This window comes from Pseudomonas moorei (assembly GCF_042846945.1).
GTDB classification, from domain to species: domain Bacteria; phylum Pseudomonadota; class Gammaproteobacteria; order Pseudomonadales; family Pseudomonadaceae; genus Aquipseudomonas; species Aquipseudomonas moorei.
This window is the reverse complement of the sequence record NZ_AP035776.1, coordinates 4,101,895-4,159,565: the sequence shown is the minus strand read 5'-3', so window position 1 is coordinate 4,159,565 and position 57,671 is coordinate 4,101,895. Positions and strand designations below refer to the sequence as shown.

The 57,671-nt window shown below is 59.8% G+C and carries 49 protein-coding genes and 1 pseudogene (2 of these 50 only partly in view); 25 read left to right on the top strand and 25 right to left on the bottom strand.

Annotation, left to right across the window (positions count from 1 at the left end; all coding sequences use genetic code 11):
• Positions 1-3,042: the start of an NEL-type E3 ubiquitin ligase domain-containing protein gene (locus tag ACGJAX_RS19625; protein ID WP_390955787.1), read on the bottom strand. It extends 3,336 nt beyond the left edge of the window; the window shows 3,042 of its 6,378 coding nt (coding positions 1-3,042); the start codon lies at positions 3,040-3,042; its stop codon lies off the left edge, out of view.
• Between the two features lie 103 nt (positions 3,043-3,145).
• Between ACGJAX_RS19625 and ACGJAX_RS19620 the strand changes: the two genes are divergently transcribed.
• A complete protein-coding gene (locus ACGJAX_RS19620; RefSeq protein ID WP_390955786.1) occupies positions 3,146-3,346 on the top strand; it encodes a hypothetical protein in 201 nt (66 codons plus the stop codon).
• 126 nt (positions 3,347-3,472) lie between these two features.
• Positions 3,473-3,691, top strand: a complete 219-nt coding sequence (locus ACGJAX_RS19615) for a DUF2970 domain-containing protein (protein WP_090322732.1) — start codon at positions 3,473-3,475, stop codon at positions 3,689-3,691.
• 6 nt (positions 3,692-3,697) lie between these two features.
• On the opposite strand, the gene ACGJAX_RS19610 is transcribed toward ACGJAX_RS19615, so the two are convergent.
• Positions 3,698-4,783 carry a substrate-binding domain-containing protein gene (locus tag ACGJAX_RS19610; protein WP_390955785.1) on the bottom strand — a complete coding sequence of 362 codons (1,086 nt, stop codon included), beginning with the start codon at positions 4,781-4,783 and terminating at the stop codon, positions 3,698-3,700.
• 523 nt (positions 4,784-5,306) lie between these two features.
• Between ACGJAX_RS19610 and ACGJAX_RS19605 the strand changes: the two genes are divergently transcribed.
• Together ACGJAX_RS19605 and ACGJAX_RS19600 are read left to right on the top strand one after the other, a co-directional pair.
• Positions 5,307-6,965 (top strand): nitrite/sulfite reductase, encoded by a 1,659-nt coding sequence (locus ACGJAX_RS19605; protein WP_090322737.1) that lies wholly within the window; start codon positions 5,307-5,309, stop codon positions 6,963-6,965.
• Positions 6,949-7,443: a DUF934 domain-containing protein gene (locus tag ACGJAX_RS19600; RefSeq protein WP_090322739.1), complete on the top strand. Its 495-nt coding sequence runs from the start codon at positions 6,949-6,951 to the stop codon at positions 7,441-7,443. Before ACGJAX_RS19605 ends, ACGJAX_RS19600 begins: the two co-directional genes overlap by 17 nt.
• Before the next feature lie 49 nt (positions 7,444-7,492).
• Here ACGJAX_RS19600 and ACGJAX_RS19595 read toward each other — a convergent pair whose 3' ends face one another.
• Complete coding sequence (locus ACGJAX_RS19595) at positions 7,493-11,350, bottom strand: dermonecrotic toxin domain-containing protein (RefSeq protein WP_390955784.1); 3,858 nt, start codon at positions 11,348-11,350, stop codon at positions 7,493-7,495.
• 236 nt (positions 11,351-11,586) lie between these two features.
• Complete coding sequence (gene sohB / locus ACGJAX_RS19590) at positions 11,587-12,609, bottom strand: protease SohB (protein WP_390955783.1); 1,023 nt, start codon at positions 12,607-12,609, stop codon at positions 11,587-11,589.
• 302 nt (positions 12,610-12,911) lie between these two features.
• Between sohB and ACGJAX_RS19585 the strand changes: the two genes are divergently transcribed.
• A complete protein-coding gene (locus ACGJAX_RS19585; RefSeq protein ID WP_390955781.1) occupies positions 12,912-13,688 on the top strand; it encodes an MltR family transcriptional regulator in 777 nt (258 codons plus the stop codon).
• A 98-nt stretch (positions 13,689-13,786) separates the two neighbouring features.
• Here the strand turns inward: ACGJAX_RS19585 and ACGJAX_RS19580 are convergent, their stop codons facing one another.
• The 4 genes from ACGJAX_RS19580 to ACGJAX_RS19565 all read right to left on the bottom strand — a co-directional run bounded on the left by ACGJAX_RS19580 (position 13,787) and on the right by ACGJAX_RS19565 (position 16,167).
• Positions 13,787-14,731 carry an STM4504/CBY_0614 family protein gene (locus tag ACGJAX_RS19580; RefSeq protein WP_390955780.1) on the bottom strand — a complete coding sequence of 315 codons (945 nt, stop codon included), beginning with the start codon at positions 14,729-14,731 and terminating at the stop codon, positions 13,787-13,789.
• A gap of 73 nt (positions 14,732-14,804) precedes the next feature.
• Positions 14,805-14,978, bottom strand: a complete 174-nt coding sequence (locus ACGJAX_RS19575) for a gp19.5 family protein (protein ID WP_390955779.1) — start codon at positions 14,976-14,978, stop codon at positions 14,805-14,807.
• Positions 14,979-15,200: 222 nt separating this feature from the next.
• Complete coding sequence (locus tag ACGJAX_RS19570) at positions 15,201-15,797, bottom strand: hypothetical protein (RefSeq protein WP_390955778.1); 597 nt, start codon at positions 15,795-15,797, stop codon at positions 15,201-15,203.
• Positions 15,798-15,807: 10 nt separating this feature from the next.
• A complete protein-coding gene (locus tag ACGJAX_RS19565) occupies positions 15,808-16,167 on the bottom strand; it encodes a phage protein Gp13 family protein (RefSeq protein ID WP_390955777.1) in 360 nt (119 codons plus the stop codon).
• A gap of 176 nt (positions 16,168-16,343) precedes the next feature.
• Here ACGJAX_RS19565 and istA point away from each other — a divergent pair, with 176 nt between their 5' ends.
• The 3 genes from istA to ACGJAX_RS19550 all read left to right on the top strand — a co-directional run bounded on the left by istA (position 16,344) and on the right by ACGJAX_RS19550 (position 19,455).
• Positions 16,344-17,843, top strand: coding sequence for an IS21-like element ISPpu27 family transposase (gene istA / locus ACGJAX_RS19560; RefSeq protein WP_390959928.1), 1,500 nt, complete (start codon positions 16,344-16,346; stop codon positions 17,841-17,843).
• Positions 17,836-18,639: an IS21-like element helper ATPase IstB gene (gene istB / locus ACGJAX_RS19555; RefSeq protein ID WP_010466203.1), complete on the top strand. Its 804-nt coding sequence runs from the start codon at positions 17,836-17,838 to the stop codon at positions 18,637-18,639. Before istA ends, istB begins: the two co-directional genes overlap by 8 nt.
• A 96-nt stretch (positions 18,640-18,735) precedes the next feature.
• A complete protein-coding gene (locus ACGJAX_RS19550) occupies positions 18,736-19,455 on the top strand; it encodes a DUF2971 domain-containing protein (protein ID WP_390955776.1) in 720 nt (239 codons plus the stop codon).
• 523 nt (positions 19,456-19,978) lie between these two features.
• On the opposite strand, the gene ACGJAX_RS19545 is transcribed toward ACGJAX_RS19550, so the two are convergent.
• Both ACGJAX_RS19545 and ACGJAX_RS19540 read right to left on the bottom strand, forming a co-directional pair.
• Entirely contained in the window at positions 19,979-20,287 is a 309-nt protein-coding gene (locus tag ACGJAX_RS19545; RefSeq protein WP_390955775.1) for a hypothetical protein, read from the bottom strand.
• A 262-nt stretch (positions 20,288-20,549) separates the two neighbouring features.
• Positions 20,550-21,905 carry a tyrosine-type recombinase/integrase gene (locus ACGJAX_RS19540; RefSeq protein ID WP_390955774.1) on the bottom strand — a complete coding sequence of 452 codons (1,356 nt, stop codon included), beginning with the start codon at positions 21,903-21,905 and terminating at the stop codon, positions 20,550-20,552.
• A 377-nt stretch (positions 21,906-22,282) separates the two neighbouring features.
• Between ACGJAX_RS19540 and ACGJAX_RS19535 the strand changes: the two genes are divergently transcribed.
• From ACGJAX_RS19535 to ACGJAX_RS19510, 6 genes are all read left to right on the top strand, one after another.
• The gene (locus ACGJAX_RS19535) at positions 22,283-22,993 is read left to right on the top strand and encodes a histidine phosphatase family protein (protein ID WP_090322745.1); all 711 of its coding nucleotides are present in this window, start codon (positions 22,283-22,285) and stop codon (positions 22,991-22,993) included.
• Positions 22,994-23,057: 64 nt separating this feature from the next.
• Positions 23,058-23,372, top strand: a complete 315-nt coding sequence (locus tag ACGJAX_RS19530; RefSeq protein WP_090322748.1) for an SCP2 sterol-binding domain-containing protein — start codon at positions 23,058-23,060, stop codon at positions 23,370-23,372.
• A 294-nt stretch (positions 23,373-23,666) separates the two neighbouring features.
• The gene (locus tag ACGJAX_RS19525) at positions 23,667-25,505 is read left to right on the top strand and encodes an amidohydrolase family protein (RefSeq protein ID WP_390959937.1); all 1,839 of its coding nucleotides are present in this window, start codon (positions 23,667-23,669) and stop codon (positions 25,503-25,505) included.
• A gap of 212 nt (positions 25,506-25,717) precedes the next feature.
• Positions 25,718-26,581 carry a LysR family transcriptional regulator gene (locus ACGJAX_RS19520; RefSeq protein WP_247256636.1) on the top strand — a complete coding sequence of 288 codons (864 nt, stop codon included), beginning with the start codon at positions 25,718-25,720 and terminating at the stop codon, positions 26,579-26,581.
• Positions 26,582-26,686: 105 nt separating this feature from the next.
• The gene (locus ACGJAX_RS19515; RefSeq protein WP_390955773.1) at positions 26,687-27,832 is read left to right on the top strand and encodes an SRPBCC family protein; all 1,146 of its coding nucleotides are present in this window, start codon (positions 26,687-26,689) and stop codon (positions 27,830-27,832) included.
• Entirely contained in the window at positions 27,829-28,917 is a 1,089-nt protein-coding gene (locus ACGJAX_RS19510; protein WP_390955772.1) for an SMP-30/gluconolactonase/LRE family protein, read from the top strand. The genes ACGJAX_RS19515 and ACGJAX_RS19510 overlap by 4 nt, the downstream gene beginning before the upstream one ends.
• Positions 28,918-28,969: 52 nt before the next feature.
• Here ACGJAX_RS19510 and ACGJAX_RS19505 read toward each other — a convergent pair whose 3' ends face one another.
• A complete protein-coding gene (locus tag ACGJAX_RS19505) occupies positions 28,970-29,158 on the bottom strand; it encodes a hypothetical protein (RefSeq protein WP_090322763.1) in 189 nt (62 codons plus the stop codon).
• 107 nt (positions 29,159-29,265) lie between these two features.
• The gene (locus ACGJAX_RS19500) at positions 29,266-29,499 is read right to left on the bottom strand and encodes a DUF465 domain-containing protein (protein WP_090322766.1); all 234 of its coding nucleotides are present in this window, start codon (positions 29,497-29,499) and stop codon (positions 29,266-29,268) included.
• Positions 29,500-29,716: 217 nt separating this feature from the next.
• Between ACGJAX_RS19500 and ACGJAX_RS19495 the strand changes: the two genes are divergently transcribed.
• Positions 29,717-30,238, top strand: coding sequence for a DUF4142 domain-containing protein (locus ACGJAX_RS19495; protein ID WP_390955771.1), 522 nt, complete (start codon positions 29,717-29,719; stop codon positions 30,236-30,238).
• A gap of 377 nt (positions 30,239-30,615) precedes the next feature.
• On the opposite strand, the gene uvrA is transcribed toward ACGJAX_RS19495, so the two are convergent.
• From uvrA to ACGJAX_RS19480, 3 genes are all read right to left on the bottom strand, one after another.
• Positions 30,616-33,252, bottom strand: a complete 2,637-nt coding sequence (gene uvrA / locus ACGJAX_RS19490) for an excinuclease ABC subunit UvrA (RefSeq protein ID WP_390955770.1) — start codon at positions 33,250-33,252, stop codon at positions 30,616-30,618.
• Positions 33,253-33,409: 157 nt separating this feature from the next.
• Positions 33,410-35,521, bottom strand: coding sequence for an ATP-binding protein (locus ACGJAX_RS19485; RefSeq protein ID WP_390955769.1), 2,112 nt, complete (start codon positions 35,519-35,521; stop codon positions 33,410-33,412).
• 158 nt (positions 35,522-35,679) lie between these two features.
• Entirely contained in the window at positions 35,680-36,369 is a 690-nt protein-coding gene (locus ACGJAX_RS19480; RefSeq protein WP_047529816.1) for a GntR family transcriptional regulator, read from the bottom strand.
• Positions 36,370-36,509: 140 nt separating this feature from the next.
• Between ACGJAX_RS19480 and ACGJAX_RS19475 the strand changes: the two genes are divergently transcribed.
• The 7 genes from ACGJAX_RS19475 (at position 36,510) to ACGJAX_RS19445 (ending at position 43,859) form a co-directional block, all read left to right on the top strand.
• Entirely contained in the window at positions 36,510-37,595 is a 1,086-nt protein-coding gene (locus ACGJAX_RS19475; protein WP_390955768.1) for a polyamine ABC transporter ATP-binding protein, read from the top strand.
• Between the two features lies 1 nt (position 37,596).
• Positions 37,597-38,514, top strand: a complete 918-nt coding sequence (locus tag ACGJAX_RS19470) for an ABC transporter permease (protein WP_090322776.1) — start codon at positions 37,597-37,599, stop codon at positions 38,512-38,514.
• Entirely contained in the window at positions 38,511-39,299 is a 789-nt protein-coding gene (locus tag ACGJAX_RS19465) for an ABC transporter permease (protein WP_090322779.1), read from the top strand. Before ACGJAX_RS19470 ends, ACGJAX_RS19465 begins: the two co-directional genes overlap by 4 nt.
• A 17-nt stretch (positions 39,300-39,316) precedes the next feature.
• Positions 39,317-40,375 (top strand): extracellular solute-binding protein, encoded by a 1,059-nt coding sequence (locus ACGJAX_RS19460; protein WP_090322782.1) that lies wholly within the window; start codon positions 39,317-39,319, stop codon positions 40,373-40,375.
• 128 nt (positions 40,376-40,503) lie between these two features.
• Positions 40,504-41,700 carry an amidohydrolase gene (locus ACGJAX_RS19455; RefSeq protein WP_390955767.1) on the top strand — a complete coding sequence of 399 codons (1,197 nt, stop codon included), beginning with the start codon at positions 40,504-40,506 and terminating at the stop codon, positions 41,698-41,700.
• Entirely contained in the window at positions 41,697-43,184 is a 1,488-nt protein-coding gene (locus ACGJAX_RS19450; protein ID WP_390955766.1) for a chlorohydrolase family protein, read from the top strand. The genes ACGJAX_RS19455 and ACGJAX_RS19450 overlap by 4 nt, the downstream gene beginning before the upstream one ends.
• Positions 43,185-43,196: 12 nt before the next feature.
• On the top strand, positions 43,197-43,859 hold the full coding sequence (locus ACGJAX_RS19445) for a flavin reductase family protein (protein WP_090322788.1): 663 nt from the start codon (positions 43,197-43,199) through the stop codon (positions 43,857-43,859).
• A gap of 131 nt (positions 43,860-43,990) precedes the next feature.
• Here the strand turns inward: ACGJAX_RS19445 and ACGJAX_RS19440 are convergent.
• A pseudogene (locus tag ACGJAX_RS19440) lies at positions 43,991-44,122 on the bottom strand (hypothetical protein); the annotation flags it as partial.
• A gap of 140 nt (positions 44,123-44,262) precedes the next feature.
• Here ACGJAX_RS19440 and ACGJAX_RS19435 point away from each other — a divergent pair.
• Positions 44,263-45,249, top strand: a complete 987-nt coding sequence (locus tag ACGJAX_RS19435) for an alpha/beta fold hydrolase (RefSeq protein ID WP_390955764.1) — start codon at positions 44,263-44,265, stop codon at positions 45,247-45,249.
• Between the two features lies 1 nt (position 45,250).
• Here ACGJAX_RS19435 and ACGJAX_RS19430 read toward each other — a convergent pair whose 3' ends face one another.
• The 5 genes from ACGJAX_RS19430 to ACGJAX_RS19410 form a co-directional block, all read right to left on the bottom strand.
• Entirely contained in the window at positions 45,251-48,349 is a 3,099-nt protein-coding gene (locus ACGJAX_RS19430; RefSeq protein WP_390955763.1) for an error-prone DNA polymerase, read from the bottom strand.
• The gene (locus tag ACGJAX_RS19425) at positions 48,325-49,740 is read right to left on the bottom strand and encodes a Y-family DNA polymerase (RefSeq protein ID WP_390955762.1); all 1,416 of its coding nucleotides are present in this window, start codon (positions 49,738-49,740) and stop codon (positions 48,325-48,327) included. The genes ACGJAX_RS19430 and ACGJAX_RS19425 overlap by 25 nt, the downstream gene beginning before the upstream one ends.
• 7 nt (positions 49,741-49,747) lie before the next feature.
• On the bottom strand, positions 49,748-50,365 hold the full coding sequence (imuA, locus tag ACGJAX_RS19420; RefSeq protein WP_090322795.1) for a translesion DNA synthesis-associated protein ImuA: 618 nt from the start codon (positions 50,363-50,365) through the stop codon (positions 49,748-49,750).
• Entirely contained in the window at positions 50,365-50,982 is a 618-nt protein-coding gene (gene lexA, locus ACGJAX_RS19415; protein WP_090322797.1) for a transcriptional repressor LexA, read from the bottom strand. Before lexA ends, imuA begins: the two co-directional genes overlap by 1 nt.
• A 109-nt stretch (positions 50,983-51,091) precedes the next feature.
• Complete coding sequence (locus ACGJAX_RS19410) at positions 51,092-52,036, bottom strand: LysR substrate-binding domain-containing protein (RefSeq protein WP_090322799.1); 945 nt, start codon at positions 52,034-52,036, stop codon at positions 51,092-51,094.
• Positions 52,037-52,139: 103 nt separating this feature from the next.
• On the opposite strand from ACGJAX_RS19410, the gene ACGJAX_RS19405 reads away from it, so the two are divergent.
• A complete protein-coding gene (locus ACGJAX_RS19405; RefSeq protein ID WP_390955761.1) occupies positions 52,140-53,882 on the top strand; it encodes an amidohydrolase family protein in 1,743 nt (580 codons plus the stop codon).
• A gap of 108 nt (positions 53,883-53,990) precedes the next feature.
• Complete coding sequence (locus ACGJAX_RS19400) at positions 53,991-54,728, top strand: TorF family putative porin (RefSeq protein ID WP_390955760.1); 738 nt, start codon at positions 53,991-53,993, stop codon at positions 54,726-54,728.
• A 106-nt stretch (positions 54,729-54,834) separates the two neighbouring features.
• Here the strand turns inward: ACGJAX_RS19400 and ACGJAX_RS19395 are convergent, their stop codons facing one another.
• The 4 genes in view from ACGJAX_RS19395 to ACGJAX_RS19380 are tightly spaced (each overlapping or abutting the next) and all read right to left on the bottom strand, a layout consistent with a single transcriptional unit that may run on beyond the window.
• Positions 54,835-55,110, bottom strand: a complete 276-nt coding sequence (locus ACGJAX_RS19395) for a gamma-butyrobetaine hydroxylase-like domain-containing protein (protein ID WP_390955759.1) — start codon at positions 55,108-55,110, stop codon at positions 54,835-54,837.
• A complete protein-coding gene (locus ACGJAX_RS19390; protein WP_390955758.1) occupies positions 55,107-56,069 on the bottom strand; it encodes a HEAT repeat domain-containing protein in 963 nt (320 codons plus the stop codon). The genes ACGJAX_RS19395 and ACGJAX_RS19390 overlap by 4 nt, the downstream gene beginning before the upstream one ends.
• Positions 56,066-56,914, bottom strand: coding sequence for an ATP-binding cassette domain-containing protein (locus ACGJAX_RS19385; RefSeq protein ID WP_390955757.1), 849 nt, complete (start codon positions 56,912-56,914; stop codon positions 56,066-56,068). Before ACGJAX_RS19385 ends, ACGJAX_RS19390 begins: the two co-directional genes overlap by 4 nt.
• Positions 56,914-57,671 carry the 3' portion of an ABC transporter permease subunit gene (locus ACGJAX_RS19380; RefSeq protein WP_390955756.1) on the bottom strand. The gene runs 25 nt beyond the window's last position, so the window shows 758 of its 783 coding nt (coding positions 26-783); its start codon lies beyond the right edge, outside the window; it ends in the stop codon at positions 56,914-56,916. Before ACGJAX_RS19380 ends, ACGJAX_RS19385 begins: the two co-directional genes overlap by 1 nt.

Below are 57,671 nucleotides of genomic sequence, written 5' to 3'. Positions count from 1 at the left end.
GATCCTGAGGTTTTTCAGCCGGGGGAACCGTCCTGACAACCCCTCTACAACAGCATCCGTGACCCACTGCCCACGGATATGCAGATCGGTGACGTGTGAAAAGTCCGCCGACAAGGGCGGAAGCGGATCATCGCAAACCAGTTCGAGAGTGCTGAAACGGGGGTGCTGGGCGGCCAGTGGCGAGTTGCGCCAGCATTGCTTGAGGTTGCGTGCGACGGCGGCCTTGCCCCCCAGCATCGAATGCAGGGCGGATTGCTCAGTCCCCCCTGCGACCCACTGATCGAGCGTCGACTGAAGCTGCTCCCACTCACGTGCCCGCGCCTGCAGCAGGCTGTAGATCTGCGCGTCGGATTTCCCCGCCCGTAACTGCTCCAGGATGAACCCGTTGGCTTGTTGATCCGTCAGTGCCGGATAAACATCCTGCACCCGCGTCGTCAGCGAAGGATTGACGCCCTGTCCGCGACCACTGGCGTAATACCCCAACTGGCGTTCGTTGATTCGGACCGGCGGTTTGAACGCCCAGTTCCTGCCGCTGCGCTGCTCCAGCAGGCGGGCCAGTTCAACTCGATGCGCCGTGGCGTAGCGGACGATGGTCAGGCGCAGATCAGCGCCCTGCCCCACATGCGGCATGCCCAGCGCCTGTCGGGCTTCATCCGGCAACGCATGCAGGATAGAGGCATAGAAATTGTCGCCATCACGGGGTATTCCGTTGAGTTCTTCGCCTCGTTCGTCAAACGCCTGGTAGGCCGGCCCTTTCTTGACCAGATACTTGCGACTCGCAGCCGTCTGGCTACCAATTCCATCGATGAGCGGCCCGTCAACGTGGCCATCGCGTATTTCCAGGCGTACCTTCTCAGACCAGCCCGGCAGCTTTTCCAGCGAGTGCAGCGCCAGCCATTGTGTGTCGGCCGATGCCATGCTCTCCAGGTGCAGACCGGCAAAGGCAGCACTGACACGCCTCTGTTGTACATACCAACGGGCTTGCTCCAGCATGTTCAAGGGAACACGCCCCGTTGTTTGCCAGCGAGTCAGCTCCTCGGCACTGGCATCCGCCAGCACGCGTTTCGCTGCGGACTCGCCGAGTCCAGGGCAAGCACGCTGCAACTTCGCCACCGGTTCCGCCACCGTGCCGGGCGCCCCCGGATCGGCGACGAACAGTCGAAGCGCCTCCGTCCACTCAGGCGGCGGAGGCAGATGATCCAGGTGCATCTTGCGCAAGGCATTGTCATCGACACCGCTGGCATCGGCGATCTTGAGCAACTGTTCGTCGGTCAGGTCCTCGGTGGTGTGACCCATGCGCCGCAACAGGGTCAGGCGATCCCAATCGAGGGGGCGCTCCATCGTATGGCGCCAGGCACCGTGCCCGTTATGTTCCAGTATCGGCTGCCAGGCCTGTGCATCGGTTGGATGCTTGATTCGCCATTGTTTCAGCGTCGGCTCAAAGGTTGTCTCGTAGGTTTTACCCGCCTGACGGATGAAGGTCCGGCCGTTCAGCCGATACAGACCAAGGGCGTCCGGGCCGGCGTCATGATCAAGCACCACGTCACATTCGTAGGCACTCAGGTCGGGCTTCCATAAGCGGGTCTTGCCGTCGGGGCGCCGGACTTGTTCAAGATGCTCAATCACAGGCTCCGGTTTAACGGCGCCCAGCCGGGCCACACCTTGGCCCGCGCCCGCCATCACGCCAATCAGCGCCAGGTTTTCCGCTACGTCAAGCAAATGCGCCTTGGCCGCAACGCGATCGCCCTCGCTCCACTCGATCACGCCCTCGAACGATTCGTACAGCAGTTGCCCAGCCATCACCGTCAACATGACCTCGCCCAGCACCGGTACGAACATCGACACCATGTTCAGGCCCAGCATGCCGAACTGCAGCAGATGATTGAGTTTTTCCGCCCGCGCCTTCGCATCGACATCCGCCGTGGGGACCGCATGACTGCGCGCATCGGCGATGACTTTGGCGCGGTTTTGTTCGTAGAGATAACTCCACAGGTCGGTGTTAGCAGACCAGATGCCCGCTACCCCTTCCCGGGTAGTGCCAACGGGATCGAGGTAGGGATCCTCGACCGGTTCCCGATCAAACGGTTGCTCGGGAGGCAACTCCTTGATGCCGGCGATGGTGGAAAATGGCGGAACCACTTGCGCGACCTTCACCCAGATGGAGTGCAACGGGTCGGTCGCGGCCCCCGCTGCCTTGCGGGTGAACTGGCTGAAGTAGTAAGGGCGGTCAGCGTAGGCCACGAACTGGCTGAAAAAGCGTTGGTAGTCCGTAGGCTCACTCGCCGGCCGCGTCGCATCGCGGGCCGTGAACTGCTGCTTGAATGCCTCACGCAACTGCGCGGTACTGCAACGCCTGAGCGGTTGCACGGGATCGTGGGGGATGTAGACGATGAACTCGTCGGTGTAGCGATACTGTTCGCTGATACTGAACACGACGCAGCCGGTCATTCTGCGCTTCATCAACATCAGGTCGCGAAACCACACCTGTTTATCACCCAGACGAGGGTGGACCTCACCGTCGATGACCGAGAGGATCATTGTGTAGTCGTCGGGTTCGATGTCCTTTTTCAACAAGGCTTGTTCAGCGGCAGCCCTCAACGCCGCTTTCTGGCTGGTGATGAAGTTGCGACGAAGGGATTTTTCGGCTTGCGTATCCGTCTGATGGAAAAACGCTTTCACATAGGTTTGATATTGGGCGCCGATATCCAGATCGCGGCATAACGACAGAAACTGGCTGACCGTCAGGCTAAGGGCGGTAGCCTGGAATGTGCCGGGGGTGGCGGTCTCGACAACGAACCCTGACTGCTCATGAAAAGCGCCCGCTTCACACTCGGGTGCCTCGAAGTTGTGCAACGTGGCCTGCAATAACGAAAGCTTCAACACCTCGAAGGTAGAGATTTCGATCTCCAATACGCCGATGTCCAGAGGTCGCCTCAGACACAACAACGTCTTGTGGACGTCAACCTCTACGCCGAAGCGATCCTTGAGCGCCTCGGTCAGTAGGGGTTCGGCAAAGGTGTCGATGTCTTGTAACGTCGACATCGCCTTGTCCAGCACAGTCTGCGCGGCAAAACTTCGTTTATAGCTCTCCGCCAGCGCCCGTTGTTGTTCGAGGGAGGCACCCAGATACCAATTGGGTGGCTGCGTGCCAGTCTCCTTTATTGCGGTCCTTCTTGCCGGCACGGCATCGATCAGCCAGCCGGGCGTCATTTCACTGATTAATTCGCTGTGGATGCTGCTTTTCCCTGGCCGCAGCGATTTCGACAGTGATGAACTAGAGGATGAGGTGGACATGCTGTCGCTCCTGATAATTGGAGCGTCAGAACATCATTTCGTACAGGCCTGACTGCGGTAGATAAATATGGCGTCAGTGGCAATCAGTAACTGACTGCTTCAATCGCGCAACGACAGGCCACGGCACGAATCAGCGGATTGGCTATGCTTGAAGGATCTACCTTCAGACGGGGGATTTATGGACGATCCAGTCGACAACAAGCCGCCGACCTTCTGGCAAATGCTGCATAGCGTCATGGCAGCGGCGTTCGGGGTGCAAAGCGGGAAGAATCGGGCGCGGGATTTTACCCACGGCAAACCCAGCCATTTCGTGATTCTGGGGGTGCTGTTCACGGCCGTGTTCGCTCTGGCGCTGTTCGGCATCGTGAAACTGGTGCTGCTTATGGCCGGTCTCTGAAGCGAATCAGTGCATCAAGGTCTGCAGGCTGAACGGGTAACGGTATGAGATCGGCCGCCCCTTGGCCGACAGCTTGTGAAAATCCACACCGAAATTCTGAGCGCTGCCCATCGCCAGCAGTCGCCGGGCCTGTGCCCGATCAATTACCTGCAATAACGGAATCTGCCGGTCACGACCGCCATACTGGCTGACATCGACACCCTGGTCGTAGTCATGCAACTGCACCAACGCCCAGCCACCCAAGCTGAAATGCCCGCCCAACAACACGCTCAATCGCTTATCGAGCAACGCACGCAAGGCGGCGGGTGAATTGTTGATGCTGCCGAACAGCGCGTCCTTGCCGGGCTTACCGCCCGCTTCTTCGAAAGCCTGCATCGCGCCAAAACCCATTTCGTCGTTGGCCGTCCACACCAGGGATGTCTGTGGGTAGCGCTTGAATAGCAGCTTGGCCTGCTCATAGGCCCGTTCCCGGGTCCAGCCACCATAAACCAGCTGTCGCAGGCGCACTTCAGGGTGTTCGGCCAATGCCCTTCGCATGCCTTTCTCGCGCAACTGCGCCGATGGTGTGATTTTCAATCCCGAGAAGGCCAGCAGGTCAATGGCCTGGCCCGGGGCGGCCGGAGGGTGCAGGCGAATCAGCTCTTTGAGCATCAGGTAGCCGCCCTCCTCATCATTGGGCACCAGGCTGCCCACCCAATCGGGATACTTGTCGGGACGTGCACCGAGCAGACGCATCTGGTCCGGGCTCAGAGCGTTATTGACCATGAACAGCTTCACACCGCTGCCCTTTGCCAGACGCAAGATTTCAGGGGCGACGCTTTCTTCGTTGACGAACACCAGATAGTCGGGGCGACTTGGTCCCAGCAGGGCTTCTCGCGCCTGGCCGATGGTGATTTCGGAGGTACGGTCGGAATAGACGATGCGCAAGTCGATGCGCAGATCATCGGCGGCGGCCTGCATGAACTGCGAATAGCTGGTCCAGAAAACTTCCCTGGGTGTCCCCGGATTCAGGAACAGTACTGATTCCGCTTGGGCAGAAGGTCCCACGACCGTGCCCAGCGCCAGTAATGCACCACACAGAAACTTCAACATTGGTCGTCCGAGCCCCCGGAAATACGCCGCGCATTATAGCCAGCGAACGTCCGTAAAACGGCGTTTATTCCGGTTTTTGTCCGACAATCGTCAGAACGAGGCCCGGACGGGGTCGTTTACTGGTGACTCACCCAATATACCGCTGTGCCGACGACCAGAATGATCAGGAACAGAATCGCCCAGGCGTCGACCGTGCTATCACTTTTTGTCGCTTTGGTAGGGTTGCTCATTGCATCGCCTCTTGTCGGTTTTATCGGTGATTGCATAAAGACTCGATCACAGTAAAGACGACGATTGCCCGCACCACAAACAGGGTCATTGCCACAACGATTCTCATTAGGCGATTTGGTTCTTTACATATACTCAAACATCACTTTTGCGCATAACTGCAAACTGGTATCGTGCCTCGGCTCCGTGGGGAGTGCGCGGCCGTGCGCGCAGAATTGCCGAGGTATTATCGGATTCCAGCAAGCAAAAAAACGCCGCTGTTTCCGACCGGCCCAAGCCTGAGAACAGGACTTATATGTACGTATACGACGAGTACGATCAGCGGATCATCGAGGACCGCGTCAAGCAGTTCCGTGATCAAACCCGACGCTATCTGGCAGGCGAGCTGAGCGAAGAAGAATTCCGCCCCCTGCGCCTGCAAAACGGGCTTTACATCCAGCGCTTCGCGCCAATGCTGCGGGTTGCGGTGCCTTATGGCCAACTGACTTCGCGCCAGATGCGAATGATGGCCAGGATTGCCCGTGACTACGACAAGGGCTATGCCCACATCAGCACCCGGCAGAACGTGCAGTTCAACTGGCCGGCGCTGGAAGACATTCCGGACATCCTGGCTGAATTGGCCACCGTGCAGATGCACGCGATCCAGACCAGCGGCAACTGTCTGCGCAACGTCACCACCGACCAGTTCGCCGGTGTCGCCGCCGACGAGCTGATCGACCCGCGTCCGTGGTGTGAGATCGTCCGTCAGTGGACCACGTTCCACCCGGAATTCGCCTACCTGCCGCGTAAATTCAAGATCGCCATCAATGGTTCGACCTCTGACCGCGCCGCCATCGAAGTCCACGACATCGGCCTGGAGCCGGTGCACAACGCCGCTGGCGAGCTGGGTTTCCGTGTTTTGGTGGGCGGTGGCCTGGGCCGTACGCCAGTGGTGGGCGCGTTCATCAATGAGTTCCTGCCCTGGCAAGACCTGTTGAGCTACCTCGACGCCATCCTGCGGGTTTACAACCGCTACGGTCGTCGCGACAACAAGTACAAGGCGCGGATCAAGATTCTGGTCAAGGCGCTGACGCCAGAAGTCTTCGCCCAGAAAGTCGATGCGGAAATGGAGCACCTTCGCGGTGGCCAGACCACGCTGACCGAAGCCGAAGTTCATCGCGTTGCCAAACACTTCGTCGACCCGGACTACAAGGCGCTGGACAACCAGAACGCCAAGCTGGCCGAACTCGACCAGCAGCACCCGGGTTTCGCCCGCTGGCGCGCGCGCAACACCCAGGCCCACAAGCAGCCGGGTTATGTCGCCGTGACCCTGTCCCTGAAGCCGACCGGCGTTGCACCGGGCGACATCACCGACAAACAGCTCGACGCCGTGGCCGATCTGGCCGACCGCTACAGCTTCGGTCAACTGCGCACGTCCCACGAGCAGAACATCATTCTGGCGGATGTCGAGCAGGACAAACTGTTCACCCTGTGGGGCGAATTGCGTGAGCAAGGCTTCGCCACGCCGAACATCGGTTTGCTGACCGACATCATCTGCTGCCCGGGTGGCGACTTCTGCTCCCTGGCCAACGCCAAGTCGATCCCGATCGCCGAATCGATCCAGCGTCGTTTCGATGACCTGGATTACCTGTTCGACATCGGCGAACTGGACCTGAACATCTCCGGTTGCATGAACGCCTGTGGTCACCACCACGTTGGCCACATCGGCATTCTCGGGGTGGACAAGAAAGGTGAAGAGTTCTATCAGGTGTCCCTCGGTGGCAGCGCCAGTCGAGACGCCAGCCTGGGCAAGATCCTCGGCCCGTCCTTCGCCCAGGACGACATGCCGGACGTGATCTCGAAGCTGATCGACGTATACGTGGAACAGCGTACCGAAGACGAGCGCTTCATTGACACCTATCAGCGTATTGGCATCGACCTCTTCAAGGAACGCGTCTATGCAGCGAATCATTAAGAACAACGAAGTCGTCGACGAAACCTGGCACTTGCTGCCCAAGGATTTCAGCATCGACGAGATCACCAACTGCGACGACTACATCGTCCCGTTGGCGCTGTGGCGCGAACACAGCCGCATGCTCAAGGCCCGCGACGGCGGCCTGGGCGTATGGCTGGATGCCGATGAAGAAGCCGAAGAAATCGGCGAAGACGTGGCAAATTTCAAGGTGATCGCCTTGAATTTCCCGGCCTTCACCGATGGCCGCAACTACTCCAACGCCCGCCTGCTGCGTGACCGTTATGGTTTCAAAGGCGAACTGCGGGCGATTGGCGACGTGCTGCGCGACCAGTTGTTCTATCTGCGTCGCTGCGGTTTCGATGCCTTTGCATTGCGCGCCGACAAAGATCCGTATGAAGCGCTGGAAAGCCTCAAGGACTTCTCGGTGACCTACCAGGCCGCCACCGACGAACCGCTGCCGCTGTTCCGTCGCCGTTGATCGTGATGCCTTGAACCCTTTGCGGGGTTCAAGGCGTTTCACCTTTCGATCAAGGATTCGGAAGATTGGCCATCGGAATTGGCCGCCCCGAGGCGACCCAGTCCACGTAAAGCCGCACGCGGTCCTCCAGAACAGTGAACAGCCTGAATGGATTTTCCGCATCGGGCGTCCTCGCCTCCATGCACTGGCGTAGCCAGCCCCACAGCTCCTCTGAAGCCTCTGCTGCATTCAGCAATCGCCATACCCGGGCTTGCAGGATCAGGTAACCCACCTGGAAATCAGCCGTCAGGCTCAATCCATCGATGACACGCAGAAACGCGCCGCCCAATGGCCTGGCCGCCAGCCGTTGCCAGACCTGCTGCCGCGCCGCCCGCAACATTTCATCACCCTCTTGCAGCCACGGCATGGCACTGCCATACCCCGCACCCGGCTGGCTTAGCCACAGATTGATGCCCGTGCGTTCACGGTGGTCGACCAGACGCGACAGTGTCTCCTCGTCCGTCAGCGGATTGTCCCAGAGCCAGACCCGGTCCCGGGACACCGCCTGGTTCAGTATCGCCTGGGGAACCCGGCTGATCCGGTTGTGACGCAAGTCCAGCGAGGTCATGAACGGCTCATCGACGATACCGATCGGGCAGTGACTGATCCCGGTATTGCTCAGCTTCAGCACCCGTAGTGCCTTCATCCCCAATACGACAGGCGCAACGTCCAAAGGGTTGTCGCTCAGGTCCAGGTTCTGCAAACCGACCAAGTCGCTCAATTGCGCAGCCGTATTCTCCTTGAACGTCAGAAACGTCGACCTGAGGTTGAGCGAAGTGAGCCGCTTCATTTGCCGGATTGCTGGCGGCAGGCGACCTTCCAGCACGCCATCCGGGTTGGGCAGACGCAGGTCGATACGCTCCAGATTCAACGTGCGCAGGTTAGGGAAACTTTCCAGAAACCCATTCAGAGATTCGCGGTCGACCAGGTGCAGCGCCTGCATCGACAGCTCGATGACTTCATCGAATCGAACGTTCATCACCGGCAAGCGGTGGTAGTCCTCAAACCCCAGATCGAGCCGGTAGCCGGCGAATACCCCCTCGGACATGACTTTATTGCCTTCGGGCGGGCACTTCTGCCAGAGGAGCATCAATTCGTCGGCCAGCTCTCTCCTGGTTTCGCGCTCGTACTCGATCACGTGCTCCAGCATTTCAGCATTGTGCGCCGCCACCTGCTGAGGGGTCATGCCCGCGGCGCCTTCATCGCCAACGGCAAGAAAATCCAGATCCATGTCATCGAGATCCGACACGGTCTGGTCGATCCAATGCACCAGATCGGTATGAAGTTGTCGCAATTGCAGGGTAAGGCGCTCCAGCAGCGCCTGCGCCCCGGCACCGGCGCCCGCCAACAACTCGTCGACCTGTGCATCGGTGAAGTCCGGGTAAAGCTCCCTGACCTGCAATCGCACGACTTCACGGCTCAGGGACGCCCCCTGAAGCGTATTTGGAAATCCGCCGCCGCGAAGTGCAGGGGTTTCGAAAGGCAATTTCGAATCCATTCTGCTGAGGCCAAGCATCAATTCGGTACGGGACAACGTTCGCTCGCCAAGGCGCAGGCGCAACTCGCCTGCCGGAGCGGGTGCGGGCAATGACAATGCGGTGCGCTCTTCGACGGACAACAGGTCAACCAGCGCAGTGAACAGGTCCGAGCCTTCACGACCAGGTTTCAACGCCGCAGACGGCCAATAGCGATCCGCGATCTTGATCAACCGTCGGCAATCGAGCGCATCAAGTGGGCCGCAGCGATCCAGCAGCCGGCCACCCTCCGCCCCTTCCAGCACCTCAATGCGCAAGGATGTCGGCCACCCAGGTAACCGTACCAGTGAATGCAAGGCCAGGACGTCAGACTCAGGGTGGACAATCGAGCGCAAGTACAGGCCTTCATAGGCTCGATTGAGCCTGACATGCTGCTGATATTCTCGCGCCTTGCCATCCAGTCGCCTGAGCACTTTCAGGGCCTCGGCCACATCAACCGGACGTTCGATCTCCACGCCCGAACGGTCGAGGATTTGCTCCACCACTGTTTTTGGCAAACCGGGGTACTCGCGCTGGAACAAGCGGACCCACTCATGATCCGAGTGCTGGAGCGCCTGATAGCGGGAGTTGAACAAGCCGGTGCGTGTCGCCGGATCGGCGATCGCTTCAAGCTCCCGGTCAAGCTTGAAGCGGGTGATGGTATCGGCCAGCAGCGGCGTCGGCGGGCGTCCGGCCACCATCAGACGCAACATGTCGTCGTCGACCGTGCTGACTCGGGCGATCTGGCTCAGGACCTCGTCGCTGAAGGAAGCGAAGGGTGTGCAGACTCCGCGCATGAGTTCCAGGCGTGTCGTGGGCGACGATAAAGCCGGCGCGGACGCGGGTTGAAGCGTTGTGTCGGTAACTGGCTGGATGCTCGACTCGCTGCTCGGCTCCGGTGACTCGTGCAGCGTTTCGGCCACATGGCCTTCGACCTTGAGTTCGGCAATCGATCTGGCCAGCGGCAGCGCATTGAGCAAGCCGAAGATCGTGCGCGTCACACCTTCCGAGCGCTTCTCGGGAGTGTCACCGTTGACGGCCTGGTTGATGCCATAACCGGCGTCGATGATCCCGGCCAGCACCAGCACGCCCTCGCCTCCGGGAATGAACAACGCCAAAGGGCCCAGGCGGTTGATCCACTGCACGAGCGGTTCCACCACCGCGCTCAAGTCGTCTCGGTTGACCTGGGCATCATCACGGATGCTGTTGACGCTGGCCATGGCGGCCTGCTTCATGGTCAGCACCAATTCAGCGAACGGGTCAGTGGCCGCGGGTGAGCGCTCGATGCCCACATAATCCTGCGGGTCCCAGAACCCGTCATTGTTGAAAAAACCGGCGTTCTTTTTCAACCAGTGCTCTTTGGGGAAGACCACCATGCCCTCCAGCGCAGTCAACACGCCCGCATGGAAGGTGCCGTCCTGGCGATCCTCTTCGGCAAAGTGCGCAGCCAACGCCTGACTTGTCTCGGCCACCTTGCCTTGGGCCACGACCCATTGGCGCAGGTGCTGGATATCGACGAACTCATGCAGCGGTGAGGAGTTGCCAGGGATGTACAGCAAGACCCTGGAGCCGGTGTGCTGGCGAAAACACCAGAGATCGGTCGAGGTGTAACGGTAGATCGTCAGGCGACCGGCGATGATGGGCGAATGGACGCGGGTTGCGGCGCTCAATTGAGCGATGGTCAATGCCTCCCAGGTCTGCTGGGCCGGCAACCCGCACGCCAGCAGTGCCAGAGCCAGCCCTTCGCCGGTCAGGCTGCCTTCCTGATGTTGCAGGAACGCGCTCATGACGAAGGCGGCCTTGGCTGAGGTCCTCAGGTCGCAAGGTGCGGCACCTGCGATTTGCTCATCCGAGGGCCAGGCGCTTTCGAGATAGGCCTGATAGCGGGTTTTCAGATTCAGCTGCCACACCCACTGCTTGAAGTCTGCTGGCCTGAGGGCGATTTGCGTGGTTGGCCCATAGACCTGCGGCACGGTTTGCCGATAAATGCCTTCGTAGGTGTGGTGGTTGCCATTGCCGTGGTCAGCGAATTCATCGACGTTCTGGACAATGCGAATGGACGGGCCGACGTCGGGCGGCGTGTAAAGACCGAAAACGGTCTCCGCGAAACGCCCGTCACCGACGGTTTGATAATTGGACAGCAAGGCCTGCACCAGAGTCCGTGAGCTCGCCACCTGTCCTTGCTCGATCCCGTCCTGTGGCGGGTGCCCCCGGTAGTGGTAATCCAGTGTTGTCAGGTGGGCGGTCTGCGGGTCGATGTCCTCGCCCCATTTTTTCCGGATCAATTGTGTGCCGAATTGCTCGGGAGATTGTGGCAAAGCACTGCTGACCAGCGAATTCAATGCTTCGTGCATGGGCCGATCAGTTGTGGTGAGCGCAATGTGAGGGTCACGCGGTTGGTCATTCATGTGCATTCCATGGCAAATAAAAGGAGCACCAACATAACCAGCCGCCACGCCCTCGAAAGCAGGACGGATCGCCGCCTGCCCTCGGAGAATTCGCCGCGTCCTGGAGGACAACCATGGAGATTGCCAGGCGAAAAAAAACCGGGGCAAATGCCCCGGCCTGATTGCTCTCGATTCCGCCTGAGTTACCAGAAGCGTTGCTGGGTCAATCGGCTCCACCAGCTCAGCAGGACGCGGTCGACCGAGCTGCTGGCCGCCATGCCGATGCGCTCCTGCAGGCTTTTGCGCTCGGCGTAGTGCAGGTGATAAAGCTCGGACTGCTTGGCGCGTTCGGCCAGATACTCGTCACTGGTCTTCAGTTCGTCCACCAGTTGCTTGTCCAATGCCGCGACACCGAGCCAGATTTCACCGGTAGCCACCTCGTCGATCGCCAGTTGCGGGCGATAGCGCGAGACAAAGTTCTTGAACAGTTGATGGGTGATGTCCAGGTCTTCCTGGAATTTCTCCCGCCCCTTCTCGGTGTTTTCGCCAAACACGGTCAGGGTGCGTTTGTATTCACCGGCGGTGAGCACTTCGAAGTCGATGTCATGCTTTTTCAGCAGGCGGTTGACGTTGGGCAACTGCGCCACCACGCCGATGGAGCCAAGGATCGCGAAAGGTGCGCTGATGATCTTCTGGCCGATGCACGCCATCATGTAGCCACCACTGGCCGCGACCTTGTCGATGCAGACAGTCAACGGCACGCCCGCTTCACGGATACGCGCCAGTTGCGAGGAAGCCAGGCCATAGCTGTGGACCATGCCGCCGCCGCTTTCCAGGCGCAACACGACTTCATCCTTGGGCGTGGCGAGGGTCAGCAGTGCGGTAATTTCATGGCGCAGGCTTTCGGTCGCCGATGCCTTGATGTCGCCATCGAAATCCAGCACGAACACCCGGGACCTGGCCTCGGTTTTTTTCTTCTGCTTTTTCTCGGTTTTAGCCTGGGACTTGCGCAAGGCCTTGAGCTGGTCCTTGTCGAGCAGGGTTTGCTCCAGGCGCTCACGCAGGCCCTTGTAGAAATCATTGAGCTTGCTGACCTGCAACTGCCCGGCAGCCTTGCGTCGACCTTTGCTGCGCAATGCCGCAAAACTGGCCAGGACCACCAGAATGGCGATCACCAGGGTCACGGTCTTGGCCAGAAAACTGGCGTACTCGGTGAAAAACTCCATAAGGCATCCAATGAGGCGTGGAAGGCCCATTCTACGGGCATCTTTCAGCCAATGTCTAACACTGTTGTAACGGAGTTCTAACACTTTGTGACACCTCAAAGGCCCCGAATTGCCTGACTTCCAGAGGCCTGCGCGGGCGCGATAAGGACCCCATGCGGGCACGCGATAAGGCTCAGGCGCGAGGGCCTACGGGGGGACTTTGGGACCATAGAAACACTGAGGTGGTCATTCAGATTTTTCTGTCAGATTCTCAAAGAGGTTCTGCTACGGAGTAACATCAGAGTTTTGCAGGTTATTCTGATATGGAGCGTCAAGGTGACACATCGTCCGAGCCGCAAGGCTTCATCAATTTTAACGAGCTAAATAAAACTCTGAGGGACCTCGATGAGAGGGCTCTTGTGTTGACCCTTGCAGCTTTTGCGGAGGACACATTAGGGGATTTGCTATCAGCGTTCATGATTCCTTCCGCAGCCTCTCGCAGTCTGGTGACAGGATTCAACGCACCACTCGGTAACTTCTCCTCCCGAATCAAAGCGGCATTCGCTTTGGGTCTGATCAGTAAAGGTCAATTTGACGACTTGCAGCACCTTCGTGAGGTTCGAAACAAGTTCTCGCATACGTGGAAGCCTATATCTTTCGCAGACCCATCAGTCGAGGGTCACATTAAAGCGGTTCGCTACGGCAGAATGACGAGGGATTTCCCTAAAACGCTTCAACGCAAGCTGTTGGTTGCTTTTCAAAACCTCCTCATTGAGCTTCAGGTAGCTGTGAAAAGCATTGAGGATGGTAAGCAAGCGAAGTTTGTGGGGGCCCATCTCACCTCAGGATTCTCTGGCGATACATTCGACAAGAAAATGGAGCGAGCCTCCGAGGAGCTTGCTCACGCTCGGGCCAAGCATTCCTCTGCGGAAGGCGAAGAGAAACTTTTCTATGACATGGTTCTTTGGGAACTCAGGTACAGGATAGAAAGGTTTCTTAAGGATGTACCCCCTGAGAGCACTCCAAAGCTCTCAGCGTTGGTCGAAGATTTGAATCAGCTATTAGCCGGCAGACCAGACCCTTCTGGGAATATGCTCTGATCCACCTGACCCTCACAGCCACCAAGTAGAACGCAGACGACATCCCCAAGGCCTGTGACTGAGCAGTCTTACTGCCCGTCATTAGACCTGTTAGATTCTCAATTCGCCGCTCTGCGTTTTGCCTCAAGACCCGCCAACATAACTACTGCCGAAGCCGTTAAGTGCATCCCATAGGCGACAATCTCTGGCTCAACAGTCCTAACCGCCTCCCCTTGCCCGTGCCCCCCGTTCTTGTTCCGCAACGTAGGTATGCCGCTGGTGAGTACATTGACCAAGGATTGGAGCTGGGATTCGTTGTACGCGGGCATCAACTCAGCATCCCTGCACGCCAAGATCAACTTCGAAGCGGTGTCGCCAGAACCATAGGATTTTCCGTTGGAGGTCAGTATGACCTTCATGGTGCTTTCAAAGGCCTTGAGGGCATCGACCAACGCCTCTTTATGGTTGCCATGGCGATAGTGCTCATACGCTCCCAGGAACTCATCGCGGGCACCTTCGAATTCTTCAGCGTTGAGGAATCCAAGGGCAGGCTTCACGACTTCCGAATGAAGGAACTGCGAGTCGATGCGGATAATTTTCCCATCGATAAACTCGTACCCGCAGCCAGCCTCTTTGAACCTCTCATTTAGCTCATTCAGGCAATCATCAACATGGGCATTCGAATTTTTACGCTCCGCATAAGAGTATCTGCGTGCAAGGTCATCTCCTACCCTGTAGCACAGCTCAACGACATCAAGACAACGCTCAACGTCGGGCTCTCTTAGCAGAAAATCATGAAGCTCTGTGAAGGGTGACTCGGTGTGACCTGTTACTAAAGAATGTAGACCGTACTCTTTCTTCAAAATCATAACGATTTCATCGTACACCTGCTTTGGCATCTCCAACCGGAAATGATAATACTCACTCCGATCTCCCAGAAGGTCTTTAACCATGTACGACAACTGTGCCCGCAACGTGTCAGGGAAGTCGTCATAGACGTACACGTCAGAGACTTCACCACGTAGCTTCTTTTGACGCTTGGAGTACAAATCGAATATTGGCATCGCAACCGCCTGAGACTGAGTTATCAAACGGCATCATCCGATACTCCGAATGAGTCTCGCAAGGCCGCTTAGGTCACCCATCACAGCCACCAAGTAGAACGCAGACGACATCCCCAAGGCCTTCGACCAAAGGACCACCTTGAGCAACTCCCAGAGTGACAAGGAGTAAACCAAGAAATCGATAGGTGACACGATGGGTAGCCAGAGTGCGGAGTACAGCAACACAGGTCTTCCACCGTGTAGTCATCGCATAGCCCTCCTTGAGCTGTAGGGTTTGGTGGGTGATCACCTACCAAAAAAGCAGGCTCAAAGGGCGTCTTAAAGAAGAGGTGCAGGGTCTATATGTATAGATAACCTTAAGTCCCCTCTGGTTATAGTGGGTGTTTTTGGAGGCCTTACAGACCGGACCTCTCAGAGGTGGATGGACATTATGAAAAATAAGGGAACCAGTTGAGGCTCCCCTTGAGAATTACCGTGTGCCTCCATTCTGCACACTTACGCTGTTTCCCCCTGCCGGGGTCCCAGAAGCGCCTTTACCGAATTTCCCGCCTGCTGCTGCATATCCTTGAGCACCTGAAGAGACGATGTTCAAAGCGTTGGCTATGTTGTTCACCTTGTACTTGTTGCCACCCAGACCACGCACGGCTGCCTTAGAGTTCTCTGAGGAGCCCACACGATTCGCGAAGATTGCTTGATAATCGCGCTTGTAGTTGTCGGTGATGTTCATCTTCTCGGCAGACGCATCGTTAGCTACTGAATTCTTCAAGCGGTCCATTGAGTTACCTGACATTCCAGACTCTCCGATGGCCGCGTTGATAGCGCTTTGGTTACGAATGGCACTCAGGTTCACCTCAGTGAGCTGTCTATGGGCTTCGTCGTGTTTATCCACGGTCGCAAGCTTCTGATCGTTCTCAGCAAAGTTGGCCTGCTTGACCATTTCGTTCTGCTGCTTCCGAGTGGTATCGGTCATCTGACCCTTGGCCTTTGCCCCTTCAGATGCACTCATCGCTGCACCAGCGGCACTCATCGCGGCGATTGCGATAGGAATAGCGAGTGGCCCACACATAGATAACCTCCTACAGCCAAAATTGTTTGAAAGGAAAGCCAGCGGGACTCATTACGCAGTCGTCCTGGAACTTAGCACCAAGGGTTTCCAGTAGACGGATATGAGCCTTGTTCTCGACTGACACAAAATTTGTGAAAGACATATCAAGCGGTGATTCGCGCTTGATGAACGCCAGATGATCTTTGAGAATCCGGAAGAACCGAAACCGCTGCCCGGTCGAAAGCTTCGTGATGACGTTTGTTGTTACGAACCAGATACCTCCATTGGTATGACCACCTACAGCCAGTACCTGACGGCCAAACTTGATTGCATAGGTAGTCTCATCGATTGCCTTGGGAAACACGTCTAACGGATTGCGGCCAGCTTGCATTGCATTGAAATCTGCAAGGTCGTTCGGGGAGAGGTTGCTCGACGCATATATAAGGTCAGCATGTTGCCGCTGACCGAAAACTGACCCAGTAAAGGCTGTTCTGCCGACTGAAAACTGACCCAGGTGTTCAACTGCTTCTGCTCACTTTTCGAGCAGGAGAACACAGGGTGATCAGCATGGAAATGTTGGGAAAAATCCGGCGGATGTACTTCCGCGACAAGCTCTCGCTGCATCAGATAGCCAAGCGTACCGGACTGTCGAGAAACACCATTCGAAAATGGGTCAGAGCACCCGAAGCCACCCAGCCGGCCTACCAACGGTGCGCAACCTTCAACAAACTCAGTCCATTTCACGAGACGCTGGAGCAGGCGCTCAAGGCCGATTCGTTTCGGGCAAAGCACAACCGCAGGAGTGCCAAAACACTCTTCGAACAGATCAAGGCCGAGGGGTACGACGGCGGCTACAGCCAACTCACCGCCTTTATACGCTCGTGGCGCGGCGAGCAAGGCAAGTCTTTACGAGCTTTTGTGCCGCTGACCTTTGCACTCGGGGAGGCCTTTCAATTCGACTGGAGCGAAGAAGGTCTGCTGATCGGCGGCCTGTTCCGACGCATCCAGGTCTCCCATATGAAGCTGTGCGCCAGTCGCGCATTTTGGTTGGTTGCGTATCCCAGCCAAGGCCACGAGATGTTGTTCGATGCCCATACCCGCTCGTTTGGCGCGTTAGGTGGGGTGCCGCGTCGCGGCATCTACGACAACATGAAGACCGCTGTCGACAAGGTCAACAAGGGTAAGGGCCGCACGGTCAATGCTCGGTTTGCCGTGATGTGTGCGCACTACCTGTTCGACCCGGACTTCTGCAACGTCGCTTCCGGCTGGGAAAAAGGCATCGTTGAAAAGAACGTCCAAGACAGCCGACGGCGCATCTGGCTCGATGCTCAAAACTGCATGTTCCACACCTTCGAGGAATTGAATGCCTGGCTCGGCCAACGCTGCCGTGCGCTCTGGGGCGAACTGCTGCACCCGCAGTACAACGGGCTGACCGTGGCGGACGTCCTGGAGCTGGAACGCGCTGAATTGATGCCGATGCCGACTGCCTTTGATGGCTACGTCGAGCGCACCGTACGGGTCTCCAGCACCTGCCTGATCAGCGTGGCGCGAAATCGCTACTCGGTGCCGTGTGAGCGGGTCGGCCAGTGGGTCAGCAGCCGTTTGTATCCTTCCCGGGTGGTGGTCATCGCCGATGAAACGACGATTGCCAGCCACGAGCGTCTGTTTGATCGAGATCAGGTCAGTTTTGACTGGCAGCATTACATCCCGCTTATCGAGCGCAAGCCTGGAGCGCTGCGCAATGGCGCTCCGTTTGCTGATCTGCCGAAGCCGTTGCAGCTGTTAAAACGCGGTCTGAGGCGTCACGCCAATGGTGATCGAGTCATGACGCAGGTACTGGCGGCAGTTCCCATCGCCGGGCTCGATGCCGTGTTGGTGGCTGTGGAGTTGGTACTTGAATCAGGCAGCTTGAGTGCTGAGCACATCCTGAATGTCCTGGCTCGACTGACATCGACAGCAGCCCCTCCGTCCGCCGAAACCAGCCTTCAACTCAAGATAGCGCCTGTCGCCAATACGGCACGCTACGACCGGCTCCGTACCACCGATGAGGAGACTCGCAATGCGTGATCTTATGGCGGAACTCAAAGAACTGCGTCTGCATGGCATGGCCAGCGCCTGGGAAGAACTAGCCTCGCAAGGAGAAGCTTCGACGGCATCCTCGAAATGGCTACTTGAGCATCTTCTCCAACAAGAACATGCGGATCGAGCGGTGCGCTCAGTGAACCACCAGATGAACATGGCCAAACTCCCCATGCATCGTGATTTGGCCGGCTTCGACTTCAGCGCTTCTAGCGCAGATGCCCGCCTGATCAGGGATCTGTCCAACCTGGAGTTCACCGATACCGCGCAGAATGTCGTATTCATCGGCGGGCCTGGAACAGGCAAAACACACCTCGCCACCGCCTTGGCTGTGTCCGGGATCACGACGCATCACAAACGCGTGCGCTTCTACTCCACGGTGGATCTGGTCAATCTGCTGGAGCGCGAAAAGTACGATGGCAAGACGGGCCGCATCGCTCAAGGGCTGTTACGAACAGACCTGGTGATACTCGATGAACTGGGGTATTTGCCCTTCAGCCAGAGCGGTGGTGCCCTGTTATTTCACTTGCTGTCCAAGCTGTACGAGCACACCAGCGTGGTCATCACCACCAACCTCAGCTTCTCGGAATGGTCGAGTGTGTTTGGTGACGCCAAGATGACAACGGCGTTGCTGGATCGGCTGACACACCACTGCCACATCGTCGAAACGGGCAACGAGTCCTACCGCCTGCAACACAGCAGCTTGGTCGCCCAGACCAAGATCAAATCACGTGAACGAAAGCGCAAAGACAATGATGGTGCCGAGGACGATGAGCTGTTTTGATCTGCACCAAAAATACCCTGCCGCATGCCCACATGCGGTGGGGCTTTAATGCCTCTTCCACCGGGACACGACTGCTAAGCTTATCCACAATTGCTGATGCCAAAATCAGCAATCCGCCCTGGGTCAATTTTCAATCGGCAGGGTGGGTCAGTTTTCAATCAGCGCCAACACAATGACCCTTTAAAGGCATTGCTTACGTTTTTTTACGAAAAATTTCCCGACCCCTCATGCTCTTCCGAAAATGAAATTGATAAGATCATAGAGTTTTTTCGCGCCCAAAAGAAAAAGATGAGTTCAGAGCTAATATCAAGCCTGAATATTAAAATGCAAAACATGTATAAAATATGTTCACTAAGCGAGCGACTTGATTCTATTTTGATGTGGGGCCACTACGGAAATCAACATAAAGGCTTTGCAATGGAGTATGACTTCAGCTCACTTTCAGTGGCGGAGCTTATGGGGCGTTGCCTTTGGCCTGTAATTTACAGCGAACATATTTACGATGCATCCGAATTACTTGTAAACGTGGGCTCACCCGAAAAATCATTTAATAACATGGTTGCAGTTATTGCGGCTTTGCATAAGGCCAAAGACTGGGAGTATGAGAAAGAATGGCGAATTATAATTCCAGACAGCCCAGAATCCCCCCCGCAAAATTTCCGCGCGCCACTCAAGGCCGTTTATTTAGGATCCAAGATTAGTGACATGGATGCCTCTGGCATCTATTCAATAGCGACTTCAAAAAATCTACCTGTATATAAAATGCAGCTCTCTCAGCACGAATTCAAAATGGTCCCTGTGCCATTTACGCTTTGATTGGCTAAGCTAATCGAGTAGCAGTAAGGAAGGCGGAATGAAGTGCGAGCTACTATCGTAGCAACCTCAATCATCCGCCTCTCTCAGGCTCTGCTGATAGCTTCAACAAGCGCCGCTCGGTCGCCCGCATGCCTCGCCCGCAATACCACACCCAAAGCGGCGTCTCGGGTCAACAGAGTGAACACGTGCGGCCTCTTGAACATGTCCTCATAGAAAGCTTCCTGAGCTACAACAGGGCCGCCTACCATACTCCAAGTCGTCAAACCCCCAGGCCCCTCAACGCTTTCGAAGAGACCCAACTCAACGAACTCATTCAGAGCAGCAGTCAGGCTTAACTTGAGGTCTGCGTGACGCCTTTTTGGTGTCGCCTTTGCGATGGCGAGGCTATCGATTACAAAGAGCGGAGCTGGCATAGAACTATCCTGAGAAAGCGTTAAGCCACCCAAGATATACGATCCCTACTCACTTACGGTATTATTTTTTTAGAAGTCATCAAACTTATTATTGCCCAGCAACTGCGGAGTCACTCAATGCGGACTGCAACATACTTCGGTTCTTCAGCGGCTCTCGATACAGCATACTTAACATTGCATCCAGCAGGTGCACGGGTAAGCGCTTTAATCATGCTCATCACATCTTCCTCATCGGCTCCCTCTGCACCTTGAGGAACTTCGAATATTTCAGTTCGAGTTGCACCGCCATAGACCCATGAACGCTTAGCGACCCATTTCCATGTCCCCGAACCGCAAAGGTCATAGTCATCGCTAAACTCCATAGAAACGTAGATAGCTGGCTCCGAAGTATTGAAAACTGTTACAGCGGAATTCGTCATTGCGGTGAGTCTCGCAGGATTTTAATAACGGAGCCCACTATACGAGTACTGCTCGTACACGTCAACGAATACTACTCGTATACCTATCACCTAACCCACCGAGCACTGGGGAGCAAAAGTCAGCACCCAAGGAAGGCTGAGCGGGTACTGTGGTCCTAAGGGGCCCTACGAGGCCGGGTCGCAGGATTCGTTTTAATCGAAAATTCCCTCAACACAGCGCATTCGTGAAGTTCCCTTTGCAGACACCCTCAGAGGATATCTGTCAGCTATCTGATAGAGCATCCCTCAGCGCCTCAGCCATACGATCCACTTGGACCGCTCTACCCGAGCCATACAAGTCAAAGGTAATCGAACCTGAGCTGTGCCCTAAGATTTCCTGAGCGATCCCCAAAGGGGCCTCCGCAGCCTTCAAGGCTCCCGCAAGGTGATGGCGCAATGAGTGGAAGGACTGGCCTGTGTTTGTCTCTGTGCCCAAGACATCCCGAATGAGTTGATTGAGCTGCGTAGTGAAACCGCTTGAGGACATCTTGAAGAGCTTTCCATTGGCTGCTTCTGCGAATGCCTGGAGCGCGCTAACGTCCACACCATGCTCAGACACCACAGGCACTACGCGTGCACTGAATTTGTTCTTAAGGGTCTTGCCATCGTTGGTGTTGATGTCCATTACCAACTGCTCTTCAATCTTCGTGAGGTCCTCAGTGGTGATTTGGTAAATCTCACCAATGCGAGCCCCTGTGACCACGCCAAGGCTCAACGCCCAGCGCTGCCACGAGGATGTAGGGAGCTTGTTAGCGTAGGCCATCAAGTCAGCTACCTGAGTCGGGGTGAACGCTTCACGCTCGCTCTCAGAGCCCTTACGGATTTGCAGGCCCTTACCGAATGTCTTGTTGAGGTAGCCGTTATCCTCACCCCAAGTCATCACGGATGAGAGTTCGATAAGGATCTTATTGACGGTCGAAGGCTTGCGTCCTTCCATCAGGCGAGCTTTGAGGTCAGTCATGTCCTTGCGTGTATGACTGCGAAGGTCCAAGTCCCCAAGCATCCCCGCCAGAATCCCGTAACAAGCTCTCTTGTTCTTAAGGGTTGCAGGTTGCCAGTCAGCTTGGCGCTCCTCCATATGGAGCTTATAGAGCGTCTCAAAGGTTATCGCTTCGCCTGCTACCGGATGAGCTGTAGGTGTGCTCCCAGTAGTTGAGGTCAGTGGTGTGGTGCTACTGGTGATGGCCCGTAACTCTTCGATTATCGCAAGGAGGTCACTTGGGTCTCCCGCTGTCTTCTTCTCAGCAGCCAGCATCATTCGTCTACCTAACGCCAAGGCTTTGGTCTGATCGACGCTCAAGGGCTCCGTCGCAGCAATCACGCTGAAGTCATCCCCAATATCTGAATACACATGACCACTACTATCGATCCCGCTACTACCGAGACCCTCCCAGACTGAGCGGGACTGTAAAACGCTTTCAGCGATCTCCTTAAGACCCTCTTTGAGTTGCTCCCAAGTAGCTTCAGGGTTGCCAAGGTGGAAGGCTCTGAAAGTACTCAGAAGATTCGTAGCGGTGGTCAAAGCCGCTTGCCTATGCGTGGTCTTGAGGGAAAGTGTGCAGGTCTGGCGGGAGCCCATAGGGCGGACTCTGAGAGAATATCGACCCTGCCTCCTATACAGATAAGGACAGGCAAGGTCTAACAGTTTTCTAACAGTTTGTGCTTGAGTGTGTGCGGTCAGTATCGTCATGGAAGGCACAGCCCGTATGGCTCTTAGGGTGTGGCCTCATTGGTCAGAGTTGGTGAAAAACTCCACAGGGACTCCTCAAACGATGCGCGGCATGAACGCGCGCGGATGACTCCAGCATACCCATGCGCCGGCCTTGCGACCAGCTGTGAAACCTCTGGCAACGAGCGTCCAACGAGCATTTCAAACAAGCGTATGTTTTTTCATTGACAGCTCACCGCCATCCTCATAACCTCGCCAAACCTTCAACGTACCGGGACGACGCGGACGTGGGCAGTATCTATTTGATTCGACATGGCCAGGCCTCCTTTGGTGCAGACGACTATGACGTCCTGTCGCCTATCGGTATTCGCCAGGCGGAAATACTTGGCCAACACCTCGCCGAACTCGGTATCCGCTTCGATCGATGCCTGTCCGGCGACTTGCGCCGCCAGCAACACACGGCCAACAGCGCGCTGGAACAGTTTGCTGCCGTAGGCCTGCCGGCTCCAATCCTGGAAACCGATTCCGCGTTCAATGAATTCGACGCCGACGCCGTGATCCGCGCCCTGCTCCCGGCCCTGTTGCAGGATGAGCCGGAAGCATTGGACATCCTGCGCAATGCCGCGCAAAACCGCGCGGAGTTCCAGCGCATATTCGCCCTGATCATCGATCGCTGGCTCGCTGGCACCTACGACACACCAGGTCTGGAAAGCTGGCCAGGCTTTGTCGAACGTGTTCAGGCCGGTCTGAACCGGATCCTCGAACAAGCCGGCAATCACCAGAAAATCGCCGTATTCACTTCCGGCGGCACCATCACGGCCCTGCTTCACCTCATTACGCGAATACCTGCCGCACAGGCGTTTGAATTGAACTGGCAAATCGTCAACACCTCGCTCAACCAATTGAAGTTTCGTGGTCGCGAGGTGGCACTGGCTTCCTTCAACAGTCATGCGCACCTGCAACTGCTGAAGGCCCCGGAACTCATCACGTTTCGCTGAGTCCGGACTATTGTGACCCTGGCTGTAATCACCCAGCTCTAATTACCCAAGAAAGGATCGAACCATGACCTCCGTAGCTGATGCCGTACAAGCAATGAAAGCCAAGTTCAACCCAGACGCTGCTGCCGGTCTGGACCTGGTTTTCGGTTTCCGCATCGACGACACCAAGAACTTCTCGCTGGTTGTCAAAGACAAAACCTGCGAGCTGAAAGAAGGCGAAAACCCGGACGCCCAGGTCACTCTGGTGATGGACGGCGAAACCCTGCAAGGCATCGTCAGCGGCGAAACCGACGGCATGCAAGCGTTCATGGGCGGCAAACTGCGCGCTGAAGGCGACATGATGCTGGCGATGAAACTGTCCGAACTGTTCCCGGGCTAAGCCTGTCGCTCCCAACCATCGGAGCACGCCCGATTGCCAACGAATCCCGCCCCCAGTGGCGGGATTCGTCGTTTCTGGCGCAAGCAAAACGGCTAGCTGCGAAATAGCCGACTATATTCTTTCTGGCCGCATGCATCAGACATCGACCGATTGCCCCTCGATCCTTTGACGCGGAGCACTGCCATGAGCCCACCTGAAGAGCACGACGGCGTCAATCGCCGAAGTGTACTGCAAGGCCTTTCGGCAGGCGCCGCGGGTGCCCGGATCAGCCCGCTGTCAGCAGGGAGTAAAACCATGCCCGATACCCCCGCCGATCTCATTTTGTACAACGGACGCCTGCACACCGTTGATCGCAAGAAACCCCAGGCCAGTGCTGTGGCGATCAAGGACGGGCGCTTCGTGGTGGTCGGCAGCGATGCCCAGGCCATGGCTTTGCAAGGCCCCGCCACACAAGTCGTCGACCTGCATGGCCGTACGGTAATCCCCGGCCTCAACGACTCGCACTTGCACCTGATCCGCGGCGGCCTCAACTACAACCTCGAGCTGCGCTGGGAAGGCGTGCCGTCCCTGGTCGATGCCCTGCGCATGCTCAAGGATCAAGCTGACCGCACGCCAACGCCGCAATGGGTACGGGTGGTGGGCGGCTGGAGCGAATTCCAGTTCGCGGAAAAGCGTCTGCCGACCCTCGAAGAATTGAACAAGGCAGCACCCGATACCCCGGTATTCGTCCTGCATTTGTACGACCGCGCCCTGCTCAACCGGGCTGCGCTGAAAGTGGTGGGCTATACCCGCGATACACCGAACCCTCCGGGCGGCGAAATCCAGCGGGACGCCAACGGCGACCCCACCGGCATGCTGATCGCCCGACCCAACGCGATGATTCTGTACTCAACCCTGGCCAAGGGACCGAAGCTGCCGCTGGAATATCAAGTCAACTCGACGCGTCAGTTCATGCGCGAACTCAATCGCCTGGGGGTCACCAGCGTAATAGATGCCGGCGGCGGTTATCAGAATTACCCGGACGACTATCAAGTCATCCAGCAACTGGCCAAAGCGCAACAACTGACCGTGCGCATCGCCTACAACCTGTTCACTCAAAAGCCCAAGGAAGAACTGACCGACTTCAAGCACTGGACCAGTACCTCGCAGTACGGTCAGGGCGACGACTTCCTGCGGCACAACGGTGCCGGGGAGATGCTGGTGTTCTCCGCCGCCGATTTCGAAGACTTCCTCGAACCTCGTCCTGACCTGCCGTCCAGCATGGAACAGGATCTGGAGCCGGTGGTTCGACACCTGGTTGAACAACGCTGGCCTTTCCGCCTGCACGCCACGTACAACGAATCCATCAGCCGCATGCTCGACGTGTTCGAGAAGGTCAATCGCGATATTCCCTTCGCCGGTTTGCCGTGGTTTTTCGATCACGCCGAAACCATTACCCCGCGAAACATCGAGCGGGTCAAAGCCCTGGGTGGCGGTATCGCGATTCAGGATCGCATGGCGTTCCAGGGCGAATACTTCGTCGACCGCTACGGTGCCAAAGCCGCCGAGCACACACCGCCGATTGCCCGCATGCTGGCCGAGGGCTTGCCAGTGGGTGCTGGCACCGATGCCACGCGGGTGTCCAGCTACAACCCGTGGACCTCACTGTATTGGCTGGTCAGCGGCCGGACTGTCGGGGGGCTGGCGCTTCACCCCCAAGGCCTGAGCCGCGATACCGCGCTGGAACTGTTCACCCATGGCAGCGCCTGGTTCTCGTCTGAACAGGGCAAGAAAGGCCAGATCAAGGTCGGGCAATTGGCGGACCTGATTGCGCTCTCGGCGGACTATTTCCACATCGAAGACGACGGCATCAAAGGCATCGAAGCGGTGCTGACCATCGTCGACGGCAAGATCGTGTACGGCAGCGTCGAGTTCGAGAAGCTCGGCCCGCCACCGATCCCCGTGGTGCCGGAATGGTCACCGGTGGCCAAAGTGCCGGGACACTGGAAGCCGCTGACGGCGCAAGTTCATCAATGCGTCGGCGCCTGTGCGGTACATGCACACAGTCACGAGCGTGCGCGGTTGTCGACTGCGCCGGTGAGCGACTTCCGTGGGTTCTGGGGCGCGTTTGGCTGTTCGTGTTTTGCGTTTTAAACGACGTTCTCACCAGCACCACCAATCCAAATGTGGAGCGCGCCTGCTCGCGAAAGCAATGTGGCATCCAAGATTGACGTCGGCTGACACGACGTCTTCGCGAGCAGGCTCGCCCCCCCCCAAATTGCGCCTCTTATGGCAGGGATCAGTCCAGGGTATCGGCGGGCCACCGAGACTCTTACAATGCGTGCACCTCTCGAACCGGCCACCCCATGGACATCGATCTCGCCCGCACCTTTCTGGAAATCGTCCGCCATGGCAGCCTTGCCGCAGCGGCCGAGAAGCTCCACGTCACCCAGACCGCGATCACCGCACGGGTACAGAAACTCGAAAGCCAACTGGGCAGCACCCTGTTTGTGCGCAACCGCGCCGGCGCCCGCCTGACGCCCAACGGCGAAGCCTTCGTGGTGTATGCCAATCAACTGGTGGCAACCTGGGAAGCCGCGCGACGGGACCTGCCATTGCCCGAGGGATATCACGATGTGTTGCACATCGGCGGCGAGGTCAGTCTGTGCAACCCGTTGATGCTCAGTTGGGCCGGCGAGCTGCGCAAGAAAATCCCGAGCCACGCCCTACGCATGGAAATCCGCGACGGCGAGAACCTGCTGCGCCAGCTGGAACTGGGGGTGCTGGACGCGGCGCTGGTCTATCAGCCCGAATACTGGCCACGCCTGCAGGTCGAACAAGTGCTGGAGGAAAAACTGGTCCTCGTGCGCCTGCCCGGACGGGCCGAGCCTTACGTCTACATTGACTGGGGCCAGGACTTCCGGCGTCAGCACGATGCCGCACTGCCGGAAAAAGCCAAAGCCGCCCTGACCTTCAATCTCGGCCCGTTGGGCTTGCAATACATCCTGGAAAACGGCGGCAGCGGCTACTTCCGCACCCGCGTGGTGCAGAGCTACCTGGAGAGCGGCGTGCTGGAACAAGTCCCGAAAGCCCCGGAGTTCAGTTACCCGACCTATCTGGTCTACTCCCGCGACCGCGATTCGGAAACCCTGCAACGGGCCTTCGACCTGCTGCGCGACGTCATCCAGTCCGATGAAGACTGGTCGCAGCGCTGGAACCCGCTGATCTGAGTCCACCTTGCACCGGATCGTGGCACTTGTGTCATCGAGGTTGGCCAGCCAAAACGCCGGGATCGTCTACGCTGCTGGAGATAACAATAACGACAGGTGATTGCAGTGAGGCAGACCACCGAGGGATTCCGCAGCCGCTACCGCGCCAACATTCACCCACTCTATAACCCATGGCTGCACGGTGCCTTCGTGCTGCTGTTCGGCTTGCTCGCCATCGCCGTTTTCTGGAGCAACGTGCACCAGGTACAACCGGCTGAATGGCTGGCGGTGCCGCTGACGTTATTGTTCTTCAACTTCGTTGTGTACAGGGTGCATCGGCACCTGGGCCATCAGAAAAAAAGTTACGCGCGACTGTTCTATTCCCGTCACGCCGGCGACCATCACAGTTTTTTCGCGCCGGGCCACATGACCTACGACAGCGCTCGCGACTGGCGGGTGATTCTGTTTCCCGCCTGGTTGATCGTGTTGCACACCCTGCTCATCACCCTGCCCCTCTGGTGGCTGCTCAAGCAACTCGACGTCAACGTCGCCGGGTTGGTCGCAGGTTTCCTGGTCCTTGGCTACCTGGCCTATGAAGTGTTCCATGCCTGCGAGCATCTGCCGCCGCACAATCCGCTGGCGCGCCTGCCGTGGATTCGCCAGATGCGCCGCCTGCATGAACTGCATCACCGTCGCGAGCTGATGCAGGAGCGCAATTTCAACATCGTTTTTCCATTGATGGATTACCTGTTCGGCACCCTTTACTGGGAACCGGAGCCGGCGATCCCGCAACCGACGAGCACGCCCATGACCCGCATGCAACATCAGATCGAGATCGCCGGAACGCCCTTTGCCGTGCTGGCCTACGCCAGCAACGTGAGCCACTGGCCGCAGTGGCATCCATCGTCCCTCAGGATCAACGGACAAAAGGGCTCGCTGCACGCCGGCGCGCGGTTCGAGGAAGACATCCGCGCCGGTGGACGCGACGGGCATTTGAGTTGGGTGGTTGATGAATACCTGCCGGGCCTGCGCTGGCGTGCACAGGCGCTTGGCGACCATGGACTGTCGCTGGCACTGACTTACGAATGTGAAGCCCGGGGTGATAGCACGCGGTTTATCCGCACACTGGAGTATCAATTCAGTGGCGTGACGATGCGCCTTGCCAATCGATTGTTGCTCAAGCGCCGGATTGAGCGTGAGTCAGCGGCCTCGATGCTGGCGCTGCGCGAGATGGCGGAAAAACACCTGGCCCTCGCGGAAGTCCGCGCGTGAGTCGCTCGATCCGGTTTCGCCATGGGTTACTGCTGGTGGTCATTGTCGTGGCTGCCTTCTTGCTGCTGATGCCAACCAGGGTCAAACCCGTGGCCTGGATGCCAGCACCCGCGCCCTCCCTCATCAGTGGCACCTACGCTGACAATCAGCGCCTCAAGGGCGTGGAGCCTGTCGGCGCTGCGGACATCGACGGCCTCGAAGCATTGCTGCTGGAAAGCGATACGCTGATCACCGGTTTGCATGACGGCCGGGTGATTCGCACCAGCCTTGACGGCAAGGTCACCAAGGTTCTGGCCGATACCGGTGGCCGCCCTTTGGGCCTGGCTCGCCACCCCAACGGCTTGCTGGTGATCGCGGATGCCGTCAAGGGGTTGCTGTCGCTGGACGCCCAGGGTCGCCTGGTGGCCTTGTCGACCGAGGCCAACGGCCTGCCCTTCGGTTTCACCGACGACGTCGCCATCGACAAGCCGGGGCACTATGCCTATTTCAGCGATGCCTCCAGCCGCTTCGGCTATGGCAAGGATGGTGAAGCGATCATCGAACACGGTGGCGATGGCCGCTTGTTGCGGTATGACTTCCAGACCGGCAAAACCTCCGTGCTCCTGGATAAGCTGGAATTTGCCAATGGCGTGACGCTCGGGCCGGACGATGCCTATGTGCTGGTCAACGAAACCGGCGCCTATCGGATCAGCCGTTACTGGTTGAGCGGCCCCAAGGCGGGCACCCACGATCTGTTCATCGACAACTTGCCAGGCCTGCCCGACAACCTGGCGTTCAATGGTCACGACCGTTTCTGGGTAGCGCTGTACGCACCGCGCAATGCCTTGCTCGACTCCACGGCGGCACACCCCTTCATACGCAAGGTGATCGCACGTGCCATGACCGTGCTGCCCAAACCGGTGGAGAAACGCGCTTTCGTACTCGGACTCGATGTCGAAGGCAGGGTCATTGCCAACCTGCAGGACGGCAGCAGCGGCAATTACTCACCGATCACGACCGCGCGCGAATATGGTGACTGGCTGTATTTCGGTTCGCTGACGGCGAAAAACATGGTGCGCTTGCCGCTGCGCGAGGCGTTGCAATAACAAACTGATCAAATGGCAGGAGCGGGTTTGCCCGCTCCCACAGGGTCAGGAGTCAATCGGAATCCAGGTCAATACCCTCGCGCCTTTTCGGCGGTTTGCCTGCTTCATCATCCGGCACTTCGTCGAGGCCGGGTTCTTCTTCAGGATTGACGGTATTGCGCCCCGGGCTCAAAGGCACGGGATGGGTGGGGATGGGATCGAAGGCTCCCTGTTCTTCGCTGGGGAATTTTGGATGAGTCATGGGGCACCTCGTCTGTCGCCGTAATGACGGACTCTGATCATTCGAGGTGCCGTCGTTAGCGCCGTTCCAGTTTTTCAGCCACCGATCGTCAGTGGCTCATGGGGTCTTCAGGACGACGACTCGAGTTGTTTGACGATCTTGTCCTTGACCATCAGGCGCGTCTCCTTGAGCTTCTTCACTGCGTCATCACTGGACTTGGCCTGCTCTGCCTTGACCACTTCGGCATCTGCCTGCGAATACTTGTTAAGCAGCGAATCCAATAACGGATCCTTGGTGCGTTTCTGCTGGATTTCTTCCTTTGAGCGTTTCAGATCCTGATAAAGGTCGTGTGACACCGGCATGGAACACCTCCGTTTGTTAATCGGTAGCAACCGCGACTGATTGCGCTCGCCAACTATCAGAATGGCCTTGGTTGACCGGTTCTGTCGACCACCTGTCAGACCAGCGGTGTCCGTTCGTCGTCCTGTCGCAATCGCGATAAAACCTTTGCCCGCCTGCCAGCCTCCACAGCTTAACGATCATCCCGATCACCCATGGAAATTGCGTGGAGATGCACCTATGGACGGATTCAACCTGCGCCACCTCACTCTGGCCGTCGCCTTGAGCACCTGCATGGGCACGGCGTTCGCCGCGACTTCCAACAACTTTGTCGATCACGCCGCCGCAGGTGGCATCGCAGAGATCGAAACCAGCAAGCTGGCGCTGGAAAAAAGCAGCTCGGCCGACATCAAAGCCTTCGCCAACATGATGATCACCGATCATTCCAAGGCCAATGATGAACTGGCGGCCATTGCGAAAAGTAATGACATCAAGGTGCCGGACAGCACGACACTGACCAACCAGGCCAAGGAAAAAATCCTCGACATGCGCGATGAATCCTTTGACGCGGCGTATGCCAACAACCAGGTCAAGGCCCACGAACAGACCATCGAGTTGTTCAAGAAAGAGGCCAACACGGTGACCGCCGACAAGACCAAAGGCGGGATGGAACTCAAGGGCTTCGCGCAGAAAATGCTGCCGGAGCTGGAAAAACACCTGGATATGGCGAAAAAGCTTCAGGCGGCACACCCAAGCAAATAGCCCCCTTCCACACAAAAAGGCCGCATCAAGGGATGCGGCCTCGTTGCATTCAACCTAACCGCCATCGGTATCAATGTCGGCGTCGGTCTCGTCACCCGGCTTGGGTCGATCCGGATCGGGCTTGAAACCCGGACTGAACTCATTGTCGTTATCGCTGTGAAGGTTTTTCTGGTCGACCGATTTGTCGGCGCTTTCCGGCTCGGCAGTTATTGCGTCGTCCTCTGACCCCTTTTATCGCTCATGATGACCTCGTTCGTCGCTGTCATTGCGGGGCTGGAACAGCCCGGCCATACAGGTTCGAAGCCATCTCGCGGGCGGCGTTCCATCCGTTGGCCGATTTGGCACAAGAAACACCGGCAGGAGCTCCCACCGCCCCTTCACGCCGCGCCAAGCACCCGGGCCAAAAACGGCGCGGTCCGGCTCTTCTTGCTCTTGGCGACTTTTTGTGGCGTCCCCGCAACGACCACCTTGCCGCCCTGATCCCCCGCCCCGGGGCCGATATCGATCACCCAGTCACTCTGCGCCACCACGCGCATTTCGTGCTCGACGACAATCACCGTGTGCCCCGCCGTCACCAGGTTGTTCAATTGTTCAAGCAAACGATCGACGTCCCGTGGGTGCAGTCCGGTGGTGGGTTCATCGAGCACATAGAGCGTGGCCCCGCGCTGGTTGCGTTGCAGTTCGGTGGCCAGCTTGATGCGCTGGGCTTCGCCGCCGGACAGCTCGGTCGCCGGTTGACCGAGGCGCAAATAGCCCAGGCCGATGTCGCGCAGCACCTCCAGCGAGCGGCGGATGGCCGCTTGTTCGGCGAACACTTCGACGGCTTCGTCCACCGTCAATTGCAACACCTGCGCAATATTGCGGCCCTGCCAGGTGATCGCCAGTGTCTCGGGGTTGTAGCGGTCACCGTGGCAGGTCGGGCACGGTACATAGACGCTGGGCATGAACAGCAACTCGACGCTGACAAAACCCTCGCCCTCGCAGGTCGGGCAACGGCCCTTGGCAACGTTGAAGGAAAACTGCCCGGCGTCATAACCCGCCGCTTGCGCCTCGGGCGTGGCAGCGTAGAGCTTGCGTACGTTGTCGAACAGCCCGGTGTAGGTCGCCAGGTTGGAGCGCGGGGTACGTCCGATGGGTTTCTGATCCACTTGCACCAGGCGTTTGATCGACGCCAGCCCCGCCGTCACCTGACCACCGCTGACCTGCGGCGTGTCGTCTTCCAGATTCAATTCCTGGGGTTCGCTGTCGGCGGCCGGGCGCCCGAGGTGTGCGCCGACCAGTTCCAGCAACGCCTGGCTGACCAGGCTCGACTTGCCCGAACCCGAGACCCCGGTCACCGCGGTGAAACAACCCAACGGAAACTCGACATCGAGATCATTCAGGTTGTTGCGGGTAATGCCTTCCAGGCGTAGCCAATCCCGGGCCTTGCGGCTGGTACGGGCCTGACTGGCTTGCTCGGCAAACAGGTAGGCACGGGTTTGCGATTCGGCCACTTCAGCCAACCCGGCCGGTGGACCGCTGTACAGCACCCGCCCGCCATGCTCACCCGCCGCCGGGCCGACGTCGATCAACCAGTCGGCACGCTGCATGGTTTGCAGATCGTGCTCGACCACGAACAAGGTATTGCCGGCGGCCTTCAAGCGTTGCAGGGCGTCGAACAGCGCCTCGCCATCCGCCGGATGCAGGCCGGCCGACGGCTCATCCAGCACGTAGATCACGCCGAACAACTGCGAGCCCAACTGCGTTGCCAGGCGCAGACGCTGCAACTCACCCGATGACAGCGTCGGCGTGCTGCGCTCCAACGCCAGGTAACCGAGGCCAAGGTCGGTCAGGGTACTGACCCGTTCCAGCAGATCCTGGGCGATTCGTTGCGCGGCGAGGCGCTTCTCCACCGACAGGTTCGGCGTATGGCGTACATCAGGAGCGTCGGCGTGGCCGCTGGCGCCGTGGGCGACGCGCTGCTCTCGGGCCTCGCGGGTCTGGCTGTGGGTCAGCACCTCGCCCGCTTCATCACCCTCCTCCAGGTAATGCTGGGCCGCCACCGGCTTGAGCACCTCAGCGACCTGCAACAACGGCATCTGTGACAGCGCGCCGATGTCGTAGCCGGCAAAGGTCACCGACAGCGCCTCGCGCTTGAGCCGCTTGCCGTCGCACAACGGGCACGGGCTGCCGAGCATGAACTGCGAGACGCGCTTCTTCATCAGCGCACTTTGCGAATGGGTGAAGGTGTGCAGGATGTAGCGACGCGCACCGGTGAAGGTGCCCTGGTAACTCGGTTCCATCTTGCGCTTGAGGGCGACCCGGGTTTCTTCCGGGGTGAGGCCGGCATACACCGGCACCGTCGGGGTTTCCTCGGTGAACAGAATCCAGTCGCGTTGCTTCTTCGGCAAATCGCGCCAGGGAATATCGACGTCATAGCCCATGGTCACCAGAATGTCCCGCAGGTTCTGGCCCTGCCAGGCCAGGGGCCACGAGGCGACGGCACGCTGGCGGATGGTCAGGCTCGGGTCCGGGACCATCAGCGCCTCGGTGACTTCATACACCCGGCCCAGGCCGTGACATTCCGGGCAGGCACCCTGGGGCGTATTGGGCGAAAAATCTTCGGCGTACAGCATCGGCTGGCCTGGCGGATAACTGCCGGCGCGGGAATAGAGCATGCGAATCAGGCTCGACAACGTCGTCACGCTGCCCACCGAAGAACGCGTACTCGGCGTGCCCCGTTGCTGCTGCAAGGCCACGGCCGGTGGCAGGCCTTCGATGGAGTCCACATCCGGGACGCCGACCTGATCGATCAGGCGCCGCGCATAAGGAGCGACGGATTCGAAATAGCGGCGTTGCGCTTCAGCGTAGAGGGTCGAAAACGCCAGCGACGATTTTCCCGAACCGGACACCCCGGTAAATACCACCAGGGCATCGCGGGGAATATCGACATCGACGTTCTTGAGATTGTGTTCCCGGGCACCGCGTACCTTGACCATGCCGGAGGTTGGAGTGGAGGTGCGGTTTGAGGTCATCAGGTCGCCTTGATTGGATATTTGAAAAAACACCGGTCCTCGTGGGAGCGAGCTTGCTCCGGGCGGCGTTCCGACGAAAACGTCGGCACAGTCAACAGGAGGGTTGCCTGATACACCGCCATCGCGAGCAAGCTCGGCTCCTACAGATGGAATGTGTTCAACCGTTGAGCACCGTACGAATCATCCGGGTCAGCGCGTCGGGGCCGTAGGGCTTGCCCAGCAAATGGGTATCGGGGCTAAGTTGGTGGTTGCGCGAGATAATGTCACGGGTATGCCCCGAGGTGAACAGCACTGTCACGGGTGGATTCTGCACCTTGGCCCACGCCGCGAGATCCGAGCTCTTGATCAGGCCCGGCATGACCACATCGGTAAAAATCAGGTCCACTGCGACGCCTTCCAGCAACATCTGCATGGCGATGTCGGCATTGGCGGCCGTCAGCACCTGATAGCCCTCTTCGCGCAACAATTCCACCGTTGAAACGCGCACCGCTTCATTGTCCTCGACCACCAGAATCCGTTCGTGGCCGCCACGTTGCTGCACTTCTGCAGTGGTTGTCTCTTTGCCCACCGTGCGCAGGCTGCGCGGGAAGTACAACTGCACCCGGGTACCTTCGCCAACGACGCTGGACATTTCGATGTGCCCACCGCTCTGTTTGACGAAGCCGAATACCATGCTCAAGCCAAGTCCCGTGCCCTGGCCGTCGGGTTTGGTGGTGAAGAACGGTTCAAACGCCTGGGCGAGCACCTGCGGCGGCATGCCTGCACCGGTGTCCGCCACCGATACCCGTACATAGTCGCCGGCGACAATGCCCTTGCCCGTGCAAAATGCGCGATCAAGGCGGATGTTTTCCGCGCTCAGGTCGATGGTCCCCTCACCTCTCATGGCATCCCGGGCATTGATGGCCAGGTTGAGAATGGCATTTTCCAGTTGATTGCGATCGACGAACACCGGCCAAAGGTTGGCCGGCGCACTCATATGCACCTGGAAGGTTTCACCCAGCGCGCGCTGCAACAGCTCACCCAGGCCATCGAAAATCTGCTCAGGCGTATAAATGGCCGGGGACAAGGGCTGCCGACGGGCAAACGCGAGCAATTGCGAAGACAGTTTTGCCCCGCGTTCGACGGCGGCAATCGACGCCGCAACCCGACGCTGGACATTGGCGTTGTTCGGCTCATGCCGGGCCAGCAAGTGCAGGTTGCCGGCGATCACCTGTAGCAGGTTGTTGAAGTCGTGAGCCACGCCGCCAGTCAGGCCACCGATGGCTTCGAGCTTCTGCGATTGGCGCAGTTGTTCTTCCGCCTCCAGCCGCGCCCCGACTTCGTCGGCCACGCGTTGCTCCAGGTTACGGGTGAACCTGAGCAAGGACTCCTCGGCGATCTTGCGTTCATGGATGTCGATCAACACCCCGGGGAAACGAAACGGCTCGCCCTGTTCGTTGAACTCGCAACAGCCACTGGCGAGTACCCACCGATAACTGCCACCAGGGCGAATGACCCGATATTCGGCATTGAAGGGTTCGCCAGTCGTCATCGATTGCCGGACCTGTTCCTGCAGCCAACTGAGGTCGTCGGGGTGGATATGCGCTTGGGCGATGTCTTGTGGCAGGTTGTCCAGCGGTTGTTCGGCGGGATAGGAAAAGGTACGGGCGAAACGCTCATCACCGCTCAACACATTGCTCTTCACGTCCCAGACAAACGAACCGAGCAAGGCGCCGGCATTCAACGCCAGGCGTACCCGTTCGTTGTCGGCGCGATAGGCATCTTCGGCGGCCTGTCGACGGCGTTCGGAAATCACCCGCTCCGTGGTCTCGACGACCATTGCCATGACCCCGGCGGGCCTGCCGTCATCATCGGCGACAGGGCTGTAATAGAGGTCCATCCACACGTCTTCGGGGATGCCGCTTCTGAGCAGCACCAACTCTTTATTGCGGTAGGACAACGTGCCGCCGGCCAGGCAGGTATCGACCACATGTCGATTGAATTCGGCGACTTCCGGCCAGCCCAGCTCGACCGGAGAACCCAATAGATAAGGATGCCGCCCGCCGGCAAACTCCGAATAGGCGTCGTTATAGATCATGTAGCCGGGCCGCCCCCAGAGCATCACCATCGGCAGTGGCGAGGCAAGCATCAGTTGCACCGAACTGCTCAGGCTCTTGGGCCAGGTGTCGATGTTGCCCAGCTCGGTCCCGCGCCAGTCGAACGCACGAATGCGCTCGGCCATTTCGCCGCCCCAGCCGGCACACCCGTGGCTATCCTCTAGAAACTGCATCGGTTGACCTTGTCCAGGAAATCACACCCGTTTGTTTCGAGCATCGCGGATGGCATTGGTTTCATAGAGGTATAGCTGATTCTCGCGGTCCATCCTGAACGACCAGAATCCGTGACTGGCAAACCCTGTGGGAGCATTTGCAGTATCAGACCGGATGATTACACCTCAATCAGGTGTTTAAGCGGGTGATAACCGGTTTTCAACGTGGCGGCCACATCCAGAATCGCCTTCTCGATGCCATTCAAATGCATGCAGGTCAGCTCGATCGCCGCGCTCTGGTTACCGGCTTCGATGTACTCGATCAACCGCAAGTGTTCGTCATCGCGACAGGCTTCGTGGCTATCGTCATCCAGCGCAGCAGCGTACAGCGAGGCGCGGGAGATCAGTTTCTGGAACCAGTCCAGCAACACCGGGTTGTTCAGGCTGCGGGCCAGTTTGATGTGGAACTCACCGAGCAAATGGATCAGGCGCTCGTGATCGCCGCTCTGATGCGCTTCGTCCTCCAGCAGCAAGTGATCGCGCAGATCCTGGGTCACCGCGGTATCACGGCGGCGGCACAGTTCGCTGACGATGCCGATTTCGATCAAACGCCGGGTTTCGAACAGCGAACGGATCTCTTCGTCGCTCGGTAACGATACCGACGCACCTTTATTGGGCTCGGTGGTGACCAGGCCATCGGCTTCCAACTGCTTGAGCGCGGCACGAACCGATGTGCGGCTGACATTGAAAAGTTCGGCCAGCGATGACTCGCCCAGCTTCATCCCGGGACGCAAGGTGCGCTTGCTGATCGCCTCGTAAACCCCTTGGTAGACACGGTCGACCGTGGTTTCCAGTTTCTTTTCCGCCATTCGATCACTCCTTCAGCGCCCTGCAATCAGCCCCAGGCGAATCAACAGCCTTTCAAAAGGGGGTTGCACGAGCAGATTAATCCGGGTATTTCTAAATTGCATCCAGATTTTGCATACAATAATCAGAGGAATGCACCATTATGGGTCATCCAGTTGCAATCGAAGTGCGTAACGTCTTTAAACGGTATTCCGACGATCCGGGGCTGGCTCCAGCCCTCGACAACGTTTCAGTCGACATTGCCGACAACGAGTTCTTCACCCTGCTCGGCCCTTCCGGCTGTGGCAAAACCACCCTGCTGCGCACCATCGCCGGCTTCGAGCACGTCAGCGACGGCGAGATTCGCCTCGCGGGCGAACCGGTCAATGACTTGCCGCCGTTCAAGCGTCGGGTCAACACGGTATTCCAGAGCTACGCGCTGTTTCCGCACATGAGTGTTGCGCAGAATATCGCCTTCGGCCTTGAGATGCAGGGTCTTGATCACAAGCAGATTGCGCAGCGGGTCGACGAAATGCTCGCACTGGTGCAAATGCAGCACCTGGCCAAGCGCAAACCGGCGGAATTGTCCGGGGGCCAGCAACAGCGCGTGGCTCTGGCACGGGCCCTGGCGCCGAAACCGAAAGTGCTGTTGCTCGACGAACCGCTGTCGGCCCTGGACCTCAAGCTGCGCAAGGAAATGCAGGTCGAACTCAAGCGCGTGCAGAAGGAAGCCGGGATCACCTTCATTTTCGTCACCCACGACCAGGAAGAAGCCCTGACCCTGTCCGATCGCATTGCCGTGATGTCCGCCGGCAAAATCCTGCAGATCGGCACGCCCAATGACATCTACGAACGGCCGCAGCATCAGTTTGTCGCGCAGTTCATCGGTGACATCAACTTCCTGCCCGGCCACCTCAAGCGCGGCCAGCAGAACGAAAAACTCTTCGTGCCCAATGGCATGCCGGTGGAAATCCCCTGCCCGGCCCAAGGCTTCGATGGCGCCAGCGTGCAACTGGCGTTCCGTCCGGAGCGCTCGCAACTGGTCGATCCGACGCAACCGCATCACCTGCGCGGGGTGATCGAGGCCGTGTTGTATGTCGGCACCGCAACCCTCTATCAGTGCCGCCTGAACAACGACATCAAGGTCATGCTGCGCGAGAACAACGAAGGCCTGAATCGCGGACGGGTGGTGGGCGATCGCGTCGCGGTCAACCTGCCGCCCCACGCCTGCCTGCTGATGGAGGCCTGAAATGAGCGTCAGCAGCACTTCTCCCGCCCTCAACCGCGCGCTGTTGCTCAGCCCGGTGGTTCTGACCCTGCTGGCCCTGATCGCCATCCCGCTGGGCATCATGGGCTACATCAGCCTGTTGCCGCGCAACGTGTATGGCGGTGTCGACTGGCAGGCCAACTGGCAATTGCAAAGCTACGTGCAGCTGTTTTTCCAGGAAGGTTTCGACGGTGAACTGGAGCTGAACTGGGTCTACGCCCAGGCGCTGTTGCGCTCGGTGTTTCAGGCCGGTGGCACGACCGTGTTGTGCTTCCTCTTTGGCTTTCCGGTGGCGTTGTGGATGTCGAGCCTGACACCGCGCCGGCGCAACCTGATGGTCTTGCTGATCACCATCCCGTTCTGGACCAACCTGTTGATCCGCAACTACGCCTGGCTGATCATCCTGCGCGAACAGGGCTGGGTCGCCCAAACCCTCAATGCGCTGTTCCCCCAGGCCGGTGGCATCACCCTGCTCTACAACGACTTCGCGGTCAGCGTCGGGCTGGTCTACAGCTTCCTGCCGTTCATGATCCTGCCGATTTATTCGACCCTGGAAAAACTCGACTGGCGTCTGGTGGAAGCCGCTTATGACCTGGGTGCCAATCGCTGGCACGCGCTGAAGCGGATCATTTTGCCGCTGTCGATGCCGGGGGTGATTGCCGGTTCCCTGCTGGTGTTCGTGCCGAGCCTTGGCGCGTTCATTACCCCGGCGATTCTCGGCGGCGGCAAGACGCTGATGATCGGCAACCTGATCCAGCAACAGTTCGGCACCGCGCGCAACTGGCCGCTGGGCAGTTCCCTGTCGTTCCTGCTGCTGGGGATCATGATGCTGTCCCTGGTGCTGTACGCCCTCTATAGCCGCAATGCCGCCAAGACCCTGCGTCGGGGAGCCCAAGCATGATCGCCCTGCACCTGAAAAAACTGCCCCTGACCCGTGAAGTCAGTCTGTTGATGCTGGCTTATCTGTACCTGCCGATCCTGGTGTTGATTGCCTACAGCTTCAACGCCAACCGCTCGGCGACGGTGTGGACCGAGTTCTCCTTCGCCTGGTATGGGCGGATTCTGGCCAACCCGTCGATCCAGACGGCGGCGTTGAACTCGATCATCGTCGCCAGCATCGCCACGGTCTGCGCCACGGCCATTGCCTTGCTCGCGGCGCTCGCCACCTACCGGCCGTTCTACGGACAGAAAATGGTCGAGGGCGGGATCAACCTGCCGCTGATCCTGCCGGAGATCGTCACGGCGGTCGCCACCCTGCTGCTGTTCATGGCGCTCGGCATCAAGCTCGGATTGCTGACGGTGATCATCGCCCACATCGGTTTCTGCATTCCGTTTGCGTACCTGCCGATCCGCGCGCGGCTCAACGACCTGGACAAGAGCCTGCTGGAAGCGGCGAACGATCTGTACGCCAACCCGTGGCAGGTGTTTCGCCGGGTGACCTTGCCGCTGTTGTGGCCGGCGGTGTTGTCCGGTTCGGTGCTGGCGTTTGTGGTCAGCCTCGACGATTTCATCATGACCTTCTTCGTCGCCGGGCCGGGTTCGACCACCCTGCCGGTGTACATCTTCTCCGCGATCAAGGCCGGCGTGACGCCGGAGATCAATGCGATTTCGACCCTGATGCTGGTGATTTCCATCGTGCTGGTGGTGCTGGCCTTCTGGCTGGGACAGCGCGGTAAACAACAATGAGCCTGGAGCCTGTTTTTATGAACAAAAAAGTGAAAAGCATGCGTTTCGCCGTTGCCAGTCTGGCCTTGAGTTGCTTCACCGCTTTCAGTGCACAGGCCGCAGAGCCCAAGGAACTGTTCTTCTATAACTGGACCGATTACTACCCGGTAGACCTGCTGGCCAAGTTCGAAAAGGAGACCGGGATCAAGGTCACCATGGACGGCTATGACAGCAACGAAACCCTGCTGGCCAAGTTGCAGGCCGGGGGCGCGGCGTATGACGTGATCGTGCCGTCGCAGTCGATCATGCGCACCCTGATCAACCAGAACCTGCTGCTGGAAATCGACACCCCGACCCTGCCCAATTTCCAATACGTGAAACCGGCGTTCCGCGACCCGAGCTTCGACCCCGGCCGCAAATTCTCGGCACCGTACCTGTGGGGCACCACCGGGTTTTCCTATGACAGTGCGCGGGTGCCGGGCGGCAAACTCGACGACTCGTGGAAAGAGTTCTTCGAACCACGCAAGGAACTGCAAGGCCAGCTCGCCGCACTCGACACCTCCAGCAGCGTGATCAATGCCGCCAGCCATTACCTGAACGTCGACGAATGCAGCGAAAACCCGCAGGACGCCAAGCGCATCCTGGAACTGCTGCAAAAACAGAAACCGTTCCTGAAGATGTACAGCTCGGACAACACCGTCGACCGCATGGCCTCCGGTGAAGTGATCATGATGCAGAACTGGAACGGCTCCACCGCGCGAGCCACGTTGCAGAAGAGCACCATCAAGTACGTCTACCCGCGCGAAGGCCTGGCGATGTTCCAGGACAACTTCGCCGTCCCGAAAAGCGCCCCGCACCCTGGCAACGCGAAAATCTTCATCGACTGGATGATGAAACCGGAAAACGCCGCCGCCGTATCCAACGCCATCGCCTACGCCAACGGCATCCAGAGCGACACGTTGATTGACGCCAAATGGCGCGTGATGGACGCCATCAACATGCCGGACGAATTCGCCTCGCGCCTGCGCCCCGAGAAAGAGTGCAGCAACAAGGCGCGGGAACTGCAGGACCGCATCTGGGCGAAGCTCAAGGGCTGATTGCCTGACTGAGACCGAGTCGCGGCCATCGCGAGCAGGCTCGCTCCCACAGGTGACGCATTCCACATGTGGGAGCGAGCCTGCTCGCGAATAGGCCGGCCCTGACAATATACAACTTGAGGTTTGCAATGAATCAACCCCGCTGGCTACGCAATGTACGCCCCTACGGTTCAACCGCCGAAGACCTGCTGATCGAAAACGGCCGGTTCACCCAACGTCGCCCGGCCTCGACCACTGAATTACTCGCCACCGACCTAGATGGCCAAAACCAACTGCTGACCCCGACCCTGGTGGAAAGCCACGTGCACCTGGACAAAACCCTCTGGGGCCAGCCGTGGCGCCCCAACAGCGCCGGCCCGACCCTCAAGGACTACATCGCCAACGAACGGCGGATCCTGCGTGAAGTCCAAACCCCGATCGCGCAACGGGCCGGGGCCCTGCTGGAAAACTGCATCGCCCGTGGCTCGCTGACCATGCGCTGCCATGTCGACATCGACCCGGAGTTCGGCCTGCGCCACGTCGAAGCCATGCAGCAGCTGCGGGAGCAGTACCGCGACCTCATCGACCTGCAACTGGTGGTGTTCCCGCAAACCGGCCTGATCAGCCGTCCCGGCACCGCCGAACTGATGCGCGAAGCCATGGCCCAGGGCGTGGAGAACGTCGGCGGCCTCGACCCCTGCGGCATCGACAACGACCCCATCGCCCAACTGGACTTCGTGTTCAAACTGGCCAGCGAGTTCGACCGTGGGGTGGACATTCACCTGCACGACAAGGGCGAGCTGGGCCTGTGGCAAATCGCGCTGATCGCCGATTACACCGAACGCTTCGGGCGTCAGGGCCGGGTCATGATCAGTCATGCCTACTGCCTCGGCATGCTGCCGTGGAGCCAGGTCAAACCCGTGGCCGAACGCCTGGCGGCGCTGGGTATTTCGTTGATGAGTTCGGCACCGGCCGACTGCGCGGTGCCGCCGTTCCTCGCTCTGCGCGAAACCGGGGTGAATGTCTGCCTCGGTTCGGACGGCATTCGCGACGCCTGGTCGCCCATGGGCAACGGCGACATGCTGGAGCGAGCAATGTTGCTGGCGTTTCGTTTCGATTTGAACAAGGACGAAGAACTGGCGGCGGCGTTCGACGCAGCGACGGTGAATGGCGCGCGGGCGCTGGGCGCTTCGGACTATGGGCTGGCGCTGGGCGGGCCGGCGGACTTTCTGTTGATGCCGGTACAGACCCTGGGCGAAGCCTTGGTTTCACGGCCGGTTCGCCAGGTTTATCGCGGTGGACGGTTGATCGCTTCGGGCGGTCGCTTGCTGGACAGTCGTTTGTGAATCGCATCGGGCTTCGAGCCAGTTGTGTGGTCGGCTTCGACGGCACGCAACACGTGCTGTGGCGCAATGGCGAGGTAGTGTTCGAGGGCTCGCGCATTGTGTTTGTCGGGCGCGGTTATCCGGGGCCGGTGAGTCAATGGATCGACTACGGCAATGCGCTGATCGGCCCCGGCTTCATTGATCTGGATGCCTTGGGCGATCTTGACTCCACGGTCCTGACCCTGGACAACGGCGACGAGCGCGACATGGGCCGGATGTGGTCGGCGGACTATCTGGCACGCGGATCACGGGAGAGCTACAGCCCTGAAGAAGAAGTCTTCAAGTATCGCTATGCCTTCACCCAACTGATCCGCAATGGCATCACCACCGCCATGCCGATCACCTCGATGTACTACCGCCAATGGGCGGAAACCTACGACGAATTTGCGGCGGTGGCCGGTGTGGCAAGTGAATTGGGGCTGCGCACTTACCTCGGTCCTTGCTACATGAGCGGCATGAGTTATTGGCAGGCCGACGGTACGTTGGCGCATCACTGGGATGAAGCCCGAGGCCTGGCCGGACTTGATGCGGCGGAACGGTTTTTCCGTGATTTCGACGGCGCCAACGGCGGCCTGATTCGTGGGGCGCTGTTGCCGGACCGCATCCAGACCTGTACGCCGGCACTGCTGCAACGCACCGCTGCGCTGAGCCGCGAGCTGAACGCACCGATGCGTTTGCATTGTTGCCAGGGGCTCGGCGAAGTGGCGATGGTCGAGCAACTGCGTGGCGCCTCACCGCTGGGCTGGTTGCAGCAGCTTGGGCTTTTGAATTCGCGCAGCCTGCTGCCCCACGGCATCTACACCGAGGGCGATGACGACCTTCAGCGGCTGGTGGATGGCGGCGCAAGCCTGGTGCACTGCCCGGTGGTTTTCGCCCGGGATGGCGAGGCGCTCAACTCCTTCGGCCGCTATCGGGCCAAGGGCATCAACGTCGCCCTGGGCACCGACACCTGGCCAGCGGATTTGCTCGACAACATGCGCCAGGGCCTGAACATCGCGCGATTGATGGAGGGCGGCAACGCGCTGACCAGCACACTGGACATGTACAACGCCGCCACCCTCGGCGGCGCCAAGGCACTGGGCCGTGACGATATCGGTCGTCTGGCGCCGGGGGCCAAGGCTGACATCACCGTGTTCAGCCTGCGCGGTCTGCACCTGGGGCCGCTGTTCGACCCATTGAAGAACCTGGTGCTGGCCGGACGCGGCGACGACTGCATTGCCAGTTACATCGATGGCCGCTGCGTGATGCAGGACGGCCAGGTCCAGGGTGTCGACTACCCCGCCTTGCAACGCCAGGCCCAACGACAATTTGAAAAACTCATGCGCAGCCACAGCGACCGGGCCTTTGGCCAACCGGACTGGAAGACCTTGTTCCAACCGGCCATTCCGTTCGCCGACGACTACAGCGCGCAGGCGCCATTGAGCGCCATCGATCCACTTCTTTAGAGAATCCTGCCCATGCAAAGCTTCGACTTCAGCACGCTGAGTGCGCGAGACAAATACAAGATTCTGATCGGCAGCGTGGTGCCACGACCGATTGCCTTGGTCACCACTGTCGACGGTGAAGGCCGGATCAACGCCGCCCCGTTCAGCTTTTTCAATGCACTCTCGGCCGATCCGCCGATCCTCGCCCTGGGCGTTGAAAACTACGGCGACCAGAGCCCCAAGGACACCACGCGCAACATCCAGCTCAACCAGGAATTCACCGTCAACATCGTCAGTGATGCGCTGGTGGAAGCCATGAACGTCTGCGCCGTGCCCTTCGCCCCCGGCTTCGACGAACTCACCGCCGCCGGCCTCACCGCCATTCCCGGCACCACGGTCAAATGCCCACGGATCGGCGAAGCGCCGGTCGCGCTGGAATGTCGCCGGATGATGGCGCTGTCCATCGGCCAGTCGCGGGAAATCATCTTCGGCGAAGTGCTGATGGCCCATGTTCGCGACGAACTGATCGACCCGAAAACCCTGTACATCGATCAACTGGGGCTCGACGCGATCGGGCGGATGGGTGGGCATGGCTATGCGCGCACGCGGGATTACTTCGATCTGCCGACACGCTCGTTGCAGGCCTGGACGGAAGCGCCGGGGGGTGGGGAGCGGTTTTGGCCACTAGCCAAGTAGTACGCAGCGCATATCCCCTGCAGGAGCGAGCTTGCTCGCGAAAAACGTCAACGCTAATGCGGGGTGCCTGATGAACTGCGGTGTTCTTGCGCCCATCGCGAGCAAGCTCGCTCCTACAGGGGGACGCGTCGTTAGCGAAAATCCCGGCTACGCACAGTGATACCGTCGAGAAGCGGGCTCAAGTCGCTGAGTCGTCCGGCAATCAGGTGCCGGACCTCACCCTCCTTCTCCCGGCGTCCATCGACCTTGTTTAATCTGAAACCTGAGGTCGTACATTTCCCGGCTGCCAGTATTGGCGCCGCGCCATATTCAACTTCAAATCAACTGTTCTTGCTGGGCAGCTCATCAATCCATTCCCTGGCAAGACAAAACAACCGAACAGCGTAATCAGGACGTTAATGACATGGATACCCGTCAGCGATTTTCCCCTTTCCATACGATTCGAAGCAGTAGGTACATCCTTCTGTTCACTGCGATACTCCTCCTTGCAACACTCCCGTATTCGGGCACCGCACACTCAACCCCCCCGGATATCAATCCGACAGCAAAGTCCTCCCTGCAGACCAGATCAATCCAGGCAGGCAACACGACCTGGTCGTATTACGAGGGCGCAAAGAACGGTCCGGTCCTGTTGCTGGTACATGGCTTTTCTTCAAGCAAAGACGCCTGGCGCACGTTGGGCGAGGACCTCGGCGCACGCTTTCACGTGATTATTCCCGACCTTCCCGACTGGGGTGATTCGACGCGCCTTGCCGGCGAAAGTTATGACATCGATGCACAAGCAGCGCGGCTCAATGACTTTCTGCTTGCGCTCGACCTGCGTGAAATCAATCTGGTCGGCCACTCCATGGGAGGCGCCATTGCCGGCGTATTTGCCGCCCAAAGGCCGGAGCGTATTGCACGCCTGGTGCTGGTCAACCCGTTGGGATTGAGCTTCGCCGAAAACGATTTCGTCCGGTCATTGAATGCTGGTCACAACCCGTTTATCTACGATGACCGTGCCGGCGTCGAACGCACTGCCCGACTTGTCTATCTCAATCCTCCCGAGATGTCCGACCAGGAAGTGGAAAATGCCATTGCGGGCAATCGGCATCAACGCAGCTTTATCGAGTCCACCCTGGCGCAGATCCGTCTACCATCCCAGTGGTTCGCGCTGGATCATCGGCTGGCGCAGCTCACCCTGCCGGTACTGGGCATCGGCTGCCGCGAGGATAAGGTGATCGATATCTCCGCCTTGCAGACGATGCAAAACGGTCTGCCCGATGATTGGGTCGGGCAGGTTGTCACCCTGGAAGGTTGCAACCACTTGCCCATGATTGAACGCCCTGTGGCCACGGGGCAGTTACTCACTGACTTTGCTGCCGGTGCCCAGCTGCCTGAAACCCTGTGACTCAATGAAAGTCCCGGCTCCGCACAGTAATGCCATCGAGCAGCGGGCTCAGGTCACTCAAGCGTCCGGCAATCAGATGCCGGACCTCACCCTCCTTCTCCCAGCGTCCATCGACCTTGAGCAATTGTGAGCCGACCAGCACCTTGCGTTGCCGCTCGGCCAGGTCACGCCAGACCACCACGTTGACGTTGCCGAACTCGTCTTCCAGGGTGACGAAGGTCACACCGCTGGCGGTGCCTGGTCGCTGCCGTCCGGTCACCAGCCCGGCGATGCTGACCGGCCGCCCGTGCTCGACCGCCAGCAATTCCTTTGAACTGCGGCAGCGCCGGGCCTTCAACTCGTCTCGCAACAACGCCAGCGGATGGGGCCCGAGGGTGGTGCCGAGACTGTTGTAATCGGCCAGCAGGTCCTCGCCCACCGTGGGTTTGGGCAGCGACACAGCGCCCTCCTCCTGACTGGGCAGGCCGGCAAACAGGCCAAGCTGCTTTTGCACCCCCGCCACGTCCCAGCGCGCCCGATGCCGATCACCGGCCAACCCTCGCAGCGCACCGGCATCGGCCAGAAGCTCCTGAGCGCGAGCATCGAGTCGCGCCCGTTCGCCAAGGTCGGCGACGTCGACAAACGCACCGCTCGAACGCGCCGCCTCGATACGTCGGGCATCGTCCTCGCGAAAGCCCTTGATCATGCGCAAACCGAGGCGAATCGCCGGTTGCGTACCGCTGAGCGGTTCCAGGCTGCAATCCCAGTCGCTGGCCCGCACGTCCACTGGGCGGATCTGCAGATGGTGGCGACGCGCGTCCTGCAGAATCTGGTCCGGGCTGTAGAAACCCATGGGCCAACTGTTGATCAGCGCACAGGCGAAGGCTGCCGGTTCGTGGCATTTCAACCAGCAACTGGCGTAGGTCAGCAAGGCAAAACTGGCGGCGTGGGATTCGGGAAAGCCGTAGCTGCCAAAGCCCTTGATCTGCTCGAAAATCTGCGCGGCGAATTCAGCCGTGTAGCCTTTTTTCTTCATGCCGGCGGCCAGTCGATCCTTGTGCGGTTCCAGCCCGCCATGACGTTTCCAGGCCGCCATGGAACGACGTAGCTGGTCGGCCTCGCCGGGGCTGTAGTCGGCGGCGACAATGGCGATCTGCATCACTTGTTCCTGAAACAGTGGAACGCCCAGGGTGCGCTTCAATACCTCCCGCAACTCTTCCGAGGGATAGCTTTCGAGTTCTTCCTTGTTTCGCCGGCGCAGGTACGGGTGCACCATGCCGCCCTGGATCGGTCCGGGACGAACGATGGCCACCTCGATCACCAGGTCATAGAACTTGCGTGGCTTGAGCCTGGGCAGCATCGACATCTGTGCCCGGGATTCGATCTGGAACACGCCGATGGTGTCGGCGCGGCCGATCATGTCGTAGGTTGGCGCGTCTTCGGAGGGGATCGACGCCAGGCTCAGGTCCAGGTTGCGATGACGGCGCAGCAAATCGAAACAGCGACGAATCGCGCTGAGCATGCCCAAGGCCAGGATATCCACCTTGAGCAACCCGACCGCATCGAGATCGTCCTTGTCCCACTGAATGATGGTGCGCTCGGCCATCGCGGCGTTCTCCACCGGCACCAGATGGTCCAGCGGCTGCTCGGAAATCACGAAGCCGCCGGGGTGCTGGGACAGGTGCCGGGGAAACCCGATCAGTTGCCGGGTCAGGCTGAGGACCCTGCGCAATACCGGACTGTCGGGGTCGAATCCGCCTTCACGCAGGCGCTCCACGGGGGGAGCCTGATCGCTCCAGTGGCCACAGCAGTCGGCCAGGGCGTTGACCTGATCCGGCGGCAACCCCAGCGCCTTGGCCACATCGCGCACCGCGCCGGCACCGTGGTAACTGCTGACGACGGCGGTCAGCGCGGCACGCCCCCGGCCATAGCGCTGGAACACATACTGCAAGACTTCTTCGCGGCGTTCGTGCTCGAAATCGACGTCGATGTCCGGCGGTTCATTACGCTCCTTGGAGAGAAAGCGCTCGAACAGCATGTTCATGCGATCAGGGTCGATCTCGGTGATGCCCAAGGCGAAACACACCGCCGAGTTGGCCGCCGAGCCCCGGCCCTGACACAGAATCTTCTCGCGCCGGGCGAAGGCGACGATGTCCTGCACGGTCAGGAAATAGCTTTCATAACCCAGCTCGGCGATCAGCCCCAGTTCCTTGTCGATCAGGCCGCGTACCTTCTCGCTCGCCCCGCCGGGCCAGCGCTCGCGCATGCCGCGCTCGGTCAACTCGCGCAGCCAGGACGCTGCGCTGTGCCCTTGCGGCACCAGCTCTCGCGGATATTGATAACGCAGCTGACCGAGGTCGAACGTGCAGCGCCGGGCGATGGTCAGGGTTTCGTCGAGCAAGGCCGCTGGATAGAGATCGCGCAAGACGTCGAGACTGCGCAGGTGCCGTTCACCGTTGGGGTGCAGGCGCAACCCGGCATCGGCCACCGACAGGTGATAGCGGATCGCGGTCATGGTGTCCTGCAAGGCGCGCCGCCCGCGAGCGTGCATGTGTACATCGCCGCTGGCCACCGCAGGAATCCGCAGCTCCCTGGCCAATGCCAGCAAATCGTTGAGACGCCGTGCATCGTCCTGACCACGGTGCAACTGCACCGCCAGCCACAGCCGTTCAGCGAACACCTGTTTCAGCCAGTCACCCTGTGCGAAGTCATCGACCGCGTCCGGCACCCACAGCGCCAGCAGCCCCGGCAACGGCTCGCTGAAGTCCTCGCGCAACACCTGATACTGGCCTTTTTGCGTACGGCGGCGGGCTCGGGTAATCAGTCGGCATAGCGCCTGGTAACCCTCGAGGTTCTCCACCAGCAGCACCAGCTTCGGGCCGTTCTCGATGCGCACTTCACTGCCAATGATCAGGGGCAGCTCCACGGACTTCGCCGCTTGCCAGGCACGGACGATGCCGGCCAGGGTGCATTCATCGGTGATCGCCAGGGCCTGATAGCCCTGCTTTTTCGCCCGCTGAAACAGCTCAAGGGCACTGGAGGCACCGCGCTGGAAACTGAAGTTCGACAGGCAGTGCAGTTCGGCATACCCGGCGCTCATGCGAACCAGCCCTGCAACCACAACGGGCCATCCTCGCCGACCGCACGATAAGCCCAGCCCTGCTGGCCGCTACGGGTTTCGATCAGGTAGTAGTCACGGCGTACGTCGTCGCCGTCCCACCAGCCGGACTCGATGCGTTCCGGCCCCATGAGGATGCGCGTCGAGCCTTCGTGTACCGCCAGCGGTTCGGCCAGCAGCCAGCCTGGCCGTTGCACGCTCGGGAATCCGGCGCAGGGCTGGTGGTCGGCACTGACCTGCCACGCACACTCCGGACGGTGATCGGCCTGAAAGCGCAAGCCGTGCACCGCGTCGTCCCCCAGCCGTGCGCGCAAGCGTTCGCGCAGTTGCTCCCAGGGCAAGGTTTGCTGTGGGCGATCGTCGAACAGCTCCTGAAACTGCGGAACGAAGCTCGGCAAGTCTTCGGCGCGCAGGCGAAACCCACGCACCGGCGCCTCGACCTGCACTTGCTCCAGCCGCCCCCGCGCCAGTTCGAAGAGCATCGCCGGATCGCGTTCGGCGCTGAGCAGCCCCACCTTGATCAACGTGTCCGGCAAGCCGGCGTGTTCCAGATGCAGGTCGAAGCGTTGCACGCCGCTGTCGCGCCCGCAGAGAAACGCCGACAGGTCGCCGGTCAATCGACGCAGCGGAAACAGCAAGGCCTGATGGGATTGCACATCAAAGTTGAGCTCGATACGCACATCGAAGCGGTCCGGCGGCAGATAGAACGCCAGCGCCAGGCGCCGCAAGCCGAGCAAGGTGTCCAGGTGCTTGAGCACCGGGGCCTCGAAGCGTCGCGCCAGGCTGTGCCGAGGCAACGCCTGCACCTGGCTCAAGGTGCGCAGGCCCATGCGCGACAACGCGGTGGCGACGTTGGCCTCCAGTCCGATGCGGTCGACGGGCAATTGTCCGAGGTGATACTGTAAGGCTTGATCGTCGGGCACCACCAGGCCGTCATGGGCGTTGGCCAGCATCCGCGCCGCCGCCGGGTTGGGCGCGGCGACGATGCGGTGACGGAAACCCAACTCGCCGAGTTCGCTGCGCAAACGCGCCTCGAATGGCGGCCAGCCACCGAACAGCCCCAGGCTGGACTCGATTTCAAACACCAGCGCGCGCGGGTAATGCACGCTGACCTGGGAACTGAAGCGATACGCCCAGCCGGCCAGGAACTGCTGCCAGTGTTCGATTTCAGCCGTGTCGTATTCGGCCGTGGCAAAGCCCTTGCTCAAGGCCTGGGCGGCGCTCATGGACTGGCCGGGACGCAAGCCCAGCGCCCGCGCCGGGCCGTTGACCGCCTGCAACACCCGGCGCTGGGCCGGGCCGGTCAGCAACGCCAGCGGCGCTTCGGGGTCGGCGCGCTGACGCAGCACCGCGTCCAGCGCCAATTGCGGGAAAAGAATGCAGACCCAGCGCATGGCAACCTCAATGCCCCACGGCAAAGGCAATCGGCGCCGAACGGGCCAGGCCGCCCCGGCACTTGAGCACCCGCAATTGCGCAGGCTTGGCATCAATGGCGATGCGCAGGGCCGCTGGCGACGGGTTGATCGCTTCACTGATCGAGCGATAGGCGAACGCCAGGGTCGAGCCGGTTTCCGCCGCCACCTGCAAGCGACGCAGGGCGCGGTCATCGGCCTTGTGCGGCCAGCACAGCACCGCGCCGCAACTGCCCGAACGCAGGCATTGCTCGGCCGCCCACAGCGCATCGCGCTCACTGGCCTGGATGATCGACAACTGGCGCAGATCGACCCCGGCGCTCTGCCAGGCCTGGGGATACGGCACATGGGGCGGCGCCACCAGCACAATGCGCTCGCCCGCCGCCGACAGCCGCGCCAGTGCCGGCCATACCAATTGCAACTCGCCGACGCCCTGCCCGGCCAGAAGGATTTCGGTCAGCGCCGCTTCCGGCCAGCCGCCCGTGGGCAACGCTGCATCCAGCGCGGCATGCCCGGTGGGTTGCGGGCTGACAGCAGGCGGCGCAGGCCGGCCCTTCCAGACCTGGCCGCCATTGAACAGCGTATCCAGCGCAACGACGGCACCCATCAGCCTTGCCTCACCAGACCGCAGAACACCCCTTCGATGGCCAGGTCCCGGTCGGCTTCGACGATGATCGGCTGGTAGGCCGGATTGCGCGGCAACAGGCGAACCCGGTCGCCGACCCGCTCGAAACGCTTGATGGTGACCTCGCCGTCCAGGCGTGCCACGACGATCTGGCCGTTGAGCGCCTCGGGGTTGCGGTGCACGCCCACCAGATCGCCGTCGAGAATGCCGTCCTCGATCATCGAGTCGCCGCGTACCCGCAGCATGTAGTCCGGCACCCGGGAGAAGATCGACGGGTCAAGCAGTAGACGGCTATGGATTTCGGCATCGGCGCCAATGGGCGCACCGGCCGCCACCCGACCGAGCACCGGGATGTCCAGCAACTCGGGGCGCGGCGGTTGCCCGAGCAGGCGAATGCCCCGGGCCTGATGCGGATTGACCTCGATAAACCCGGCTTCGGTGAGCGCCAGCACATGCTTGCGCGCCACGCTGCGGGAGGCGAAACCGAATGCCTCGCTGATCTCGGCGAGGCTCGGGGACTGACCGTGTTCGGCGATGCGCTCGCGGATAAAGGTCAGGATGGCGGTACGGCGGGGAGTTAAAGTCGTCATGGAGTACATTTGTACTCTTTTCGGTTTTTTCTTACAAGGACTTCTGCAGGAGCAGCCGGTCGACGCTCGATTGCTCGCGAAAAAACCGAGGCCGCCGCGGGGTATCAGGCACCCCGCGTTATCGTTGACGACCCTCGCGAGCAAGCTCGCTCCTACAGGGGTCGGCCAGATACGCGGTGATGTAATCGATAAACGCCAGCACTTTGGCCGTGGCCCGCCGATGGCTGGGGTACACCGCCAGAATGTGCGGGCCAAAGCTGTCGGGGTCGATGTCATAGTCGGCCATCACCTGCACCAGTCGCCCGTCGGCCAGGTACGGCGCGGCACTCCACAGCGGGGTGTGCAGCAGACCGCGCCCGGCCAGGGCATTGGCCAGCAACAGGTCGTAATTGTCGCTGCGCAATCGTGGCGTCTGGGGCTGCGGCAGGCTCAGCCGCTGGCCGTCGCGCTCGACCCACCAGAATTCGCGGCTGAGCAATGGGTGGCGATACAACAACCATTCGTGCTGATCAAGGGTTTGCGGGGTGACCGGCAGCCCCTTGCGCGCCAGATATTCCGGGCTGCCACACAGCGCCAGGCGATTGCTCCCGACCACCCGGGCGATCAGCCCCGGCAAGTCGTCATGCCCTTCGCGCAACGCGAGGTCGTAGCCGCTTTCGAGCAAATTGACGAACGCATCGCACAGGTCCACTTGCAGGTCGATCTGCGGGTATTGCTCAAGAAAACCGCCCACCACCTGGTCGAGAAAAGCCTGTCCATAAGCCAGCGGTGCGGTGATTTTCAGACTGCCGCGCAAGCCATGCTGCAACTGCTCGATTTCCTCACCCGCCTCGTCCAGCCGCTGCAACACCTGACGCGCGGTTTCCAGGTAAAGCCGTCCGGATTCCGTGAGCGAAATCCGCCGGGTACTGCGCTCGAACAAACGCGCACCCAGCTCCGTCTCCAGATGATTGACCGCTTTGGTCAGGGCCGAAGGGGTCTTGCCCAACTGCTCGGCGGCGCGACTGAAACTGCCCAGTTGCGCGGTGACCACGAACATTTTCAGTGCCCCTAACTTGTCCATTCTTTTTCCATTCAGGCAAAAACGTTTTTCGTGAGTGAGGCGTTCTGCCGACGGCGGCAAGCCACTAATCTGGCCATCAGACGCAATAACAAGGAAACATTCAATGAAAAGATTCATCCCGAATCTACTGATGGCGGCAATGAGTTTTGCCTCGTTGGAAGCCATGGCGGCGACTGATCTGGTGTTGTTCAACGGCAAGATTTTCACCGCCGACCGCAACCAGCCCAAGGTTCAGGCCCTGGCAGTACAGGACGGCAAAGTGCTGCAAGTGGGCAGCGATGCGCAGATCAAGGCCTTGATCGACTCAGGGACCCAAGTCATCGACCTGGGTGGCAAGACCCTGATGCCCGGCCTGATCGACAGCCATTCCCACGCGATTTTCGGCGGCCTGGAAATGGTCGCAGCGAACATGGAAGACGAGGTGGTCGAACTCGACGAACTGGAAAAACGCCTGCGTGGCTGGCGTGACGACGGCAAGGCCCGGCATGGCGATGTCTTGACCGTGGCCGGCATGAGCTCGGCCTACTGGGCGCAGTCCGAAGCCTTGGGCAAGACATTCAACAGCGGCGAATGGGCCGACGTGCCGGTGGTGTTTACCGGCAGCGATCACCACACGGCCTGGGCCAACAATGTGATGCTCAAGCGCGCCGGCGTCGACGCAATGTTGCTGAAAAACCTGCCGGACGCCGAGAAAGGCACCATCGGCAAACTCGCCGATGGCAGCCCCAACGGATTTCTGGTGGACGCCGGTTGGGACCGGGTGTCCTCGAAAATGCCGTCGCCGAGTGCCGCCGACATGCTCAAGGCGGCGAAAACCGCCGTGAGCTACAACAACAGCCTCGGCATCACAGCGTGGATGGACCCTGCGGCCAACGCCGCGCCTGGCGAACCGCTGTTCGCCCTCAAGCCCACGGAGAAAACCGTGGGTGTGCTGCCGGTGTACAAAGCCCTGTCCGAAAGCGGCGGCATGACCGCCCATGTCGCGGCACTGCTGGTGGCCAATCCGAAAAGCGTGCCGGCCGATCTCGACACGCTGGACAAGGTCCGCCAGCAGTTCCAGGGCATTTCCAACCTGACGCTGCCCGGCGTCAAGATCTTCGCCGACGGCGTGATCGAGTACCCGGCGCAGAGCGCGGCGATGATCGATCCCTATACCAACTCGCACAAACCAGGCGAACTGCTGATCGATCCCAAGCACTTCGGCGAACTGGTCAGCGCCATCGATCAACGGGGCTGGCGGGTGCACATCCACGCCATCGGCGACCGCGCGGTACGCGAATCGCTGAACGGCATCGCCCAGGCGCGCAAAGACCGGCAGAGCGGAGTGACCCACTCGATCACGCACTTGCAGATCGTCAATCCGAAAGAATTCGCCCGCTTCAAACCGCTCGATGTCATCGCTTCGATGCAACTGTTGTGGGCCAGTGCCGACGACTACACCACGGACATGATCAAGCCTTACGTCAGTGCCCTGGCGTTCCGTTACCAGTACCCGGCGCACTCCTTGCTCAAGCAAGGCGCGACCATCGCCGGGGCCAGCGACTGGCCGGTGTCTTCGCCCAACCCGTGGAACGCCATGGCCCAGGCCATGACCCGGATCGGGCCGATGGGGGTGCTCAACGCCGATGAACGCATTGACCGCGAGACCATGTTCTACGCCTATACCCTCAACGCCGCTCGCACCATTGGCCTGGACAAACAGATCGGTTCCTTGACCGCTGGCAAACAGGCCGACTTCATCGTGGTCGACCGCGATGTGTTCAGCGTCGACGAAAAAGCCCTGCACAACACCCAAGTGCTGCAAACCTGGTTCGCCGGTCGTCAGGTCTATGCACCAACCCTCTGATAAAAACAGCAACCCCGCCGCTGCCCGACTCCGTGTTTCTCGACACGGGGCCAGGCGCAGCCATGTCCGACTTCTGCCTATAACAATCACAATAGCGGGACGTACCCCATGAAAGCTTTCACCCTGTTCGCCCTCGGCTCCTTGAGTTTGCTGCCCTTAAGCAGCCAGGCCGTGCCCTTGAATGATGATTTTTCGTTGCTGCTGGACGTCAACCTGGCCAGCGACTACCGCAGCCGTGGCATCTCGCAAACCCAGAACGACCCGGCCCTGCAAGCCGGCGCAACCCTGACCCACAGCAGTGGCCTGTACCTGGGCGCATGGAGTTCCAACGTCGATTTTGGCGGCGGCCTGAAGACCCGACAGGAGATTGATTACTACGCCGGTTGGCTGTGGCAAGCCACCGATGCGGTCAATCTCGACCTTGGTTATCTCAAATACAGTTACCCGAAAGAGAGCCAGTTCAATCAGAGCGAGGTCTACGGCATTCTCAGCGTTTATGGGGTGAAGCTCGGCGCCTATTACTCCGACGATGCGCCGGGCATCGACAGCCAGCAGAACTCGCTCTACACCTACATCGGTTATGAAACCGAGCTGCCCTATGACACCGGCCTGAAACTGCGTTACGGCAACATGGACTTCAAGGACCCGACCCTGTATTCGAACTCGGGTGACGCCGAGGACTCGTACCGCGAATGGGAAGTCCGACTGACCCACGAACTGGCCGGAGTTACGCTGGGCCTGAGCTACGTCGACACCAACCTGTCGAAGAGCCAATGCGCCAGCAATTGGGGGTTCGATGATGTGTGCAGTGCGACGGTGGTGGCGAGCGTCAGCAAGACTTTTTGAGTTCACCGTGTGCCGGCACCGGCTTGTCGGTGATTTGGTCTTTGAAATCTGTGCTGAATTTCAGATTGCCTTCGCTGGCAAGCCAGCGAAAGCGGTATTCCATTCACTAAGAAAGCCCGGCTAAAAACGCCCACGGATAAATCCCCCGCTCATGCCCATCACTGAACACCAGCTGCAATCCATACCCCTGCGCATTCACTTCGACCACCTGAACGCGGTCATCAACCAGCGGCGCCATTCCCCGCATTCGAAACGCCCGGCATTGCGAACACGGGCATTGGCGACGCAACTCGACGTGGTCCAGCCGCTGTTCGCGACCGTCCGGCCAGTTCAGGCGCAATTGTTGTTTGCTTCGGGAGTTGCCGATGGCCAGCGGGTTCATTGCAGTTGACTCAAGGCAATGCGCACCGCCTTGCGCACTTCCGGGTCGCCGTCGTCCTGGGCGGCCAACAGCGGCGCGATGGCATCCCGCTCGTTCAACTCGCCCAAGGCCAGCGCGGCTTCCTTGCGCAGATTGCTGATGCGGTGGCCGAGGGTTTCGATCAAGGCATCCAGGGCCGGGGCATAACGTAAACGCCCAAGGCTGCGGGTGGCGCGCAGGCGGACTTGCCAGTAATCGTCACCCAAGGCTTCGACCAGCGCGGCACCAGCGTCGAGGTGTCCGACCTTGCCCAACGTGGTGGCGGCCTCTTCGCGCACTTGCCAGGCCTGGTCCTGCAGGGCCTGTCGCAGGGCCGGCAGCACCTGTGCGTCTGACGCCAGCCCCAAGGCCCCGGTGGCCGCGCGACGGACTTCGGTGTCCGGGTCATCGCTGGCCAGCCGTGCCAGGGCCGGCAAGGCATCAAGCTGCTTGAGCCAGCCCAGCACGCCAACCGCTTCACGCCGGACATTGGCGTCGTGATCGTCCAGCGCCAGCAGGGCCGCCGGGGCTGCCAGGGGAAAGCGCAACTCGCGCAAGGCCCGGAATGCAGCGATGCGCACGCCGATGTCGGCATGCCCGGTCCACGGCAGAATCACCCTGCCGGCCGCTTCACTCTTGAGCAGGCTGAGGCTTTGCGCGGCGGCGGCTTGCACCGCTGGCGCGGGATCGGTCAGGGCCTGGCACAACGCCTCGACCACGGGCTCGTCCTCCCAGGCTTCGAGCAAGCGCGCGGCTTCGGCGCGAACCTCCTCGGCCGGGTCGTGCGCCAGGCGATCGACCAGCCACAGCAGGCCATCCGGTTCTTCCAGGTCAGCCAGGTCGATCAGGGCGATACGGCGCACACCGGCATCCTCATCGGTCAGGCGTGGTTGCAGGGAGAGAATGTCGTCGTTATCGGTTACATCAAAGAGTGAGGTCATAGGGCAAATCGCGGCAGTTTGTTTTCAGGAGGAAGTCCGAGAGGGTTCAGGCGCGGTAGCTGCCGACCGTCTTCGTGACGCAGAAGCTCGAGGCAGTGACGCTTCAAGCGCGAGAAGGCGTGGCTGGTCACCAGCTCGGTGGTGCGTGGCCGGGGGAAGTCCAGGTGCAGGTCTTCAATGATCCGGCCGGGGCGCGAGCTCATCACCAGCAAGCGATCGGCAAGGAACAGCGCTTCGTCGATGTCGTGGGTAACGAACACCACGGTGGTGCGAATCCGTGTCCAGATGTCCAGCAGCAGTTCCTGCATGTTCAAGCGCGTCAGGGCGTCGAGGGCACCGAAAGGCTCGTCCATCAGCAACAACCGTGGACGATTGACCAGCACCCGGGCGATTTCCACCCGCTGCTGCATGCCGCCGGACAGCTGATCCGGCCAGCGCTCGGCAAAGCCTTCAAGGCCCACCAGGGCGAGGATTTCATCGGCGGCCCGGTGCCGTTCGGCTTTGCCGATACCGCGCATTTTCAGGCCGAAGGCGACGTTGTCGCGCACCGTGCGCCAAGGGAACAGCGTGTGCTGCTGGAACACCATGCCGCGCTGTGGCGACGGGCCAGACACCGGCGCGCCGTCGACGTTGAGGACGCCGGTGCGCGGTTGCAGGTGACCGGCCAGCGCACCGAGCAAGGTGGATTTGCCGCAACCGGACGGCCCGAGGATGCACACGAACTGTCCCGGTTCGATCTGGCAATCGAGCCCTTGCACCGCTTCAAAAGCGGCGCTGCCCTCGCCCAGGCTGATCGACAGGGCGCGAATATCGATACGCCCTTCCGGGTGTTGAAAAACGCTCATCAGGCTTTACCTCGTGGTCGATGCCAAGGCGTGAACAGTCCGCCGAGGCGCTTGATCAATAGGCTGCTGCCCATCCCGAGTACCCCGATCAGCAACATGCCGACCACGATGTCGGCGTAGTTCTGGATGGTGTAGGACTCCCAGGTGTAATAGCCGATGCCGTACTGGCCGGAGATCATTTCGGCGGTCACCAGGCAAAACCACGAGGTGCCCATGCCGATGGCCAGGCCCGTGATGATGCTTGGCGCAGCCCCCGGCAGAATCACTTCCAGCAGAATCGCCCGCCGCCCTGCCCCGAGGCTTTTCGCCGAGGCAATCAGCCGTGGATCGACACTTTCGACGCCGTGCACGGTATTGAGCAGGATCGGAAACAACGCGCCGGTGAAGGTGATGAAGACCATCGACAGCTCTGACGAGGGGAACATCAGGATCGCCAGGGGGATCCAGGCCACGGCGGGTATCGGCCGCAGTACTTCCAGCGGCGGCAGCAACAGGTCTTCGGCCCATTTCGAACGGCCGATGGCCAGTCCCAGGGCAATGCCGATGACCAGTGCTGCGAGGTAACCGGCGAACACCCGGCCAAGGCTGCTGCTCAAGTGCCGGGCCAATTTGCCGGAGTCACCGAGACCAAAAGCTGCCTGAATCACGGCCAGCGGTGTTGGCACATTGGCGAATGTCACCAGGCCGAGGTTCCAGTGATGGCTGGCGGCGAGTTGCCAGAACAGCAGGCAGAGCAGCAAGGAGGCGGCTCGGGGAG

Bases quoted from the DNA above. Each gene is read 5' to 3' on its own strand.
- ACGJAX_RS19615 (WP_090322732.1), top strand. From the start codon at position 3,473: ATGGACGATCCAGTCGACAACAAGCCGCCGACCTTCTGGCAAATGCTG.
- ACGJAX_RS19610 (WP_390955785.1), bottom strand. From the start codon at position 4,783: ATGTTGAAGTTTCTGTGTGGTGCATTACTGGCGCTGGGCACGGTCGTG.
- ACGJAX_RS19605 (WP_090322737.1), top strand. From the start codon at position 5,307: ATGTACGTATACGACGAGTACGATCAGCGGATCATCGAGGACCGCGTC.
- ACGJAX_RS19600 (WP_090322739.1), top strand. From the start codon at position 6,949: ATGCAGCGAATCATTAAGAACAACGAAGTCGTCGACGAAACCTGGCAC.
- ACGJAX_RS19595 (WP_390955784.1), bottom strand. From the start codon at position 11,350: ATGCACGAAGCATTGAATTCGCTGGTCAGCAGTGCTTTGCCACAATCT.
- sohB (WP_390955783.1), bottom strand. From the start codon at position 12,609: ATGGAGTTTTTCACCGAGTACGCCAGTTTTCTGGCCAAGACCGTGACC.
- ACGJAX_RS19585 (WP_390955781.1), top strand. From the start codon at position 12,912: ATGGAGCGTCAAGGTGACACATCGTCCGAGCCGCAAGGCTTCATCAAT.
- ACGJAX_RS19580 (WP_390955780.1), bottom strand. From the start codon at position 14,731: ATGCCAATATTCGATTTGTACTCCAAGCGTCAAAAGAAGCTACGTGGT.
- ACGJAX_RS19575 (WP_390955779.1), bottom strand. From the start codon at position 14,978: ATGACTACACGGTGGAAGACCTGTGTTGCTGTACTCCGCACTCTGGCT.
- ACGJAX_RS19570 (WP_390955778.1), bottom strand. From the start codon at position 15,797: ATGTGTGGGCCACTCGCTATTCCTATCGCAATCGCCGCGATGAGTGCC.
- ACGJAX_RS19565 (WP_390955777.1), bottom strand. From the start codon at position 16,167: ATGCAAGCTGGCCGCAATCCGTTAGACGTGTTTCCCAAGGCAATCGAT.
- istA (WP_390959928.1), top strand. From the start codon at position 16,344: ATGGAAATGTTGGGAAAAATCCGGCGGATGTACTTCCGCGACAAGCTC.
- istB (WP_010466203.1), top strand. From the start codon at position 17,836: ATGCGTGATCTTATGGCGGAACTCAAAGAACTGCGTCTGCATGGCATG.
- ACGJAX_RS19550 (WP_390955776.1), top strand. From the start codon at position 18,736: ATGCCAAAATCAGCAATCCGCCCTGGGTCAATTTTCAATCGGCAGGGT.
- ACGJAX_RS19545 (WP_390955775.1), bottom strand. From the start codon at position 20,287: ATGACGAATTCCGCTGTAACAGTTTTCAATACTTCGGAGCCAGCTATC.
- ACGJAX_RS19540 (WP_390955774.1), bottom strand. From the start codon at position 21,905: ATGGGCTCCCGCCAGACCTGCACACTTTCCCTCAAGACCACGCATAGG.
- ACGJAX_RS19530 (WP_090322748.1), top strand. From the start codon at position 23,058: ATGACCTCCGTAGCTGATGCCGTACAAGCAATGAAAGCCAAGTTCAAC.
- ACGJAX_RS19525 (WP_390959937.1), top strand. From the start codon at position 23,667: ATGCCCGATACCCCCGCCGATCTCATTTTGTACAACGGACGCCTGCAC.
- ACGJAX_RS19520 (WP_247256636.1), top strand. From the start codon at position 25,718: ATGGACATCGATCTCGCCCGCACCTTTCTGGAAATCGTCCGCCATGGC.
- ACGJAX_RS19505 (WP_090322763.1), bottom strand. From the start codon at position 29,158: ATGACTCATCCAAAATTCCCCAGCGAAGAACAGGGAGCCTTCGATCCC.
- ACGJAX_RS19500 (WP_090322766.1), bottom strand. From the start codon at position 29,499: ATGCCGGTGTCACACGACCTTTATCAGGATCTGAAACGCTCAAAGGAA.
- ACGJAX_RS19495 (WP_390955771.1), top strand. From the start codon at position 29,717: ATGGACGGATTCAACCTGCGCCACCTCACTCTGGCCGTCGCCTTGAGC.
- uvrA (WP_390955770.1), bottom strand. From the start codon at position 33,252: ATGACCTCAAACCGCACCTCCACTCCAACCTCCGGCATGGTCAAGGTA.
- ACGJAX_RS19485 (WP_390955769.1), bottom strand. From the start codon at position 35,521: ATGCAGTTTCTAGAGGATAGCCACGGGTGTGCCGGCTGGGGCGGCGAA.
- ACGJAX_RS19480 (WP_047529816.1), bottom strand. From the start codon at position 36,369: ATGGCGGAAAAGAAACTGGAAACCACGGTCGACCGTGTCTACCAAGGG.
- ACGJAX_RS19475 (WP_390955768.1), top strand. From the start codon at position 36,510: ATGGGTCATCCAGTTGCAATCGAAGTGCGTAACGTCTTTAAACGGTAT.
- ACGJAX_RS19470 (WP_090322776.1), top strand. From the start codon at position 37,597: ATGAGCGTCAGCAGCACTTCTCCCGCCCTCAACCGCGCGCTGTTGCTC.
- ACGJAX_RS19465 (WP_090322779.1), top strand. From the start codon at position 38,511: ATGATCGCCCTGCACCTGAAAAAACTGCCCCTGACCCGTGAAGTCAGT.
- ACGJAX_RS19460 (WP_090322782.1), top strand. From the start codon at position 39,317: ATGAACAAAAAAGTGAAAAGCATGCGTTTCGCCGTTGCCAGTCTGGCC.
- ACGJAX_RS19455 (WP_390955767.1), top strand. From the start codon at position 40,504: ATGAATCAACCCCGCTGGCTACGCAATGTACGCCCCTACGGTTCAACC.
- ACGJAX_RS19445 (WP_090322788.1), top strand. From the start codon at position 43,197: ATGCAAAGCTTCGACTTCAGCACGCTGAGTGCGCGAGACAAATACAAG.
- ACGJAX_RS19435 (WP_390955764.1), top strand. From the start codon at position 44,263: ATGGATACCCGTCAGCGATTTTCCCCTTTCCATACGATTCGAAGCAGT.
- ACGJAX_RS19425 (WP_390955762.1), bottom strand. From the start codon at position 49,740: ATGCGCTGGGTCTGCATTCTTTTCCCGCAATTGGCGCTGGACGCGGTG.
- imuA (WP_090322795.1), bottom strand. From the start codon at position 50,365: ATGGGTGCCGTCGTTGCGCTGGATACGCTGTTCAATGGCGGCCAGGTC.
- lexA (WP_090322797.1), bottom strand. From the start codon at position 50,982: ATGTACTCCATGACGACTTTAACTCCCCGCCGTACCGCCATCCTGACC.
- ACGJAX_RS19410 (WP_090322799.1), bottom strand. From the start codon at position 52,036: ATGGACAAGTTAGGGGCACTGAAAATGTTCGTGGTCACCGCGCAACTG.
- ACGJAX_RS19405 (WP_390955761.1), top strand. From the start codon at position 52,140: ATGAAAAGATTCATCCCGAATCTACTGATGGCGGCAATGAGTTTTGCC.
- ACGJAX_RS19400 (WP_390955760.1), top strand. From the start codon at position 53,991: ATGAAAGCTTTCACCCTGTTCGCCCTCGGCTCCTTGAGTTTGCTGCCC.
- ACGJAX_RS19395 (WP_390955759.1), bottom strand. From the start codon at position 55,110: ATGAACCCGCTGGCCATCGGCAACTCCCGAAGCAAACAACAATTGCGC.
- ACGJAX_RS19390 (WP_390955758.1), bottom strand. From the start codon at position 56,069: ATGACCTCACTCTTTGATGTAACCGATAACGACGACATTCTCTCCCTG.
- ACGJAX_RS19385 (WP_390955757.1), bottom strand. From the start codon at position 56,914: ATGAGCGTTTTTCAACACCCGGAAGGGCGTATCGATATTCGCGCCCTG.